Annotated in this window: 53 protein-coding genes and 1 tRNA gene (1 of these 54 running past the window's edge); 17 read left to right on the top strand and 37 right to left on the bottom strand. The window is 58.5% G+C overall.

All coding sequences use genetic code 11. The features are described 5' to 3' along the window. Positions 1-127 carry the 3' portion of a molybdate ABC transporter substrate-binding protein gene (gene modA / locus AC1EKG_RS04745; protein ID WP_004806824.1) on the top strand. It extends 695 nt beyond the left edge of the window, so the window shows 127 of its 822 coding nt (coding positions 696-822); its start codon lies beyond the left edge, outside the window; its stop codon occupies positions 125-127. Positions 128-169: 42 nt separating this feature from the next. Then, positions 170-1,687 carry an ABC transporter permease gene (locus AC1EKG_RS04740; RefSeq protein ID WP_048706622.1) on the top strand — a complete coding sequence of 506 codons (1,518 nt, stop codon included), beginning with the start codon at positions 170-172 and terminating at the stop codon, positions 1,685-1,687. A 36-nt stretch (positions 1,688-1,723) separates the two neighbouring features. Here AC1EKG_RS04740 and moaC read toward each other — a convergent pair whose 3' ends face one another. Genes moaC through AC1EKG_RS04725 form a run of 3 tightly spaced genes read right to left on the bottom strand, consistent with a single transcriptional unit; the run spans position 1,724 to position 4,254 of the window. Then, positions 1,724-2,203 (bottom strand): cyclic pyranopterin monophosphate synthase MoaC, encoded by a 480-nt coding sequence (gene moaC / locus AC1EKG_RS04735; RefSeq protein ID WP_004806828.1) that lies wholly within the window; start codon positions 2,201-2,203, stop codon positions 1,724-1,726. After that, positions 2,200-3,447, bottom strand: coding sequence for a molybdopterin molybdotransferase MoeA (locus AC1EKG_RS04730; protein WP_004806830.1), 1,248 nt, complete (start codon positions 3,445-3,447; stop codon positions 2,200-2,202). The genes moaC and AC1EKG_RS04730 overlap by 4 nt, the downstream gene beginning before the upstream one ends. A 21-nt stretch (positions 3,448-3,468) precedes the next feature. Next, positions 3,469-4,254: a HesA/MoeB/ThiF family protein gene (locus AC1EKG_RS04725; RefSeq protein ID WP_004806832.1), complete on the bottom strand. Its 786-nt coding sequence runs from the start codon at positions 4,252-4,254 to the stop codon at positions 3,469-3,471. Positions 4,255-4,334: 80 nt separating this feature from the next. Between AC1EKG_RS04725 and AC1EKG_RS04720 the strand changes: the two genes are divergently transcribed. Both AC1EKG_RS04720 and AC1EKG_RS04715 read left to right on the top strand, forming a co-directional pair. Next, the gene (locus tag AC1EKG_RS04720; protein ID WP_040315245.1) at positions 4,335-5,315 is read left to right on the top strand and encodes a molybdenum cofactor biosynthesis protein MoaE; all 981 of its coding nucleotides are present in this window, start codon (positions 4,335-4,337) and stop codon (positions 5,313-5,315) included. Positions 5,316-5,354: 39 nt separating this feature from the next. Beyond that, positions 5,355-5,945, top strand: a complete 591-nt coding sequence (locus AC1EKG_RS04715; RefSeq protein ID WP_004806836.1) for a GNAT family N-acetyltransferase — start codon at positions 5,355-5,357, stop codon at positions 5,943-5,945. Positions 5,946-5,964: 19 nt separating this feature from the next. Here AC1EKG_RS04715 and AC1EKG_RS04710 read toward each other — a convergent pair whose 3' ends face one another. From AC1EKG_RS04710 to upp, 7 genes are all read right to left on the bottom strand, one after another. Continuing rightward, complete coding sequence (locus tag AC1EKG_RS04710) at positions 5,965-6,219, bottom strand: ubiquitin family protein (protein ID WP_004806838.1); 255 nt, start codon at positions 6,217-6,219, stop codon at positions 5,965-5,967. After that, positions 6,220-7,302: a GTP 3',8-cyclase MoaA gene (gene moaA, locus AC1EKG_RS04705; RefSeq protein WP_004806839.1), complete on the bottom strand. Its 1,083-nt coding sequence runs from the start codon at positions 7,300-7,302 to the stop codon at positions 6,220-6,222. 43 nt (positions 7,303-7,345) lie between these two features. Next, entirely contained in the window at positions 7,346-7,945 is a 600-nt protein-coding gene (gene mobA / locus AC1EKG_RS04700; RefSeq protein WP_004806841.1) for a molybdenum cofactor guanylyltransferase, read from the bottom strand. Then, the gene (locus AC1EKG_RS04695; RefSeq protein ID WP_004806844.1) at positions 7,942-9,144 is read right to left on the bottom strand and encodes a glutamate--cysteine ligase; all 1,203 of its coding nucleotides are present in this window, start codon (positions 9,142-9,144) and stop codon (positions 7,942-7,944) included. The genes mobA and AC1EKG_RS04695 overlap by 4 nt, the downstream gene beginning before the upstream one ends. Positions 9,145-9,537: 393 nt before the next feature. Then, positions 9,538-10,326 carry a glutamine amidotransferase-related protein gene (locus AC1EKG_RS04690; RefSeq protein WP_004806846.1) on the bottom strand — a complete coding sequence of 263 codons (789 nt, stop codon included), beginning with the start codon at positions 10,324-10,326 and terminating at the stop codon, positions 9,538-9,540. A 308-nt stretch (positions 10,327-10,634) separates the two neighbouring features. Then, a tRNA-Ser gene (locus AC1EKG_RS04685) sits at positions 10,635-10,720 on the bottom strand. A 143-nt stretch (positions 10,721-10,863) separates the two neighbouring features. Then, complete coding sequence (upp, locus tag AC1EKG_RS04680; protein ID WP_040315125.1) at positions 10,864-11,502, bottom strand: uracil phosphoribosyltransferase; 639 nt, start codon at positions 11,500-11,502, stop codon at positions 10,864-10,866. A gap of 61 nt (positions 11,503-11,563) precedes the next feature. Here upp and AC1EKG_RS04675 point away from each other — a divergent pair, with 61 nt between their 5' ends. Next, positions 11,564-12,031: a nucleoside deaminase gene (locus tag AC1EKG_RS04675; RefSeq protein ID WP_004806849.1), complete on the top strand. Its 468-nt coding sequence runs from the start codon at positions 11,564-11,566 to the stop codon at positions 12,029-12,031. A gap of 26 nt (positions 12,032-12,057) precedes the next feature. Here the strand turns inward: AC1EKG_RS04675 and tal are convergent, their stop codons facing one another. The 5 genes from tal to AC1EKG_RS04650 form a co-directional block, all read right to left on the bottom strand. Continuing rightward, positions 12,058-13,164 carry a transaldolase gene (gene tal, locus AC1EKG_RS04670; RefSeq protein ID WP_004806851.1) on the bottom strand — a complete coding sequence of 369 codons (1,107 nt, stop codon included), beginning with the start codon at positions 13,162-13,164 and terminating at the stop codon, positions 12,058-12,060. A 105-nt stretch (positions 13,165-13,269) separates the two neighbouring features. Continuing rightward, positions 13,270-14,256: a patatin-like phospholipase family protein gene (locus AC1EKG_RS04665; RefSeq protein ID WP_004806853.1), complete on the bottom strand. Its 987-nt coding sequence runs from the start codon at positions 14,254-14,256 to the stop codon at positions 13,270-13,272. 176 nt (positions 14,257-14,432) lie between these two features. Beyond that, on the bottom strand, positions 14,433-15,272 hold the full coding sequence (locus tag AC1EKG_RS04660; protein WP_004806855.1) for a MetQ/NlpA family ABC transporter substrate-binding protein: 840 nt from the start codon (positions 15,270-15,272) through the stop codon (positions 14,433-14,435). Positions 15,273-15,356: 84 nt separating this feature from the next. Continuing rightward, complete coding sequence (locus AC1EKG_RS04655) at positions 15,357-16,043, bottom strand: methionine ABC transporter permease (protein WP_004806857.1); 687 nt, start codon at positions 16,041-16,043, stop codon at positions 15,357-15,359. After that, positions 16,043-17,071, bottom strand: coding sequence for a methionine ABC transporter ATP-binding protein (locus tag AC1EKG_RS04650; protein WP_004806859.1), 1,029 nt, complete (start codon positions 17,069-17,071; stop codon positions 16,043-16,045). The genes AC1EKG_RS04655 and AC1EKG_RS04650 overlap by 1 nt, the downstream gene beginning before the upstream one ends. A gap of 246 nt (positions 17,072-17,317) precedes the next feature. Between AC1EKG_RS04650 and AC1EKG_RS04645 the strand changes: the two genes are divergently transcribed. Both AC1EKG_RS04645 and AC1EKG_RS04640 read left to right on the top strand, forming a co-directional pair. Continuing rightward, positions 17,318-17,968: a hypothetical protein gene (locus AC1EKG_RS04645; RefSeq protein WP_004806861.1), complete on the top strand. Its 651-nt coding sequence runs from the start codon at positions 17,318-17,320 to the stop codon at positions 17,966-17,968. 92 nt (positions 17,969-18,060) lie between these two features. After that, positions 18,061-18,663, top strand: a complete 603-nt coding sequence (locus AC1EKG_RS04640; RefSeq protein WP_040315247.1) for a low molecular weight protein-tyrosine-phosphatase — start codon at positions 18,061-18,063, stop codon at positions 18,661-18,663. Positions 18,664-18,740: 77 nt separating this feature from the next. Here AC1EKG_RS04640 and AC1EKG_RS04635 read toward each other — a convergent pair whose 3' ends face one another. The 3 genes from AC1EKG_RS04635 to AC1EKG_RS04625 all read right to left on the bottom strand — a co-directional run bounded on the left by AC1EKG_RS04635 (position 18,741) and on the right by AC1EKG_RS04625 (position 21,157). Then, a complete protein-coding gene (locus AC1EKG_RS04635) occupies positions 18,741-19,220 on the bottom strand; it encodes a hypothetical protein (RefSeq protein WP_004806865.1) in 480 nt (159 codons plus the stop codon). Positions 19,221-19,412: 192 nt separating this feature from the next. Then, positions 19,413-20,378 (bottom strand): class 1b ribonucleoside-diphosphate reductase subunit beta, encoded by a 966-nt coding sequence (gene nrdF, locus AC1EKG_RS04630; protein ID WP_004806867.1) that lies wholly within the window; start codon positions 20,376-20,378, stop codon positions 19,413-19,415. 26 nt (positions 20,379-20,404) lie between these two features. Continuing rightward, positions 20,405-21,157 carry an alpha/beta hydrolase gene (locus AC1EKG_RS04625; RefSeq protein ID WP_004806868.1) on the bottom strand — a complete coding sequence of 251 codons (753 nt, stop codon included), beginning with the start codon at positions 21,155-21,157 and terminating at the stop codon, positions 20,405-20,407. Between the two features lie 181 nt (positions 21,158-21,338). On the opposite strand from AC1EKG_RS04625, the gene AC1EKG_RS04620 reads away from it, so the two are divergent. The 4 genes from AC1EKG_RS04620 to AC1EKG_RS04605 all read left to right on the top strand — a co-directional run bounded on the left by AC1EKG_RS04620 (position 21,339) and on the right by AC1EKG_RS04605 (position 25,813). Beyond that, positions 21,339-23,081, top strand: a complete 1,743-nt coding sequence (locus AC1EKG_RS04620; RefSeq protein ID WP_081499184.1) for an ABC-ATPase domain-containing protein — start codon at positions 21,339-21,341, stop codon at positions 23,079-23,081. A gap of 11 nt (positions 23,082-23,092) precedes the next feature. Continuing rightward, on the top strand, positions 23,093-24,673 hold the full coding sequence (locus AC1EKG_RS04615) for an MFS transporter (protein WP_004806872.1): 1,581 nt from the start codon (positions 23,093-23,095) through the stop codon (positions 24,671-24,673). Positions 24,674-24,790: 117 nt separating this feature from the next. Next, the gene (ybaK, locus tag AC1EKG_RS04610) at positions 24,791-25,318 is read left to right on the top strand and encodes a Cys-tRNA(Pro) deacylase (RefSeq protein ID WP_004806874.1); all 528 of its coding nucleotides are present in this window, start codon (positions 24,791-24,793) and stop codon (positions 25,316-25,318) included. A 279-nt stretch (positions 25,319-25,597) separates the two neighbouring features. Further along, a complete protein-coding gene (locus tag AC1EKG_RS04605; protein WP_004806876.1) occupies positions 25,598-25,813 on the top strand; it encodes a hypothetical protein in 216 nt (71 codons plus the stop codon). Between the two features lie 111 nt (positions 25,814-25,924). Here the strand turns inward: AC1EKG_RS04605 and AC1EKG_RS04600 are convergent, their stop codons facing one another. From AC1EKG_RS04600 to AC1EKG_RS04530, 15 genes are all read right to left on the bottom strand, one after another. Further along, positions 25,925-27,061 (bottom strand): zinc-binding dehydrogenase, encoded by a 1,137-nt coding sequence (locus AC1EKG_RS04600; protein ID WP_004806878.1) that lies wholly within the window; start codon positions 27,059-27,061, stop codon positions 25,925-25,927. Positions 27,062-27,289: 228 nt separating this feature from the next. Next, the gene (locus AC1EKG_RS04595; RefSeq protein ID WP_410482968.1) at positions 27,290-28,882 is read right to left on the bottom strand and encodes an MFS transporter; all 1,593 of its coding nucleotides are present in this window, start codon (positions 28,880-28,882) and stop codon (positions 27,290-27,292) included. Between the two features lie 164 nt (positions 28,883-29,046). Next, on the bottom strand, positions 29,047-30,243 hold the full coding sequence (locus tag AC1EKG_RS04590) for a Gfo/Idh/MocA family protein (RefSeq protein WP_004806884.1): 1,197 nt from the start codon (positions 30,241-30,243) through the stop codon (positions 29,047-29,049). Between the two features lie 221 nt (positions 30,244-30,464). Continuing rightward, positions 30,465-31,328, bottom strand: coding sequence for a sugar phosphate isomerase/epimerase family protein (locus tag AC1EKG_RS04585; RefSeq protein ID WP_004806887.1), 864 nt, complete (start codon positions 31,326-31,328; stop codon positions 30,465-30,467). A gap of 27 nt (positions 31,329-31,355) precedes the next feature. Beyond that, positions 31,356-32,348 (bottom strand): sugar phosphate isomerase/epimerase family protein, encoded by a 993-nt coding sequence (locus AC1EKG_RS04580; protein ID WP_481067754.1) that lies wholly within the window; start codon positions 32,346-32,348, stop codon positions 31,356-31,358. Between the two features lie 7 nt (positions 32,349-32,355). Next, positions 32,356-33,537, bottom strand: coding sequence for a Gfo/Idh/MocA family protein (locus tag AC1EKG_RS04575; RefSeq protein ID WP_004806892.1), 1,182 nt, complete (start codon positions 33,535-33,537; stop codon positions 32,356-32,358). A 133-nt stretch (positions 33,538-33,670) separates the two neighbouring features. After that, positions 33,671-34,648 carry a LacI family DNA-binding transcriptional regulator gene (locus AC1EKG_RS04570; RefSeq protein WP_160309214.1) on the bottom strand — a complete coding sequence of 326 codons (978 nt, stop codon included), beginning with the start codon at positions 34,646-34,648 and terminating at the stop codon, positions 33,671-33,673. A gap of 141 nt (positions 34,649-34,789) precedes the next feature. Next, a complete protein-coding gene (locus AC1EKG_RS04565) occupies positions 34,790-36,289 on the bottom strand; it encodes a CoA-acylating methylmalonate-semialdehyde dehydrogenase (RefSeq protein WP_004806897.1) in 1,500 nt (499 codons plus the stop codon). Positions 36,290-36,582: 293 nt separating this feature from the next. Beyond that, the gene (gene iolD, locus AC1EKG_RS04560; protein WP_004806900.1) at positions 36,583-38,481 is read right to left on the bottom strand and encodes a 3D-(3,5/4)-trihydroxycyclohexane-1,2-dione acylhydrolase (decyclizing); all 1,899 of its coding nucleotides are present in this window, start codon (positions 38,479-38,481) and stop codon (positions 36,583-36,585) included. A 10-nt stretch (positions 38,482-38,491) separates the two neighbouring features. After that, entirely contained in the window at positions 38,492-39,376 is an 885-nt protein-coding gene (gene iolB / locus AC1EKG_RS04555; RefSeq protein ID WP_004806902.1) for a 5-deoxy-glucuronate isomerase, read from the bottom strand. Continuing rightward, entirely contained in the window at positions 39,373-40,236 is an 864-nt protein-coding gene (locus tag AC1EKG_RS04550; RefSeq protein ID WP_004806904.1) for a Cgl0159 family (beta/alpha)8-fold protein, read from the bottom strand. Before AC1EKG_RS04550 ends, iolB begins: the two co-directional genes overlap by 4 nt. A 1-nt stretch (position 40,237) precedes the next feature. Next, positions 40,238-41,227, bottom strand: a complete 990-nt coding sequence (gene iolC / locus AC1EKG_RS04545) for a 5-dehydro-2-deoxygluconokinase (protein WP_004806906.1) — start codon at positions 41,225-41,227, stop codon at positions 40,238-40,240. Between the two features lie 153 nt (positions 41,228-41,380). Beyond that, positions 41,381-42,388, bottom strand: coding sequence for a Gfo/Idh/MocA family protein (locus AC1EKG_RS04540; protein WP_004806908.1), 1,008 nt, complete (start codon positions 42,386-42,388; stop codon positions 41,381-41,383). A gap of 9 nt (positions 42,389-42,397) precedes the next feature. Beyond that, positions 42,398-43,330: a TIM barrel protein gene (locus AC1EKG_RS04535; protein ID WP_048706613.1), complete on the bottom strand. Its 933-nt coding sequence runs from the start codon at positions 43,328-43,330 to the stop codon at positions 42,398-42,400. A 115-nt stretch (positions 43,331-43,445) separates the two neighbouring features. Then, positions 43,446-45,053, bottom strand: coding sequence for an MFS transporter (locus AC1EKG_RS04530; protein ID WP_004806912.1), 1,608 nt, complete (start codon positions 45,051-45,053; stop codon positions 43,446-43,448). A 371-nt stretch (positions 45,054-45,424) separates the two neighbouring features. Between AC1EKG_RS04530 and AC1EKG_RS04525 the strand changes: the two genes are divergently transcribed. The 4 genes from AC1EKG_RS04525 (at position 45,425) to AC1EKG_RS04510 (ending at position 49,354) form a co-directional block, all read left to right on the top strand. Then, positions 45,425-46,174: a GntR family transcriptional regulator gene (locus tag AC1EKG_RS04525; protein WP_004806914.1), complete on the top strand. Its 750-nt coding sequence runs from the start codon at positions 45,425-45,427 to the stop codon at positions 46,172-46,174. A 116-nt stretch (positions 46,175-46,290) separates the two neighbouring features. Further along, complete coding sequence (locus AC1EKG_RS04520; RefSeq protein WP_004806917.1) at positions 46,291-47,367, top strand: transaldolase family protein; 1,077 nt, start codon at positions 46,291-46,293, stop codon at positions 47,365-47,367. A 105-nt stretch (positions 47,368-47,472) separates the two neighbouring features. After that, on the top strand, positions 47,473-48,465 hold the full coding sequence (gene iolG / locus AC1EKG_RS04515; protein ID WP_004806920.1) for an inositol 2-dehydrogenase: 993 nt from the start codon (positions 47,473-47,475) through the stop codon (positions 48,463-48,465). A 28-nt stretch (positions 48,466-48,493) separates the two neighbouring features. Further along, positions 48,494-49,354 (top strand): sugar phosphate isomerase/epimerase family protein, encoded by an 861-nt coding sequence (locus AC1EKG_RS04510; protein ID WP_004806921.1) that lies wholly within the window; start codon positions 48,494-48,496, stop codon positions 49,352-49,354. A gap of 92 nt (positions 49,355-49,446) precedes the next feature. Here AC1EKG_RS04510 and fucP read toward each other — a convergent pair whose 3' ends face one another. Together fucP and cysS are read right to left on the bottom strand one after the other, a co-directional pair. Continuing rightward, on the bottom strand, positions 49,447-50,781 hold the full coding sequence (fucP, locus tag AC1EKG_RS04505) for an L-fucose:H+ symporter permease (protein WP_004806923.1): 1,335 nt from the start codon (positions 50,779-50,781) through the stop codon (positions 49,447-49,449). A gap of 158 nt (positions 50,782-50,939) precedes the next feature. After that, complete coding sequence (cysS, locus tag AC1EKG_RS04500) at positions 50,940-52,436, bottom strand: cysteine--tRNA ligase (protein ID WP_004806925.1); 1,497 nt, start codon at positions 52,434-52,436, stop codon at positions 50,940-50,942. 95 nt (positions 52,437-52,531) lie between these two features. Between cysS and AC1EKG_RS04495 the strand changes: the two genes are divergently transcribed. Next, complete coding sequence (locus AC1EKG_RS04495) at positions 52,532-53,599, top strand: methyltransferase domain-containing protein (RefSeq protein WP_278614281.1); 1,068 nt, start codon at positions 52,532-52,534, stop codon at positions 53,597-53,599. 2 nt (positions 53,600-53,601) lie between these two features. On the opposite strand, the gene AC1EKG_RS04490 is transcribed toward AC1EKG_RS04495, so the two are convergent. Further along, a complete protein-coding gene (locus AC1EKG_RS04490; RefSeq protein ID WP_004806929.1) occupies positions 53,602-54,420 on the bottom strand; it encodes a spermidine synthase in 819 nt (272 codons plus the stop codon). Continuing rightward, complete coding sequence (gene ispF / locus AC1EKG_RS04485) at positions 54,401-54,904, bottom strand: 2-C-methyl-D-erythritol 2,4-cyclodiphosphate synthase (protein WP_004806931.1); 504 nt, start codon at positions 54,902-54,904, stop codon at positions 54,401-54,403. Before ispF ends, AC1EKG_RS04490 begins: the two co-directional genes overlap by 20 nt. A 108-nt stretch (positions 54,905-55,012) precedes the next feature. Between ispF and AC1EKG_RS04480 the strand changes: the two genes are divergently transcribed. After that, positions 55,013-56,338 (top strand): MFS transporter, encoded by a 1,326-nt coding sequence (locus tag AC1EKG_RS04480; protein ID WP_004806933.1) that lies wholly within the window; start codon positions 55,013-55,015, stop codon positions 56,336-56,338. Positions 56,339-56,423 lie beyond the last annotated feature (85 nt).

Here is a 56,423-nt window from a genome sequence, read left to right as displayed (position 1 = left end):
CCGCGTGGCACTGACCAAGTCCGCTAAGAACAAGGATGGCGGCAAGGCCTTTGTCGATTACATCCTTTCCGACGCCGGGCAGAAGATCTTGAAGAAGTACGGCTTCACTGCTCCGACCAACAAGTAAAAATCCTTCAGTGGCCCGCTTCGGCGGGCCACCGGTGTATTTATGAAACTAAAGTATGCTCCCTGGTTGACGGTGCCCGGCGGGATCGCCGCCCTCTTCCTTGCATTCCCTCTGGTAACAATCTTCGTGCAGACGCCATGGGCGCGTTTTGGCCAGCTCGTCTCTACCGCAGTCTCCCAGGACGCCCTGTGGTTGTCGTTGCGCACATGCGGAACCACCCTTGCGATCTGTGTCCTGTTAGGGGTGCCGCTCGCCTTCGTACTTGCGAACCTGCCTGACCGCTGGTGGGCGCGCCTGCTGCGCACGGTGGTGACTCTGCCCATGATGCTGCCACCGGTTGTGGCGGGCCTGGCCCTACTGCTAACTTGGGGCCGGCGCGGGCTACTTGGCGAGCACCTGTCCGTTATGGGAATCGAAATTGGCTTTACCACCCTGGCGGTCATCATGGCCCAGACGTTTGTGGCCATGCCTTTCTTAGTTTCCTCACTTGAAGGTGCGATCCGGACGCGCGGTTCCGAATACGACCAGGCTGCCCGCTCTTTGGGGGCCTCACGCACCCGTACGTTTTTCCTGGTCACCTTGCCAGTCATGTTTCCCTCCGTCCTTTCGGCGGCAGCCATGTCCTTTTCGAGGGCGTTGGGAGAGTTTGGCGCCACTATCACTTTCGCGGGCTCGTTGCAGGGCACCACGCAGACAATGCCGCTAGCTATCTACTTACAGCGACAGTCCTCTACCGACGAGGCCCTGGCCCTCTCCGTAGTCCTGCTAGCATTCGCGCTAGCGATCTTGTTCGGAGCTAATGCCCTAGCAGCCCACCTACCCGGCGGCCGGACCGAGGCTGAAATGCAGGAACTGCAAAGGCGCAGCTCTAAGAAACATCCGGTCGAGGCGGAAGCGACTACTGAGGGCGAACTGCCCGTTTCTGCTTCGCCCTCGTCCTGCCCCAAAATACATGTAGACGCGCAGGTACAAGACCGCGGCGTGCACCTAAAAGTGAACCTGCCTGGCGGCGTGCTGACCGCAGTCATGGGCCCGAACGGGTCGGGCAAATCCACGCTGTTGTCGCTCATATCCGGGACTCTCACCCCCTCTGCGGGCGCGGTCAGTTTTACCCCGCCTAACCCGCGCATTGTGCTGCTGCAGCAGAAGTCGCTGCTATTCCCACACATGAGCGTGCGGCGAAACGTCGAATTTGGGTTGCGGGCACGCGGAGTGAGTGCCAAGAAGGCCTGCGAGCGCGCCACCGCCGAATTGCGCGCGGTGGGCATGTTAGCGCTGGCAGATCGACGTTCGACACAGCTGTCTGGAGGGCAGGCGCAGCGCACTGCTATTGCGCGGGCGATGGCGTTAGACCCCGATGTGGTGTTGTTGGATGAGCCGATGGCGGGCCTTGATGAGCCGTCGGCGCAGGCGGTGCGCAACGAGCTCGCGCGACGGCTGGCGGCTTCCCCGTTTACGGCGGTGCTAGTGACCCACGATGTCGAGGATGCGAAGCGGCTTTCCAGCTTCGATGTGCTGATCCGGCATGGCCGGGTAGATGGTGCCGAAACCAGGCCGTAGATAGCCGCAGGCGGATAGAGGCAGCCCCTTCCGCCTCTACTTTTCGTATCCGGCCCGGTGCCAGTCGCCGGAACGCCCGCCTGCCTTGTGGATGATCTTGCAGTCGGTGATCTGGGCGGAGCGATCCACGCCCTTGACCATGTCGACAATGGCGAGGGCGGCCACGGACACGGCGGTAAGCGCTTCCATTTCTACGCCGGTGCGGTCGGCGGTACGCACGATGGCAGTGATGGCCACGTGGTCTTCTTGCAGTTGCAGATCCACTTGCGCGCCGTGAACCCCTATCGTGTGGGCGAGCGGGAGCAGCTGCGGTACCCGTTTGGCTGCCGCGATCCCGGCGATGCGAGCTACGGCCAGCACGTCACCTTTGGGTACCGTGCCGTCGCGCAATGCCTGCATGACAGTGGGCGAACATTCGACCTTCCCGATTGCGGTCGCCTCGCGCACGGTGGGGGTTTTGGCGGTCACGTCTACCATGTAGGCGTCGCCGGATTGGGTAAGGTGAGTAAATTTCATCGGGCCCTCCCGAACCACATGACGGGTACTTCTTCGCCGGGCTTCACTTCGGCCTGGTCAGCGGGGATTCGCACTAGTCCCGTAGCTGCCGCTAGGGATGCTACAAAGTGGGATTTGGAGCCGCCGTGGCTGGCCGGGTGCACATGGACTTGTGCCGAAGTGCCGCCGTCTTCGCCCTCGCGGGCAGTAGCTGGCAGGAACTGGACGCGGCCGGTTTTGCGTTTCCAGCCGGTTCCCACCTGGGCGCGTACGAAGCGATCTTCGAAGGCCGGCTGGTCAACACCTGCTAGGACCCCCAATAGGGGGAGGGCGAACAGGTACCAGGACACCAGTACGGACACGGGGTTGCCGGGCAGGCACAGGATGGGAACCTGCCCCACTTTCCCGAAGCCCTGGGGTTTGCCCGGCTGCATGGCAACGCGGGTGAAGGTGACTCCCCGTTCGCGCAGAGCGGCTTTTACCACGTCGAATGCTCCCGCCGAGACTCCCCCGGTGGTCACCAGCATGTCGACCTGCCCGGCAGCGGCGTCGATGTCCTTCAGGAAGCCGTCCACGGTGTCGGCGTGGAAGGTTCGTAGGATTGGGGATGCGCCGGCTTCACGGGCTAGCCCGGACACCAGCACCGAGTTTGAATCCGGGATCTGCCCCGGTTTTAGGTCTTCGCCAGCGCCACGCAGTTCCTCGCCCGTGGTCACTACTCCTACGCGCAGCTGTGGCGACACTGCTACCTGCCCGCAGCCGACGGACACGAGGGCGGAAAGGTGGGCTGCACTCAGCCTTGTGCCAGCAGTAAATAGCAGCTGGCCGGCCGCAATGTCTTCGCCAGCGCGGCGAACATTGGCGCCCTTTGCAACCGCATCGGTAAACGTAACTGTCGCGGGCGCGGCAGGTGCCATGTTGGCGGGGCCGCCCTCAGTAAGTTCCACCTGGATCACGGCATCTGCCCCCTGCGGCAGCGGGGCCCCGGTCATGATGCGCATGGCCGTTCCCTTTTCCAAGGTGAGGGCGTCCGTACGACCGGCGGGGATATCTGCAGCTACCGGGAGACCCACTCCGGCAGCTGTTTCCTGGGCCCGCACGGCGAAACCATCCATGGCCGAGTTAGTAAAGGGTGGGACGCTAAGACGGGCGGTGACGTCTTCAGCTAGGATTCGGCCCAATGCCTCGCCCACTGGCAGCGTTTCTGCTGGCAGGGCCTGCCCCAGTCGCAATACGTCCCGATAATGTTCAGCTACATCTTTCATTGTCTGTTCCTTCGCTGCCACTCACTTGGCACTTTTGAACTGAATATCGCGCATCTGGCCAGAAGCGGTGTCAATGTAGGCCACGCGCCCCAGCAGTAACTCCCCGTAGCCAGCAACCAGCTTTGTCACCTCGCCGGCCATGAGCGACCCGATCATGCCCGTCAGCGGGCCAATCACCGGGGAGGCAGCCCCCACTGGGATTACGCCCTCGGGCGGGGCAGCCGGATGCAAATCCCGCAGTCGAGCCTGCACGGGCGCCCCGGCCGCTTCTGCTTGCTGGCCCGACCAGAAGGTAGAAACCTGGCCGGCCGCACCCAGCACCGACCCCCATACTTCGGGTTTACCCGCTCGCGTTGCCGCCTGGTCTATCAAGTAGCGCGTCGCAAAGTTGTCAGTTGCGTCAACAATCACGTCCCAGGCGGCGAAGATGTCGTCGATATTCGCCTCATCCAACCGGGTCGTGTAGGTAATAACCTGCACGTCCGGGTTCAGCCCGCGGATGCGCTCCGCCGCAGACTCCACCTTTTCCTTCCCCAAGGCGGCCGTGGAGTGGATGACCTGGCGGTGCAAATTCGAGGTGTCCAACCGATCCGAATCCAGCACGCCCAGATGGCCCACTCCCGCGCCCGCAAGGTAGAGCAGCGCCGGCGAACCAAGCCCACCGGCCCCCACCACCAACACTTTAGAGTTAAGGAGGCGGCGTTGCCCCGCCTCCCCCATGCCTTCCAACAGCATGGGGCGGGCGTAACGGTCACGCTGAATTTCAGTAAGTTCGGGACCCATCTGGGCTACAGGTGTAATGCTCATCGTGCTCAAGCCTATAAGCGTGCGGACACACTTTCCACATGCGCTACGACGTATTCGCTGATAGCAACTACCATGTATGCATGCCAAAAATTTCTGTCATCACCGTTTCTGACAGGTCTGCAGCCGGGACCCGCCCCGATAAGTCCGGGCCGCTGGCATGTCAGCTGCTGGCCGACTACGGCCAGGTAGAGGCCCCTACTATCGTCCCCGACCAGGTCACTGCCATTCAGGACGCCATCAAGGCGGCCGTTGCGGGCGGAGCCGACATCATCTTCACCACCGGGGGTACCGGGTTCTCTACCCGGGACGTCACCCCCGAGGCCACCGCGCCCCTACTCAGCAAACGCGCAGGCGGCATCGAGGCGGCTCTCCGAGACAACCCTAAGGTGCCAGCCGCCGCACTCTCGCGGGGAGTCGCAGGAGTCATAGACCTAGATGGGACGCGCGCATTCGTCGTGAACGCACCCGGCTCCACCGGCGGTGTGAAGGACGCTGTGGCAGCGGTAGGCCCCCTCATCTCGCACATCACGGAGCAGCTAGCAGACGCCGACCACACCGCCCCGGCAGAAAAGATTGGGCTTACCCCGCATCAGCGGGCCACCCATGCCGTGCAAAACCGGGGTTACAGCGACGGGTCTGACGCCCAGGTGGTGTGGGCAGGCGTTACTGACCAGCCCATTGACGTGGCTGCACTCCAGGAAGCCGTACGCGACCCGCAGGCGGGGGCTGTCGCCCTCTTCGATGGGCGCGTGCGCAACCACGACGACGGGCAGGGCGTAGTGTCTATCGACTACGAAGCCCACCCGGACGCTGGCAAAGTTGTTGAACGGATCGCAAAGGCCTGTGCCAAAGGCTCCGGGGCAGCAAAGTTGGCCATCGCACACCGCTACGGTCACCTCGAGGTCGGCGACGTCGCCTTCGCAGCTGCTGCCTCCGCCGCACACCGCCGCGAAGCTTTTGAGCTGCTAGAAAAGGCCGTAGAACAGGTGAAAGCGGAACTGCCAGTGTGGAAGAAACAGCAATTTACTGACGGTTCGCACGCTTGGACGGGCAGCGCCTAGCGGTGGAAGGGTGCCCTCGGCCGGCTTAGTGTTGAAGTCATGATCGAATACAGACTTGGCACCGACGCCGACCGCGCCGGCATTGTGGCAGCAGTATCCACTGCGTTCTACGACCAATTCAAAGCCCTGAGCTCAGACAAGAACAAACTGATCGAGGGACTATCCCACGCGGTAGTGCCCGACCGCTTCGTGATTGCTATCGAGGACGGCCAAGTGGTAGGCGTAGTGGCAATTGCTTTCGCCGGGCGCAATCCCTTCAACGTAGATTACTCGCAGCTGGCTAAGGTTCTCGGCCCCATCTATGGGCACATCGGCGGGCGCGTGCTGGAACGCGAGGTACGCCCTCCTGTGAAAGTTGGCACGAAAGAGGCGTTTATCAGCTGCGTTGGCACCATTCCCGCCGCGCGTGGCAAGGGCGTGGCAACGGGAATGCTCCGCAAGGCACTTGAAGTGGCGCCTGCCCGCACCTACATTTTGGACGTGATGGAAGGCAACGAAAAGGTTCTTCCCCTATACGAGGGCGTCGGCTTCCGCATCGTCGACCGTGTGAAGGAACCCTTTGGGCGGCTCCGCGGAATGTACTTCCGCTACATTCTTATTCGGCCCGGTCAGCGCGGCGGGCGCAAGTAAGCGCCGCGGCGCGGGGTCTTTACCCCCCGGCGAAGGGCGGCAGCACCTCTACCGAGATCTCGCCATCTAGGCGCACCGGGTCAGCGCCCAGCGCCTGCCCGCCCACAATCAGGGCGCACACATCTACCACCTGGGCGAAGCGTTCAGATTTTCCCACCTTCAGGAGCTCTCTGAGGGAAGCGGCATCAACCGTTTCAGGCAACTGCACACTCTCTTGGCGAGTCCCGGCGGCGTCTGCCACTCCCGCAAAATAGGTCACGTTTGCTGTAGGCATTTATCCTCCAATCGCGCTCATGGGCCGCGAAGGGCTCAAGAAACTAGGGTCATTTATACCGTGCCCCGGCTGCTTCTCCCACATCGCAGCCTGCCACACGGCGGCGATTTCCTGATCTGTGGCGCCCCCGCGCAGCATCTTCCGCAAATCTGTTTCTGAACGCGCAAACAGGCACGAGCGGATCTGCCCATCCGCGGTAAGCCGGGTGCGGTCGCAGTCCCCACAGAAAGGCCGCGTCACAGATCCAATAATGCCGATGCGACCACCCGGATGATCCGCGCCAGGCATCACATCCCACTCTTCGGCAGGGGACGCGCCCCGTTCGCGCTCCGGACGGTGGCATAGGTCGAAGTGAGGGCGCAGAAGATCCAAAATATCGTCGCGCGTAACCATCTGTTCGCGCTTCCAAGACCCACGTGGGCCCAGTGGCATGAATTCGATAAAGCGCAGCTCGTAACCGCCCCGCAGCGCGTAGCGAACGAGTTCCGGCGCCTCGGATTCGTTCACGCCGGGCATCAGCAGCGCGTTCAGTTTTACCGGCCTCAATCCGGCCCGAACCGCAGCTACGGCGCCCTCGGCAGCATCCTTGAACCGGTCCCGCCGCGTCAACTTCAAATACCCGGCGCGGGTAGCCGAGTCCATCGAAATATTCACCCGATCCAAGCCGGCATCCGCCAAGCCTTGGGCGCGATGCTTCAGCCCCAGCCCGTTGGTGGTCAGGGAAATATCTAGTTTCTTTCCCCGCCAAGTGCGCAAGTTGGCCGCCGCTTCCACCAACTTTTCCAGGCTGCGACGCATGAGCGGTTCCCCGCCTGTAAAACGGATCTCTTCAATGCCGCACAAGTCAACTCCGATGCGCATCAGGCGTACTATTTCCGCATCGGTCAGAATCTGCTCGGTAGGACGGAAGGCCACGCCCTCTTCGGGCATGCAGTATTGGCAGCGCAGATTGCAGCGATCCGTCACTGAGATGCGCATGTCTCGAGCTACTCGGCCATGCTTATCCACCAATTCGGCCACGTCTGGGCGATCGCGCGGATCAAGCTTGGTTTGCACTAGTGGCAACTCGACGAGTGTTGACAAAAAACCTCCCTATCCAGGGCTTTAGTCTAACTAGCCTAGTTATTCAGTGCAGTTTTAGTAACCCTTCTAACGTTTTGACATCCGCCCACGTATCTACATCCGTGCAGTTGCGGTTCACATCCGGCACAAACGCCAGTTTTGCAGGGGAAAAGGTGCGTTTGACCGACACGTTTCGGGCGTTTTCAGGCAAGATTTTGCCCAGCGCGCCGGCCCGATATACGCCAAGGGCGTACTGGGGGAACGTACCATCCTCAGCGGCGGTGGTGGGGGCGGCCCCGTCCAGCCCCGGTTCGAGGGCGGCAACCAGGCCCAGGTAGTTCGCTGGGGCGAGGGGCGCATCGCAGGTGGCCAGGCCGATCAGACCGTCGGTAACCCCGGCCCTTCTTAGCGCTGCCAGTCCAGCAGCGAAACCGGCGACCGGGCCGCCAAAAGGCGGGTCTTCCAGAACGCGCACCACCGCAGCTGGCACCTGCACCTGCGGCGGGGCCACCACTACCACGGTGGCCTCGGGCGCCACCCTGGACACCTGATCGAGCTGCCAGTCCAGCAAGCGCCTGCACGCCACCTCCAAGTCCGGCTTCGAAATACCACCCAGCCTGCGGGCCGTGCCCCCCGCCAGGATAACGACGCCTTCAATGGTCACCGATTCCAACCCCGGTTCCCTTCGGCCGGCACGTGTACGCCCTCCAGCTGTGGTTCGAATTCGTGAGGGCGGATCGGCGCCCCCGCCTTTAGTTCAGCCCGGAGGTAGGCAACTACGGCCTCCAAATTGCCGGTAGTATTCGCAACCTGCAACTGCCGCTGGTAGCCAGCCCCTGTGGAGACTATCTCGTGAATAAATCCCAAATCGTCTAGGCAACCTAGGTCAGTGGCGGCAGGCTCAAGCCAATCGAGCAGATCAGGAAGAGTATCGGTGATCAGCGCTTCGTCGCCCTCGGCATTTTCGATAAGAATCGCATCCATACCGTAGCGGGCGGCCCGCCACTTGTTCTCAGCCAAGAACCAGTCAGGCACCCTGGCCAGCGCACGTCCCGCATCCAGCTCCCGCGAAGCCGTTTCCACCAGCGAATGGATCAGCGCCGCAAAGGCACGCAATTCGGCCAAGTTGGAGGCAGCATCGCACACGCGCACTTCGATCGTTCCCAGCTTTGGCGAAGGGCGAATATCCCACCGAATCTCGTTGAAAGAATCAATCACGCCGGTCTTCAGCATGTCCGCCGTATACTTTTCTAGCCCCTCCCAGGAATCGAACTGGCGGGGTGCGCCCGCAGTGGGAAGCTGCTGGAACACCATCGCGCGGTTGTCCGCATACCCCGTGTTGGTCCCCGCCCAGAATGGGGAGGAGGCGGAAATGGCCTGAATGTGGCCCAGCTTGGTGGCCAAGAAGTTCTGGATCGGCATCACCTTGTCCCGATCCTCGATGCCCACGTGCACGTGCGTGCCAAACAGCAGCATCTGCCTGCCCCAGAACTGGGTGCGATTTACCAGTTCGCCGTAGCGGTCAGAATCGCTGACACGCTGGTATGAGGGCTGGGCAAAGGGGTGCGATCCCGCCGAGGCCAGTTCAATGCGCAATCGCGAGAGGGCTGGCTCCAGCTGTTCCAGAGCCTCTTCCATGTCGGCTGCACACCCGGCAACCGTCGTGTTCTTACGCGAGACTAGTTCGACCGTGTTACGCAGCATTTCGCCGTATATCAAAGTTGTGTCGGGGTGCGCTTTCTCAGCCTCAGCAATCACCGTATCCGCACATTGGCGCAGGTCATCAGAGTCTTTGTCGATTAGCTGGAGTTCCCACTCCAAGCCAATCGTCGACCGTTCCGAGCAAGCAAAGTCAATAGCCATGGTTACATGCTCCCGTAATTTCTCTAGCGCCGCCAGCGATCCAGACAAGTGACAGCAAAATCGTACTTGGCATCCCACGACCGCGCCGCCGAGTGTCCAAAGGTAGAAACCACGCCGCATTGGCCCTGCCTGCACAGTTGCGGTAGCGCGGCCGTGTAGCTGTAGGTGCCGCCCTCGGGGGAGGTAATTGGGAAGCTAGCCGGGCATGTCGAATCTTGGTGCTGTCGCCGACCTCTGGTGAAAATTGACGAGCCTTGGTGTTTTCGTCGAACCTTGGCGATCTACACCATGTTTCGCGAAAAGCGCCAGGGTTGAAAAATAACACCATGGCTCGCGGGTTCTCCCTTTTCGAGGGCGAACTCCCCAGTCACTTACAGCCGCCCCCAGCGGCTACTAGGCGGGGAGTTGGCAGCGGAAGCGGTTGGCAAATTCGGTAATTACCTGGTTTGCTCCTTTGACGTCAGCTGCGTTGCAACGGGCTATGACCTGGGATTTCTGAGCAGCCGGGTAGTAGGTGTCGCCGTATGAATTGATGCGTATATGCATTCCTGCAGTGGTAATTTCGGGGTGGAATTGGGTGCCGTACACGTTCTTACCCCACCGGACCATCTGCACGTGACAGAACGAGCCGGACGCCAGCAGGGTGGCGGTGGCCGGAAGCTGGCCGACCGCATCCGAATGCCCTGTGTAGGAGCGGAATATGGCGGGCAATTTACCTGTTAGCGGATCGGCTTTCCCCGCATCTGTAAGCCTGATTTCTGGCGCCTGCAGGTCTTCAGCAAAACCGCCCACCAGCATTCCGCCGGTGGCTCTTGCCAACGTCTGCAGTCCGAAGCAGATACCTAAAGTGGGAAAATCCTCCGCTACCACGCGGCGAGCTAAAGCAGACACGCGTTCTTCTACCAGCAAGTGCTGGGCGCTTTTCGTTTCTTGAGGGTGGGCGTAGCCAAACGGCGAGCCTGTAATTATGACTCCCGAATACTTAGTCAGTTCCAGCTCTGTGGCCGGATTAGGCTCAGAAGGGTTCAGGAGGGAAACTTGGTGGAGCTCCGTATCCGACATATTGCCCCATTCTTTAATTACAGCCACCTCATCCTCCGCTATGAGCCCAGGTGGGCGGCAAACGGCAAGCAGGAATGGCTTCGAATAGGATCGCGGGGTGTCATTTACGTGCTCTGCCATACCGCCACCCTAGTCGAGCTGGTATTACCGGCGCGAACGGTGTCCATATTCCTTCGCAGGTGTCTAAATTATTAGCCCGAGGGCGGGCTGGTGTCGCCTTTTTGTGCCTTTGCTTTTTGCGCCTCGTCTAAAAGTTTTGGAAGCTCGTAGAGACGAAAAATTGTCGAACCCCACCGCCAGGGCGTGGTAGGGGCCGGGAGGGAACCCCGCACCCCGCGAGCGCGGACGCTTATGCGTTGCTTATGCGTCGACAACCGCAATAGTAAAGCCCCTAACCTGTTTTCCCAGGTCAGAGGCTATTTAAATAGCGGTGGAGGTGGGATTTGAACCCACGGTGGCTATTAACCACACAGCATTTCGAGTGCTGCACCTTCGGCCGCTCGGACACTCCACCAAAGCTCACTAATAGTGAGCCCAGAGACTCACTATACAAAACCGCAAGGGTTGACCTCAAATCGGTTGACAGTGAGACGTCCCACCCGCGCCGCGCCGGCATATTGCCTAACCGCGAACGCGAGTTTCACGCCAAGTAACTAACTAGTCGACAATGCCGTACAGGCGGTCGCCTGCATCGCCAAGACCAGGGACGATGTAGTTATGCTCGTTGAGCCCTTCGTCCTCGGCAGCAACAACCACATGCACGTCGGCGCGGTCGCCGATTGCTTCCTGCATGGCCTTGATTCCTTGTGGGGCAGCCACCAGCGAGGTGCAGGTGACGTCGCGAGCCCCGCGCTCCAGCACGTAGTTCACAGCGGCTACCAGGGTGTGCCCGGTTGCGAGCATCGGGTCTACCAGGAATACCTGCCGATCAGTCAGGTCGTCAGGCAGGCGGTTCGCGTAGGTTTCCACGGCTAGCGTCTCGTCGTCACGGACCATGCCCAGGAAGCCAACTTCGGCTGTGGGCAGTAGGCGAGTCATACCGTCGAGCATGCCCAGGCCGGCACGCAGGATTGGGATCACGATGGGGCGGGGTTCAGATAGCTTCTTTCCACCAGTCGGCGCGACCGGGGTTTCAACCTGCACGTCCTCGACGCGCACGTTGCGGGTGGCCTCGTAGGCTAGCAGAGTTGTTAGTTCGTCTACGATCATGCGGAACGTGGACGAGGGCGTGTTCTTGTCACGCAGGACGGTCATCTTATGGTTTACAAGGGGGTGGTCAAGCACTTTCAAATCCATACCTTTAGGCTACCGCGTTGCCCCTGGATACGGGTAGACAAGGCCCTGGTACCTTAAAACCATGAATTGCCACTCCCGCTGGACCCCACTTCTGCGCCGTACTCTGGAACTTGCCGAGGACGGCGGCTCTTTTGGCGAGGTGCCGGTGGGCGCGCTAGTCGTCACGGCCGATGGGCTGGTAGTTTCTGAGGCGCGCAACGCCCAGCGCGCCCCCCATTTCGATCCGACTGCACACGCCGAGGTGCTGGCGCTGCGGGCTGCTGGGGCCGCCCTCAGCAGGCACACTCTGCAGGGCTGCACACTGGTGGTGTCGCTGGAACCTTGCACTATGTGCGCCGGGGCGGCCGTCCTGTCCCGCGTGGACCGCATTGTCTTTGCCGCATGGGATCCGAAGGCTGGCGCGTGCGGGTCGATCCGCGATGTGGCCCGCGATTCCCGTTTGAATCACCGCCCCGAAGTGATTGGCGGGATTTTAGAGGGCGAAGCCCGCGCCCAGCTGCACACTTTCTTTTCCGATTTACGCAGCTAGAGCGGGCTTTGCCGCAATGGTTTAGGCTACTTGGAAGCGGCGAGTGCTTCCTTCACGCTGGCGAGTAGTTCCTCCCAGGCGACCTCAAACTTCTTGACGCCCTCGTCTAAAAGCTGGCGGGAAACGGCACTAAAGTCGATTCCCGCTTCTGCTAGCGCTGCGAATACCTGATGGGCTTCGCCGATGTTCGCGCTGACCGCGTCTCCGTGCAATTCAGCCGATTCAGCCACCGCTTTCATGGTTTTTTCGGGCATCGTGTTGACGGTGTCGGGGGCGGCCAGTTCGTCAACGTACAAGGTGGGTTTCAGCGATGGATCCTTCACGCCCGTCGAAGCCCACAGTGGCCGTTGTTTGGTGGCACCATCCCTCGCCAGTTCTGTCCACCGTTCCTGCTGTAGCGATTCCTGGTAGGCCTCATACGCTAGGCGCGCATTGGCAACCCCGGCCTTGGAGCGCAGCTGAGCTGCCTCTTCGCCACCCTTCTTGTCCAACAGCGAGTCGACCAGCGCGTCTACGCGCGAAACAAAGAAGGAGGCCACAGACGTAATAGTGGAAAGGTCGATGCCGGCCTCGCGCGCCTTTTCCAACCCAGCCCAATAAGCTTCGACTACCTGTCGGTACTGCGGTACCGAGAAGATCAGCGTCACGTTGACGGAGATGCCTGCCCCGATTACCTCGGGAATTGCTTCCAGTCCCGCGGCAGTGGCGGGGATCTTGATCATCGCGTTAGGCCGATCCACTACCTGCCACAGGTTTTTCGCAGCTGCTACTGTTTCTTCTGCCTTGTCGGCTAGGCGGGGGTCCACTTCGATGGACACGCGTCCATCGCGGCCGTGCGTGGCTTCGTAGATGGGCGCAAACAGATCGCAGGCAGCGCGCACATCATCAGTAGTCATTGCTTCGATGGCAGCGCCCACGTCGGCGCCTTTGGAAGCCAATTCCTTGATCTGGTCCGCGTATTGACTACCCGTTCCAATTGCAGCATTAAAAATGGCCGGATTTGTGGTCACACCAACCACCGAGGACGAATCAATCAGTTCGCGCAGATTGCCCGATTCCAGTCTGCCTCTGGACAGGTCGTCCAGCCAGATAGAGACGCCAATTGAAGAAAGTTCTAAAAGGTTACCGCTCATTAGTGCTCCTTCGCCGTAACACCAGTTACAATTCACAGCGCTGCTGTTACTTTTCGCAGCTTCGCTGTTAATTATACCTGCCGTGAACACTTCCGGCTGCAGTTCTTAGCTTTCTAACTCATCCAGCACGCCCGCGGCCAATTCCCGGCCGTAATCCATCATTTCTTGGGCCCGGTAGAACTCCAAAGTTCCCACCTTGTCGATGGGAATCTCGATCGTGGCGCTGACCGGATTAGAGGCCGCCCGGTAGCGGTACACCAATTCTTGCATGGTAGTCATAGACATGTCCGCCACCTGCCAGGTAGATATGCCGGAGGGCAACTTTTCCGGCCCCCAGTTCTCTTGCGGATCGTTGCCCGCCTCGGGATTGCCTGGTTCAGTAATCTGCCCGCACTCTTCTTTTTGCGGCTCTTCAAAATAGCGCGTGATCTTGTGGAACAGTTCGTTGTCCGTAAGCGCAGTAACGCCCTTGTTAATGGATTTAGCGAGGGCGGAGCCCTGCCTTTCTGCCTCTATTGCTTTTCGGAGGCGGTCCCGCGGGTGCGCATCTGGGTGGCCGTACAGGTTTACCGCAATGGTCGCATCCGATACCTGCGCCAGAGTAGGTTCAACCGGCACCGGATTTACTAGGCCGCCGTCTGCCAACAGTCTGTCCCCCATCAGCACGGGAGTGAAGATTGTGGGGATGGAAATGGAAGCACGGATCGCCGGATACAGTGGCCCCGATTGGAACCAAATTTCGCGCTGCGACAATAAGTCTGTAGCCACCGCCGTGAAGGGAATAGACAGCTCTTCGATGCGTGCCGACCCGGCGATCTCCTCGATCTTCTTGAGTACTTTCTGGCCGCGCACAATGCCAGCCGACCCCAGCGCCGGGTCTACTAGGCGCACCACGTCCGTGCGCGTCAAAGATGCCGCCCACTGCGCCACTTCGGGTAGCTTGCCCGTCCCGTAGACGCCACCCACTAGCGCGCCCATCGACGCCCCCGCGATCGACACGATCGTGTGTCCGCGCCGTTCGACTTCTTCGATCACGCCAATATGAGCCCACCCGCGGGCTCCACCCGAACCTAAAACCAAGCTGATGCGCATACCCCTACCCTACCGGCCCAAAGGCAAAGCTACTCTGGACAGCACAAAAGTTGGATGGATCCCTTCCGCCACTGCGACACACCAGAGCGCCGCCCCGCCCTCAAGAAATGGAAAACCCCCACCGGCAAAACCGGTGGGGGTCCGCTGCGCGGCACTAGCGCCTGCGTCAGCTCAGCTTAGAAAGCGGGGATGACAGACTTGTCAGGCCAGGTCTTTTCGATGAAGTCCTTGACCTCCTTGGAGTGCAGGTCCTTCTCTAGCTTCTTGACTAGTTCGCTCTTCTCTCCCTTACGCCACACCAGCAGGTTGGTAGCCGGGTTGTTTTCGGTGGATTCTAGTGCAATAGCCTCGGACTGCTTCAGACCGCCAGCCTGTGCGTAGTTGCCGTTGATGACGGCAATGTCAACGTCTGCCAAGGAACGAACCAGCTGCGGGCCGTCTACTTCCTGGAATACTAGCCCCTTCGGGTTGAATTCCTTGGAATTCTTCACGTCGGCAACTGCCAGGTTCTGCTTCTTGGGTAGCTTGATTAGTCCCTGCGCGCCCAGCAGGCGTAGAGCACGGTCCTGGTTGGTGACGTCCTGAATGATGCCTACCTTGTCGCCTTCCTTCAGGTCGTTTACGTTCTTGACCTTCTTCGAGAAGATGCCCACCGGCTCTAGGTGAACGGATTCGCCCGGCTCGAACTTGTAGCCGCGCTGCTTAGATTCGTTGTTCAGGAAAGGAATAGTCTGGAAGTAGTTGGCATCCACCTCGTGGGTTTTCAACGCTTCGTTCGGCTGGACGTAGTCGTTAAATTCCTTGATGTCAATCTTGTAGCCGTGCTTGGGGGCGACTTCCTTGTTCAAGAACTTTAGGATCTGGGCGTGCGGGGTGGGCGAGGCTGCCACCACAATTGTGTCAGACTTGCCGGAAGCAGATTTGCCTTCCTGGCCGCTGTTAGAGGAGCCGCAGCCGGTCAGTGCTACGGCGGTTACGAGGGCGGTGGTTGCTGCTAGGATGTTGCGAATTTTCACGATTTTGCTTCTTTCTTGGGAATATAAAGAGTCCGAAAGTCTAAGTGTTGTCAGCTAAGGCGCTAGGGCCCGACTAGTAGAGCCTTAGCGGTGATCTACTAGCCGGCTGAGCATGTCACCGATCAGCTGAATAACTTCAACTATGACGATGACTACCAGCACTGCCAGAATCATGACGTCGGTTTCGAATCGGTTATATCCGTAGGAGACAGCCAAGAAGCCTAGGCCGTCCCCACCCAGCATGCCGGTGATGGCACTGTAGCCAATCAGGGTGATGACAGTGACGGTAATTGATTGGATGAGGGCGGGCAGCGCTTCGCGGATCTGCACGTCGAACATGATTTGCCGACGGGAAGCTCCCATCATTTTTGCCGCTTCAATCTTCCCGGGTTCAATCCCCAGCAGGTTTGATTCAACAAGACGCGCAAAGAAGGGAATTGCGCCCACGGTTAGCGGCACGATCGCGGCTTTCCATCCGATCGAGGTCCCGGCCACCATCCTGGTGAACGGGATGATTGCCACCACCAGGATGACAAATGGGAAAGATCTGCCAATGTTCACGATTGTACCCAGGATTTGATTCACTGCCCGGTTCGGGAACAGGCCCCCTTTGCCGGTGCCAACTAGCACCAGGCCGAGGATGACGCCGCCAATTACGGTGAGCACCGACGAGATTGCGGTCATAGCCAAAGTCTGCCAGGTGGCCGTCCACAGTTCACCGCTCTGAATCACGGGAATATCTGTGAGGCCGGATAGTAGGGAGGCGTTCATTAGATGTCCCTCACTTCCGCGCTGGTGCCTGCGTTACGCATGGCTGCAATGGTTTCGTTTACTTGGTTGGGTGGCACAGCTAGAGCTAATCGGCCTACCTGTGTCTGCCCTACGGTTTCGAAAGTGCCCGCAACAATGTCGGCTCCAATTCGGGCGGCGGCACTCATGACCGCCGATCCCTTAGGTTCGCCCGGGTGGGCGGTAAATGCCACGTCGACGACTGCGGCAGACTGCCCGTTCAGCACGGGCTCGTCCTCTATCGAGGGCGGCGGCACTAGTTCGCGCGACAGTCGCGACTGCGGGTCTTCAAGGACATCTTCGATACGTCCGGATTGAATTACCTGGCCGTTTTCCAGCATGGTAACCGAATCGCAGATTTCGCGGACAACACCCATTTCGTGGGTGATGATCAGGACGGTCACGCCCAGGCGGTCGCGCACGTCCGAGATCAGCTGCAGAATCTGCCTGGTGGATTCACTATCGAGGGCGGAAGTCGGCTCGTCGCATAGCAGCACGGGCGGGTTGGTAGCGAGGGCGCGGGCAATACCGACGCGTTGCCGTTGCCCGCCGGACAGCTGTGCGGGGTACGAGGATCCGCGAGCGGAAAGGCCAACCAGATCCAGCATTTCCTGGACGCGCTCATGCCTTTTGCCGGATTTTACTCCGGCAAGCGATAGGGCGTAGCCGATGTTGCCAGCGGCCGTACGCGAATCCAGCAGGTTTGCGTTCTGGAACACCATGCCGATGTTTAGTCGCGCCTGCCGCAATGCCGATGAACGCAGCTTCGACAGGTCTTTGCCAGCAACGGTAATTGATCCCGACGTCGGCTTTTCCAGCGCACACAGGCATCGGATCAGGGTTGATTTACCGGCACCGGACTGTCCGACGATGCCGTGAATGTCCCCTTTAGGAACGGAAAGGTTGATGTTGTCGAGGGCAATTACGTCCTCTTCTTTGCGGCGCGGATACCGCTTAGTAACATCGCTGAGTTTAATGAGTGGCGAGTCGTCCGTTGGGTTATTCGTCATCCACATCCTTCCATCGGTCCTGGCGGAAGCACCCTCACCACGATGGCGGGTTGCTGCAGCGTACGAGCCAGGTCTCTGCGCTACTCTTGATGGTCCGTTTTGAGCTTAAGGCCCTTACTATCTTCACGCAAACTCATCTTGGTATTTAGTAAGTGAGCCCACTCACCTGCACCCTTAACTGCCGCCATTTACCTTAGAGAGGTCAGACTTGTGTGTTTAAAGTGCCTTATGTGGCAAAGTAGAATCATGAATTCTAATAATGCCCCTCAAGGCGGCGAGGCAGCCCATACTAATTCCACCCTTCACCTAGGCGATCCTAAGATGGCTAACCTCCGCACTGACCTGGGCAAAGCGTTGCTCGTATTGCAAGAGCGTCTGCAGGGCCAAAACAGCCTGAGCCTTGTCGAGGACGGGAAAGTGTTTCTTCCCGACGCCCAACGTGTAACGATCGCGGTAGCCATGATTGTTTCTAACGCAATGCAGGCGTTAGGCGTATCCGAGAAGGATCTGACCGATCTGATGGCGCACATCCACGACGATCTGGCAGCAAAGTTTGAGCAGGGCGACGAGGCCGCCCGTGCCTCTCTGCCTAGCTTTGACGCGATCTACTTTTCTCTTTTGGGCAAACCCGACCAGTGGCGGGAAATGGTTGACGCCATGAGCGCCCTAGAGTTCGGCACGCTGATGCTGATGCTGCCCGAAACCGCCGTTGGGCTTATGACCATTCCTACTGGTGGGGATCGGGAACCGCTCAAGCCACTGCTGGCTCGCGCCTACGAAGAACTTGCCAAGATCGATGCGGCTTCCCCTCAGGCGAGCCAGGATTTGCAAGCCGATCTTGCTAAAGCCCAGCAGGCTGGGCGCGAGGCGGAAACTGGCGCACAACAGGAGGGGTAGGCACCCGGTTTCTGTGCTCGCCCCCCCTAGCCTGGATAGTCTCCGCGAGCTGCCAGGATGCATATATTCGCATGTCGGGTAACAATGAGGTTATGAATACCTCAGGGCCATACCGGATTGAAATGGTTTGCACGGGCAACATCTGCCGTTCCGTAATGGCACAAATTGTGCTCGACACCCAGCTGCGGAGCGCGGGCACCCAGGGCGTGATCGTGTCGTCCTCGGGAATCTCCGACGAGGAGCACGGCAACCCCATAGATCGGCGAGCAGCTAAAGCGCTGCGACAGGCAGGCTACCCAACCCCGTTGCACCGGGCCCACCAGTTGGATGCGAACACGTTTGCGTCTTCGGATCTAGTGCTGGCTATGACGTCCACTCACTTTGCCCGCCTTGAGCAGCTGGCGCGGGAGGCGGGGCTTGAGGCTTACCCGGGTGCTTCCGGGCCGGGCCGCGTAGACCTGCGAATGTTCCGCAGCTTTGACCCTAACCTTGCGGTTTCCCCAGCTGAACGGGGCGAGGGCGACCCCTTCGCCGACGCTGAACCGGAGGGGGACGCACAGTGGCTACGGCGCCGCGAATTAGACGTGCCCGACCCGTGGTATGGCACCGCTGCCGATTTCGATCAGACTATGCAAACGGTCGAAGAGATATGCCCGCACATCGTTTCCTACGTGCGCAAGGTGACCAACCAGTAAAACTGCCCGCTAACGCCGAGACCGCGCTTGCCCCTATGGTGCCGCCGTGGCAGGCATGCCGGGCTACCATATTCCGGCTACGCTCCGCCCCGCCTGTAATCGGCATCTGGCAGGGGAAACTGCCACACCGGGCGGCCGGCAGTTAGCAGGGTACACAGGCATAGCACAAACAGGGTCAGCTCGGCCAGAGCTGGCAGTACGATCTTGGTGTCATACAGGCGCAGCGCCTCAAAGATGCCGCGAGCGCAGTCCTCGTTCGCAATCACCCATACTCCCCCCAGGGCAAGGCCGGCGTTCATGACTCGCATTCCCTGACAGCCCCACAGCACCGGGCCCCAGGAAGGGTTGCTCTGAAACAGGTAGGCACCCAAGAAATAGGTCACTTCGGTGGCTGCGATCAGGAGCGCCAGGGGGCGACACAGCCACGACACCGCATTTTCGGGCCACATCACCGTGCCCACATAAAGTAGTTCTATAGCTACCAGCGCGACCAGATCCAGCCGCTCGGCGAAACTTGTCAGGGTTTTTCCCCGACCAAAAAATCCTTCGGTAAACACGGGCGCCCCTCCTTGGTTTTTCCGGTTCCTCACTGAACCTTGCCCTGTTTGAAACCATTATCTATAAGGGAATTCGGCCTAGTCAACAATCTTTTGGGCCGGCAGGTAAAAGTTGGAAGCCCCCAAGCACTTGCCGATCGCCCTACAGGGGCTAGGAAAAACTTGGGGGCTGACAACGCCGCTCCGGAAAGGTTAGAAGTCCCAGTCTCCGTCCTCGGTATCAACAATGTCACCGATTACGTAGGAGGAGCCGGAGCCACTGAAGAAGTCGTGGTTTTCGTCAGCGTTTGGCGACAGTGCCGCCAAAATAGCCGGGTTCACGTCTACCGCTTCGGCGGGGAACAGCGCCTCGTACCCCAGGTTCATCAGGGCCTTGTTGGCGTTGTAGCGCAGGAACTTCTTTACGTCCTCGGTCAGTCCGAGCGGATCGTATAGGTCCTCGGTGTACTGTTCCTCGTTCTCGTACAGTTCGTCCAGCAGGTCAAACGTATATTCCTTTAGTTCTGCCTGCCGCTGCGGCGATGCCTCATTGACGGCCACCTGGTACTTGTAGCCAATGTAGTAGCCATGTACGGCCTCGTCGCGGATGATCAGACGGATCAGGTCGGCCGTGTTGGTCAGCTTAGCGTGTGCCGACCAGTACATGGGCGCGTAGAAGCCGGAGTAGAACAGGAAGGACTCCAGCATGGTGGAGGCGACCTTACGCTTTTCCGGGTCATCGCCCTCGTAGTACTTTTCGACGATCAACGCCTTGCGCTGCAACGCCTCGTTTTCTTCGGACCAGCGGAAGGATTCGTTGATCTCTTCGGTGGAAAGCAGGGTAGAGAAGATGGAAGAGTACGACTTGGCGTGCACAGATTCCATGAACGCAATGTTGGTGTAGACAGCCTCTTCGTGCGGGGTGCGCGCGTCCGGGATCAGCGAGACCGCCCCCACGGTGCCCTGCAACGTATCCAGCAGAGTCAAGCCGGTAAAGACGCGGTTGGTCATGGTCTTTTCGTCGTCAGTCAAGGTCTTCCACGAAGGAATGTCGTTCGAAATCGGCACCTTTTCAGGCAACCAGAAGTTACCCGTCAGGCGGTCCCACACCTCGACGTCCTTTTCGTCCTCGATCTTGTTCCAGTTGATCGCCTTGATTACGTGATTATTGCCGAACATGTTTCCCTTCTTCTGCCGTCATTCCACTACCAGATAGGTGCCACTGATTCTAACGCGGCTGCCATCTGCGGATTCCAGTAGCCATAGTCGTGTCCGCCACTACCTTCAGTGTATTCGTAGGCCACGCCAAGCTCTTTAGCGAGGGCGGCAAAACGCCTATTCATATCTAGCAGCCTATCTTCGGTGCCGCAGCAAGCCCACAGTTTTGGCAGCGCCGCCGGGTCTGCCTTCTTCAGCTGCGCCAGCAAATCGTGGACAGACCCGCGCGCGTCGTCGAGGCCGAACACGTTCCGGTATAGGTCCGGGTGGCGGGAGTGGAAGGCATCCTCGGTAATGTCGGTGGTTCCAGACAGGCTGATGGCCGCGCGGTAGAAATCCGGTTTAGCCAAGGCCGCTTTCAAGGCCCCATACCCGCCCATAGAAAAGCCGGCCACGATCCTGCGCGAGGGCGAAGCTGCCCCCAGCGTCGCCTCTATGTATTGGGGCACTTCGGTAAAGGCCCAGTCCGCCCATGCCAACCCATATTTCGCGTTCGTCCAAAATGAGCGTTCGCCCGAGGCAAACACGAACAGTGCGTTATATTTGTCTGCCCACCGTTGCACGGGCGCATAGGTAGACCAGATGGACTGGTCGCCGCTCAGGCCGTGCAGCATGTAGGCAACTCTGCCGGGGGCGGGTGCGTCCTCGGCCAGGTCGCGCTCGTTTGGCGCTATCACCGTGATAGAAGTGGCCATCTGGAGGGTAGCCGAGCGGATCCCGTCAATGCTTATGCGTGCCATAGCACAACCATATCGGCCAACCCTGTGTGGTGGCAGCTACTCCTTTCTTAGTTTGTAAGGCGGTGGCGCGCCCGCCCTCGCTTTTTGGCAAAAGAAGACAAAATTGCACTAATGCATAAGAAATGTTGTGACTTTACACTGCGACCGGGTGGGATTGGTGCCGCTGTCCTATTGTGGAGGCATGAATAATTTTCGCGGCAAACGAGGAAAAGGTAACCATCACGGCAAAGGACGCCGCGAGCCCTTTGGCGGGGGTACCGCAGACCAACTGATTGAACATCTACACAAAATGGACGGTTCTTCCTATGGCGCCTACAAGCAATTGGTGGGCGCATGGGATTACGGCGATTTCGTTCTTCATATTGAGCGCGTCCAATCTGACCCGTACGCTCCACCGTCAACCGTGCGCGCCGAGATCCCGGCCGAGGTCGCGGGTCTTCCCGACTTCGCTACTGCTTCTGCGCATGCCCGCCTTGCGGCGGCCGACTACTTCCACAGGGATTTTTCTGCCCGCATCCGTCCGGAACGCGACCTGCGGGTGGCTTACACCGGCCAGACGGTGCTGAACCGTGGCGCCGTAACAGTAAACGAGGACGGATCTATCCAGATGCGCTTCCAGGTGCAGTTCGCGGCACGCGGACGCCGTATTCTGGGACACGCAATGGCAAACCTGGTGGATGGCCCGCTCCCCGATTCGGTGCTGGACACCATCGATTTCGCCTCCGACGAGGCCGTTGCAGACGAGGCGGCGCTGAAGAAGCACGTGGAATCGGTTGAAGACTGGTTCGCGCTGCAGCAGGTTCTAAAGGAGAAGGATCTGCTGGCTTTCATTGCGGACGATTCGATCCTGGCGCGCGCCTCCGGCGTTGACGAGCACCCGATGGAAAACGCGGTGGCTACTAAGGCTCCCGAGACTTTGGCACTGCAGGTGGAGCTCCCGCACGCCGGCAAGGTCCGCGGCCTGGCGCTACGCCCAGGTGTCACCCTGATTGTGGGCGGCGGCTACCACGGCAAGTCGACGCTATTGGACGCCCTCATGAATGGCGTGTACCCGCATATTCCCGGTGACGGACGCGAGCTGGTGGCCACTACGCCGCTGGCCGTGGCTGTGCGTGCCGAGGACGGCCGGGCAGTTACCGGCGTGGACGTCTCCGCGTTCATCTCTAACCTGCCGTCGGGCGGAGACACTTCCCGTTTCACTTCCCCAGATGCTTCCGGTTCTACTTCGCAGGCTGCTGCGATCGCCGAGGCCGTCGAAGCGGGCTCCAACTGCCTGCTGATTGACGAGGATACTTCGGCTACCAACCTGATGATCCGCGACTTGCGGATGCGACAGCTGGTACCAGATTCGGGCGAGCCTATTACCCCGTTAGTTGACCGTATCCGCGGACTGGTACGGCGGGGAGTTTCCTCAATTGCGGTTATGGGCGGTTCCGGCGACTACCTAGATCGGGCTGACACGGTCATTTGCATGGACAACTACGTGATCACCGATGTGACCGAAAAGGCGAAGAAGATCGTGCAGGATGCTCCCAGGCAGACCGCTGCGGACTTGGATTTCCCTGAAGTCGCAGCTCGCAAGCCCCTGGCCAACCCCTACGAGGGCGATCGCGGCCCGAAGGTGCGCGGCAACACCTCGCGCATCTCGCTAGACCGCCAAGACATCGACATTACTGCCCTCGAACAGGTCGTTGAGGCAGGTCAGGCCGATGCTATTGGGTGGTCGCTGCGCAAACTGCAAGACGAGGTTTTCAACGGCGAGCGAACCCTGAAAGAGGCTGTCGACTACCTGTGGGAAAAGGAGTACAGTAACGGAGGTCTTGACGCCCTTCGACCTCGCTCCGGCTTCCTAGCAGAGCCGCGCACGATCGACATAATCGCTGCCGCTAACCGGATGCGCTGGCTAAGGCTGAACGAAGAATAACTGAGGAGCATATGTCCCAATCGCCATCTTTCATCAACCGCCCAAATCCGGATGACCCGAAATGGGTGCGCATCCCCGAGTCAGATCGGGTGTATAACCGCAATCTGATTCTGGTAGTTCTACTCATTCCGTTGGCCATGTCGCTGATTCAGGTGTCTTCGGTGAATGTGGCGTTAGAGACGATAGGCTCGGCTCTTAGGGCTTCCCAGACCTCATTGCAGTGGGTGCTATCTGGCTACGCCCTTTCCTTCGGAATTTTCCTAGTGCCGTCAGGCCGATTGGGGGACATTTTTGGCCGTTCCGGCGTGTTCACAATCGGCCTGGCGCTGTTCACCATCGCGTGTACGGCGTGCGGTTTTGCTACTAGTCCGGTAATGCTGAACGTGTTCCGCGTGCTGCAGGGCATGGCTGCAGGCATCTTCAGCCCGCAGGTAACCGGCATTATTCAGCAGTATTTCCAGGGCCAGGCCCGCGCCCGCGCCTTTTCTATGTTCGGCCTAGTAATTGGCGCGTCCGTTGCCGTTGGCCCACTGTTCGCAGGCTTCCTGATCGAAACTTTGGGGCCTACCAACGGGTGGCGTTCTTCGTTCCTGTTCAACCTTCCGCTGGGCATCATCGGCGTAATCGCAGCCTTCCGCCTTCTGCCTTTCGGCAAGGAACGGCGGCACTTTATGGGAGCAAAGAAAGTCAAATCTGACGCCTCCGAGTCGAAGACTAACCTTCCAGCCGAGCAGGCAAATGCCTCGCAGGCTACCCAGAAGATTGACCTGGACCCGGTTGGCATAGTCCTTCTGTCCTTGGCAGTCCTTTGCATCATGCTTCCGTTTATGAGCCACGGGCACCCGCTCATGTGGTCTTTGATTCCGCTGGCGATCATCCTGACCGTCGTGTGGATTTGGTGGGAGAACCGCTACAAGCGCCACGGGCACTTCCCCATGGTTGATCTGTCCCTGTTCAAGCTGAAGTCCTTCAGCTACTGTGCGGCCATTTCTGCCACCCAGTTCCTGGGCACTACATCGCTGTTCGTCATTTTTGCAATGTACCTGCAGGCCGGGTTGGGCCAGTCGGCTTTGGTTGCCGGTTCCATCGGCATTCCGAACGCTATCGTCTCGGCGCTGGCCGCCCTCTGGTCCGGCAAGCATGCTCTGAAGTCTGGCCGCCAGGTGCAGATTCTGGCTCTGAGCTTCCTGCTGCTAGGAGTCATTACCCTGATCGGCACCGTCTGGGCAGTCAACGCGGGAGCCTCGTTCTGGTGGATGTGCGCCCCGCTCATGCTGTTCGGCTTCGGGCAGGGTGCTATGGGCGCTGCAAACCAGACGCAGGCGATGCTGGACGTACCTGTCGAGCACGGCGGGATTGCCGGTGGCATTACCCAGACGGCACAGCGCATTACCACCGCTATTGGTAACGCGGTCATGACGGCAGTGTTCTTCGCAGTAGTGGGCAACCAGCAGACCGCTTCGAAGTGGGACTGGTCCATGGGTATCAGCGCCGCCTACGTCCTAACCGCATCTATTCTGGCCGTCGCATTGGTCATTGCGATTGTCTACTGGTGGGATTTGGCAGGCAAGAGGCCGCGCAACCGCAAGTAGTAGGCGCGCGGGGCAGCTACTGAAACGTCGAGGAGGGGGCACGTCCCCCTCCTCTTCTTTATCCCGGTTCTAGCAGCGTGGGAATTTCGCTGCCCGGCACCGGCCTACAATTGTTCCATGTCGAAAAAACGTGGCACAGGTAAGGTCGAGGCAGGAGCCGCCACCCCGGCATTGGAGGCCCTCGATAAGGCAGGCGTCAGCTACGAGGTGTTAGAACACCCCCATGATCCGCGCACCAAGCAAGGATTCGCCCTCGAGGGGGCAGAACTGATGGGCCTGGATCCGGATACCGTTTATAAGACGCTTATGGCCCGCGTCGATGATTCTGAGGATGTTGTGGGCATCGTGCCCGCTACCGCCACTTTGAATTTGAAGCAGCTAGCCAAGGCTGCAGGTGGGAAGAGGGCGGAGATGCTTCCCGTTGCGCGCGCCCAGGTTGTTACCGGCTACATTGCCGGAGGAATTTCCCCGCTGGGGCAGAAACAGCCTCACCGCATCTTCCTTGACGAATCCGCTATTTTGCAGGAAGCCATCCATGTTAGCGCTGGCAAGCGCGGCTGGTCGGTAAAACTTGAGCCGGACACTCTGCTAGCAGTGTGCAAGGGAACCTACGCGGCTATCGCCGATTTCAAACACCATTTCTAGGCTGGCTAGTTCTAGCCCGCGTTAGCTCTACGAGACGCAAAAATTTGCCAACCAACGTTTAGCGCGTGCCAAAGTGCTTCTTTTTTGCCGCCAAATCCCTGGCCTACCCCATTCCACACGACATTCACCCAGGTCAGCAGCGTATGAATAAGGTCATAGTAGTTGGCGCGCGCTAAAAAATCCTGTAACCTTTCGCCCTGGTTTTATATGTCCTAACATTGTTACCGACAGCGAGGGACAAGAGAGATCCCCCAGCAAATAAGCCTTTCAGGAGGAAAAATGACTCAGATGTACCTAGCAGGCGTGAAGCCCGAACTGACCACCGGCGCCCTGACCGTCGCACTCTTTGCGCTAATGCTCGCAGCCATCGTAGTCACCTGGATCGGTGTATTCACCTCGATCTTCCCGATGGCAATCATTGGCGGATTCGCAGTCGCCTTCACCGGCATCGCAACCGCCTTCAACATCGGAATCGCCGCAGCACACAAGAACTAGGCTGCGCCTAACACCTGGGCTACTCACAGCGGTGAGTGGCCCAATATTTTTGCCCTTTTGCATACAAATAGTCGGGGCCGACTAAGAGCCGGCCCCGACTACTTTTCGCTTTTACAGAGACATGTCAACGACCGCGCGCCCGTTTATCTTGCCTTCCTTCAGCAGCTGGTAGCCCTCGTTTGCATCCTCCAGTGCGAAGTGGCGGGTAACAACATCTTGGTAGTGGATGACGCCCTCTTCGGCTAGGCGGACTACCTCGGGCAGATCCTGGCGAGTGCGGGCACCGTAGGAGCCCAGGATGGACTGGCCACGGCGGACGGTGCGGTTGATCTCGACACCGGCAGTTTGCACGCCAGCGCCCAACCCGATCGGAACCATGCGACCGCCGTCGGATAGCACGTCGAGGGCGGTGGTCCAGGTTGCGGGGATGCCCAGCGCTTCGAAGGCCACATCTACGCCAGTGCCACCCACAATGTCGACGATAGCCTCGTGGATGTTATCCACCTTGGTCGAGTTGATTACGTCAGTTGCCCCCAATTCCTTCATGGGTGCCAGCTTCTCGTCAGAGACGTCGATGGCGACTACCTTGCGGGCGCCAAACGCGCGGGCGATAGAGATGATGTTCGAGCCAACGCCGCCGGTCGCAACAACCGCGCAGGTCTCCCCGTACTGCAGGTTCGCGCCCCGGCGAACAGCGCCGTAGGCGGTCAAGGCCGCACAGCCCAGGATCGATCCGGCTACGGGATCGATGTTGTCCCCTGCCTTGGTTACCGAGGTGGCCGGGATGACGCAGTATTCAGACAGGCCGCCCATGGAGTACATCCAAATCGGGTTGCCGTCCAGGTCGGCCAGGCGTGTCTCACCGTCGTACAGGGTGCCGTTGAGCCGGTTCATCGAGAAGAAGGGATCACACAGATCGTCGCGGCCCTTGGAGCAGGCTTCGCAGGTACCGCAGGGCATCAAGAATGCGCCCGCCACCTTGTCGCCAACTTTCAGATCGCGCTTGTCGTTGCCGGGGCCGATCTCGACGATCTCGCCTGCAACTTCGTGCCCTAGCAGAGCGGGCATTGGGAAGGCGATGGCACCGTTGATGACGTGCAAATCCGAGTGGCACATGCCGCAAGCTGATACCTTCACCAGTACTTCGCCCTCGCGCGGGTGAGGGGTGCGGATTTCTTCAACGTGCAAGCCCTTACCGGGTTCGCGCAACACTGCTGCCTTCATGGTCTGTGGAATGTTCGCCGACATCTATGTCTCCTCTTGCGTTTTGTGATGGCTCAACTGCGAGCGCTTAATTTGAATATAGCCCGACTGCGCCACCTTTGTAAATACATTCACACAAAAATATGTATTATGCGGGAATCGTAAGGCTCTCTTGCGCCCGTCCTCCTCCGAAAGTCCCACCACGGCCTCGCCCCCCACTATCACGAGCAAAAAGGGGGCGAAGCCGCAGCTCCGCCCCCTTCAGAAAAGCCACTACTTCGAATAGATCGAATGCATGTATTTTTCAATCTCGTCTAGCGACTTATTCGACGTTTCCGGCATGATCTTGAACAGCACTACCGCAATAATCAGATTCAGCACGCCGTAGAATGCGTACGTCATTCCCCCACCGAAGGTATCCATCATCTTCGGGAAGGTCCAGGTAATCAGCGCGTTCGAAATCCACATGCAGAACACAGCGAAACCGTTCATGACGCCGCGCACGTTTGCCGGGAACATCTCGCCCAGCATCGTCCACACAACCGTTCCATTGGTGGACTGGACGATCAACATGAACACGCCCATTACAGCCAGAATCAGGTAGGCCGCCCATGCCGGCGGTTTGCCAGGCCCGCCCATTACGGGCGCAATCACAAACTGGAACAACGCCGCAATGGTAAGCAGACACACGCCCACCCCGGTCACGTCAAAGATCAGGATCTGGCGACGGCGGAACTTCGTAATAAGAACGAGCCCGAGGGCGGAGCCAACCACAGACATGACACCATTGGCGACCTGTGCAGTAATCGCTGCCGACGTGCCCATCCCTGCAAACGAAAGCACCTTGGGAGCGTAGTACATTACCGTGTTCACGCCGGTTGTCTGATTCACGATCGCCATGAAAATGCCTACCGCCAACAGCTTGCGCAGCCACGGCGTTTGCAAGACTTCGCGCAGACCGAGCCTCTCAGTGGCATCGTGCTCCATGCGAGCGGCCACCATCTCGTTCAGTTCATCCTCGAGCGAACCATCCTTTTCAGGATCCCGCACGCGCTTCAAAGCCCCGATGGCCTGGTACATCTGATGCTTGATCACGTACCAGCGCGAGGACTCTGGCATCAGGTGCATACCTATCCACAAGAAGATGGCCGGTAGGGTGCACAGAATGATCATCCACCGCCAAGCAGAGCCGTTACCCGCAGTTACGCTCAGCTGCATCATGAAGTCGTGAATAGCAGCCTTATCTGTACCTACTTGCTGGGATACCATCTGGTTCAACGCATCCCAATCGTAGGTGCCCGGCTTGATCGTTCCGGTAGGATCCGCCGCTACCGTCAGCTGCGGGCCGCCATGGGCCGAGTTGATTGCCGCGTTCATCGAAAACGCCAGCAACTGGCCCACAACGATCATTAGCTGATCAACAGCTACGATCATGCCGCGCACCCTCTTGGGAGCAGATTCAGCTAAGAACACAGGAACCGTCGCGGATGCCCCGCCTACAGCTAAGCCTAAGATGGCGCGGAAGATGTACATAATCCACACGTTTGGCGAGAAGGTATTACCAACTGCGCCGATAATGAACAGTACCGCCAGCAGGATGATGTTATGCTTACGTCCATATCTATCTGACAGTCGCCCTCCAAGGAGCGCCCCGAAAGCTGCCGCGAGCGTGAGCACACCACCGATGGCGCCCTCTTCGAGCGCCGTCAGTGACATCCCGCCCGCCCCATGAGGCATATACATGTAGGGCAGGGCCCCCGAGATAACGCCCGTATCGTAGCCGAACAGCAGCGAGCCTAAGGTGGCCACTGCCGCCAGGGCTGCAATACCCCTCCTCTTTCCAGAGGGCGGCGTCTCGGCCACCATTTCCGTTATTTTCTGCGGCGTGAACTTACTATAAAAGTCGCCGCCTGTCGAAGTTGAATCAGTCATTTGCCTCTCCAGAACCGGGACAACCGCGCAGATTTCCGCAGCTGGCAGTCATGTTGACACCAGCACGCCTTCAATCTGCCTGCAGCAGCCCCCTCTTTCTATTTGTCGAAGGTGGTGTGCTCGGTTACCGGGGTCACTTCGTGCCACTTGCCATCGCCCGCCGAGGCCTCAACTGCGGCATCTACTTCTGCAGCGGACCACCCGTCGGCTGCCGAGGGGCCAATCTGCCTCTGCTCCAAAATGCCCTGGATAAACTGGGCAGCTTCTACCACCTTCATGTCGTCAAATCCCATCGATGTACCAGCTCCTGGCTGGAAGCGCATGAAGTCGGGGAAGTCCGGGCCTGCCATGGCGTTCGTGTAGCCCTGTTGGAAGCCATTCTGGCGCCCCAGGCAGATCTGCAGGTGATTCAGATCTTCGAAGTTCCACCGGATGGAACCGTCAGTACCGTAAATTTCCACTATGTATTCGGCGCGCGGCCCCACTGACACACGAGAGGATTCCATCGTTAGCAGCGCCCCGGATTCGAACCGGCCGATGACGGACACGTAGTCTTCGTTTCCTACCGGGCCTTTCTTCTCTGATACTTCCCAGCCCGTATGGCCGATGCCAGCCTTCAGGGGGATCGGACGTTCGGTAATGAACGTGCCAGTTTGTGCCGTTACCGCGCTGATGCGATCTTTCAGCAGATACTGCACTAGGTCTTCGCCGTGTCCTAGCAGATCCAAAATTACGCCCGCACCAGCTTTTTCCTTTGAATAACGCCAAGTCAGCGGCCCTTCTGGGCCGGATGCGTAATCAGCGATGAGCCACACGCGAGCATTGGTAATAGTCCCCAACTTGCCCTCGGCAATTAGCTTGCGCCCCAGTTCAATAGCCGGCGTGTGCCGGTAGTTGAACCCGACGGAAGTGATCAAGCCGGCTCGGGCTGCGCCCTCGGCAATGTCTTTTGACTGGGCTGCGGAAATGCCCATGGGCTTTTCAATCCAGAACGGCTTGCCTGCCGCAATGGTCGCCATCGCAATTTCGTGGTGCAAGAAGTTTGGGGCGCAGATCGACACAATGTCGACCTCTGGATCGTTTAGCACCTCGTGGTAGTCCTCTACCGCTTTCGAGAACCCTAGGTTTTCTACCGCTACGCGCCTGTTTTCTTCGATCAGATCACAACAGACCACAAGATCGATGTCCACTTCTAGCTCTGGATATTTCTCGCGCAGAGCCTTGTAGGAGCGGGTGTGCAGCCTGCCCATCCATCCAAGCGAAATTACTCCTACGCCAATTCGTTTCCTGGCCATGGTTGCTCCTTTGCACTAGGCCTCGCGTGGGACCAGCTTCCCAAGCGATATTTGTCACTACAAAAAAACATTAGTTCAAAGACGGTTTAGACACAAGGCCCTAAGACCTAGACTCCCCTCTCACCAGCATTAACGGCGCACATGCGCCTTTGGCGGAGACAGTGCCCTGCCCCCGCCAAAGCGATGTGGAAGAAACAAATCAGCGACCTATAGGCAACCCCCTAAGCGAATTCCTTTTGCAAGCGCTCCAGAATCCGCTTGTTAATCTGGTCCGCCCATTCATGCCAGCCGAAGACGCATACGCTCAGCACCCCGTCAAAGTTCATGTCGTGCAACGTGTTGAAGACGGCGTCCCAATCTACCTCGCCCTTCCCGATCTCGTTGTGCTGGTGCACGCGCGCGTCCACCCCCGGCGGGTTAATGATGTAGCGGTTGCCGTCGTTAGCAGCGTGATTGAAGACGTCGGCAACATGCACTTCCCTGAGCTTCTTCCCACTACTGCGCAACATCCGCTCCACATCTCCCTTACCTTCGGACAGGTGGAAGGTGTGCGGGCAACAGTATTCGTAATTTACCCACTCCTTATTCACCCCGCGCACCAGACGCAATGCTGCATCGTGAGTCTCGACGAAGTCGTAGGGGTGGGCTTCCATATTCAGCGCGATGCCGTACTTTTCGAAGTCACCTTCCAGTTCTGCCATGGACTTGTACCACTGGTGTTCACATTCCATGGGGGTGTTCGGATTCCCAGAAAACTCCGAGGTGATCTCGCGACAGTCCAGCTGATCGGCGATCTCCAGTAGCCGCCGCCAGTTGCGCACCTGTGCCATGCGCTCCTGCTCGTCCACAGAAGACCAGTTGAACACCGGATTGAGCGTGCGAATACGCACCCCTGTCTTCTTGGAAGCCTTCATCAGGTCGGCAACGTAGTCGTCATCTGCCTTTGGGTAGTGGTGCCAAAAGTGGAAGTCCGCGTTGGGGGAAAGCTCCACATTGTCATACCCCAGCTCTCGCGCCTTGCGAAGCGTATCGGGCACCGACATGGAAAAGTAGTACATATTTGGATCAAGGGCGATATCTACCATTTGTTACTCCTTTTAGCTAGAACCTTCCTACTTGCCCTTATTGGCCGCCAGCAGCGTCTTCGCTGACACTTCAATGCCGGCTAACTGGTCTAGGAATGGGTCCTCATGTTCAATATTGACGTTCATGTTTGGGTTTACCGCCTCGATGTGCCGCAGGAATTCTGCCCACCAGTCGGTATTATGCCCATTCCCAACAGCTACGAACCGCCAGGGCGCCGGCTCTGCCCAAGTAGAACAGTAGTGGGCCATGCCAGACGGATACGGGTTTTCATCAGGCCACTTGGTGAAGTTGTCATCGAGCACACCCCGTACATCGACATCCGGCAGTATCTTCGTATCCTTGGCGTGGACGTGGTAAATATGTTCGCCGAGGTAATCGATGCATTTGAAGATGTCCATGCCCTGCCACATCAGATGCGACGGATCCATGTTTACGCCTATGTTTGTTGGCTGCACTCGCTCAAGGAAATTCATGAAGCCCACCGGGGTGAAGACAGTATTGTGCGGGTGCAACTCCCACGCAAGTTTCACTCCCGCATCAGCCGCCCTCTTGTCCATCTCTTTCCAGTACTTATCTAGGACGGACTGCTGGTAGTGCAGCACTTCTAGGTAAACGCCGTTCCACGGATTTACCACCCAGGAGGGATACTTTGCATCCGGGTCCGAACCGGGTGCGCCCGACATACACACAATCTCGTCCACCCCCAGCTTGGAGGCCAACTCGATCGCCCTCTTCAAGTCGTAGTGATGGCGCGGCCCGACGTCCGAGAGGGGATCCAGAACGTTGCCCGAACAGTTCATCCCGGTTATCTGCATCCCCTTATCAGCAAACAGCCCCCTATATTCCTCGCGCGCAGTTTCTGAAGAAACTAGCAGGTCAACGTGGCAGTGTGGGGAAGGAATAAAACCGCCCACGTTCACTTCCGCGCCATCGAGGCCATACCCCTTCAGGATGTCCAAAGCTTCTGCCAAATCGTAGTTATGTAGGCATGCGGTATATGCCCCAAGTTTGAGTGACATCTTTGTCCTATCGGATCGTTACTTCAGCCCCGCCATCATTGGCGGAGCGCACTATTGCTTCTTGGATTCGCATTGCCCGGTAGCCGGCCTCGAAAGAAGGCACTGCGGGCAATCCAGTGTCTACCCCAGCGACCTGGCCTAAGAAAGCATGCGCCTGGTAGATGAACTGGTCAATCTGGGTTACTCCCACCCCGCCGAAGGCCATTGACGATCCCGCCCTAAAATACGGGAAATCCGGGTTAGCAAGAACCACTCGCGGCCCCGCAATGTCTGGGTCATCTGAACGGGTTTGTACCACAAGCTCCCCGGCCCGCGCCATGTCGAAGGCAGCGAACCCGTCAGTGCCGTAGACCTCAAAGCGCTGCGAGTTGGGATGTCCCAACGCAACGCGCGAACAGGTAAAGGACCCGACTACCCCACTTTCGAAAGAAGCAGTAAAGACCGCCACATCGTCGTTGGTCACCGGACCCATCTGGGCGCTTTGCACTTTCTTGCCGCGCTGCAGCGCCTGCGCCCCGGCGACAATCGGCCTCTCTTTGATGACGGTGGCAAACCCGGCCCCAGACACGGCCTTAATCTTGCCGCACACCAACTCGGCGGTGTTCAGCAGGTGCGAGCCCACGTCGCCCAACGCTCCCGACCCCATCGGACCGGTGTAGCGCCAGGCCAAGGGCGCATTGCGATCACAGCCATAGTCGCAAAGGTAGGTGCCGGTGAAGTTCACCAGTTTCCCAAAGCGACCTTCCTTCGCCAGCTCCGCCGCTTTCGCGATCGAGGGCGACCACCGGTACCCGAAGGCCGTACCGGTTTGTACTGAAGCCGACTTCTCTAGTTCCGCGAGCGCCTTGGCGTCCTCGATCTTGTCGGTCAGCGGCTTTTCGCAAAGAACATGCTTTCCAGCCTTCACCAGTGCTTCCGCCATTTCGCGGTGAAGGGCGTTTCCCACCACAATCGAAACCACGTCGATGCTGGGGTCGTCCAGAATGTCGCGCCAGTTTTCGGTAGCCTTTTCGTAGCCGTACCGCTTTGCAGCATCCTGCGCGAAAGGAAGGTAGGCATCGGCGATCGTTGCCAGTCTGACTGGGGGAAGATTGGTGTCGAAGACGGTGGTTGCTTGCCGCCAGGCATTGGCGTGGGTTGCTCCCGCCATGCCAGCACCTATGACTGCTACGGATAGTGGTTTTGCCATTTCGTCTCTCTCTTCTTTGAGAATGTGCTGCTTGGGCACCCAATGGCCGGGTCCTGTCTCGTTGACTTTCACGCTACCAAAGTTTTTAACGCGCGTCAACGCTTTGTAATATCATTTTTTCAAAAATGTAAATTCAGCCTCGCGAGGACGAGCGGACGATCAGATTTCCCTCTTCGACCAACTGCTGCTCTTTGCGACCGCCAAGCGCGCGCAGCAACGCCAAGCACCCTAGATTGAACCCCTTTTGATCGACGCTAGTCAGGTCAATTTCGGGGGCGGCAGCTATTGGAATATTGTCATAACCAACTAAGCCCACATCCAACCCGACATGCAGGCCCCGCACGGTTAGCCCCGACATTAGCGACAGCGCCAACATGTCGTTATGGGCCACAAAGGCAACGCTCTCGTGCTTTTCGATTCGAGTATCTATAAGACGCCCAATACCATCCCGACTTACCATCGTCAGCTCGTAGGTGATCGCCTTGTTCTTCTTCACGCTTGCACGGAACGCATCACGTCGATCGCGCGCCCCCAGTTCACCCGCGTCCTCGGAATAATTAACGTAGACCAGATGCTGCCACCCCGCCTCATACAAGTGGCCAACCATCTGTTCCATGATGGGATTGGGATCGGCATACACCGCCGGCACGCACGGATCCGGAGAAGGCCGGCCAACCACTACCAGCGGCGCCTTTCGCCCTAGCTCGATCAACTGTGCCTTGGTTTGCATAGGACTAACCAAGATCAGCGCATCCACGGCCAAATCAACAAACTTCCAGGCCGAGAACAATTCGGTAGCTGCTTCGGCGCCAGTGTCCGCAACCAGCACCAATTTCCCCGCATCCTTCGCTACCGTACGCGCCCCCGACACCACAGAATCGTAAAAGCTATTAGACAGATTGGGCAGGATCAGCCCCACAAGCCCAGATTTAGAAGAAGCCAGCATTGCCGCCGCAGCATTGGGCCGATACCCAAGCTTCGCTGCCGCCTCGGCTACACGCTTTTTGGTTTCGGGGCGAATCTTTGGGGAATCATGAAGCGCCATGGACACGAGGCCCCTAGAGACGCAGGCCAGATCTGCAACGTCCTGTTGGGTTACTTTCCTAGCCATAAAAATCATTTTACATAAACTCTCAGGAATAGTTCAGGTTTGTCTTTTCACTCCCCTGACTTGCCGCGGCCTGCGCGGACACCTTTAAAAAGACCTGACCAGAGATTTACTCCCTGGTCAGGCCCTATTCGCTAGGCTAAATTAGTCTTCTTTTTCGAAAGACAGCGTCGCGTCGTGGACGCCGTCCTCGGAGGGCCAGCGCGAAGTGATCGCCTTTGCGCGAGTGTAGAACTCGACGCCCTCGGGCCCGTGAATGTGGTGCTCGCCGTTCAGCGAATCCTTCCAGCCGCCAAAAGAGTGGTAGGCAACCGGGGTTGGGATTGGCACGTTGATGCCGACCATGCCAGCCTCAATCTCGTGCTCGAAACGCCGGGCAACCCCGCCGTCATTAGTAAAGATAGCCGAGCCGTTGCCGACGGTCTGGGCATTCATTAGCTCAATCGCCTCATCAAAGGAGTCCCGATGCTGAATCAGCAGTACCGGGCCAAATACCTCTTCACAGTATGCCTTGGCCTCTAGCGGAACGTCCTCGAGAATGGTTGGGCCCAGCCAGTAGCCGCCGTCGTAGCCCTCCACCGTCTGCTTGCGTCCATCCAGAACAACCTTGGCGCCCATCTTTTCCGCCTCGTCGATCCAAGAGATAATGCGCTCCTGGGCGGCCTTCGAGATGACCGGGCCAAAACCGGACTTCTTGTCATTCCCCTGCCCCGGAATAGCAATCTCGGCAGCCTGCTTCTTTACCGCCTCGGCCAGGCCATCGCCAGCCTCGCCTACAGCCACCGCCACAGAGAGTGCCATACACCGCTCCCCGGCAGCACCAAATGCGGCTGCAGCCAGCCACTTTGCTACGAATTCCTGATCGGCATCAGGCATCACCATAGCGTGGTTATTTGCCCCGCCAAGAGCCTGCACCCGCTTGCCAGCTTCGATCGCTCGCTTCTGCACCAGCTTGGCAACCTTGGTAGAGCCCACAAAGGACACTCCCTGCACGGCCGGGTTGTCGATCATGACGTTCGTGATCTCGTTGTCGCCAGGCAGCAGCGAGAATAGCCCGTCGGGAAGACCTGCTTCCTTCAGCTTCTTCGCCATATCAAAGGCAGCAGAGGGAACAGCGTTGGCAGGCTTTAGTACAATAGCATTTCCGGTGGCCAATGCCAGCGGGAACATCCACATAGGGACCATGGCGGGGAAGTTGAACGGCACAATGCCGGCTACTACGCCCAGAGGCTGCCGGATGACCTTCAGATCGACATTGGTACCTACGTTGTAGGAATACTGCCCCTTGGAATTGGCGCCAATGTTGCATGCATATTCGACCGTTTCCAGGCCGCGCTGAATCTCTCCGCGCGCATCCGACAAGGTCTTGCCATGTTCGTCCACCGACAGCTGCGCCATATTGTCAATATCGTCCATGACTAGCTGCCGGAACCTGTACATCACTTCCTGCCGCTTCGGAATCGACTTGTTGCGCCATTCCTTTTGCGCCTTGTCTGCCAAAGCGATGGCTTCTTCTACCTGCTCGGGGCTTACCAGCTCCAAGGTCCCAATGACTTCTCCGGTAGCCGGGTTGTCGATATCTACTTTTCCACCCTTACCGTCAACGGCTTTGCCGCCGATCCAAGGCTTGACAACGTAAGTCATAAAAGTATCTCCCCAATGAGTTGCTTTTTAAGTCTGCTAAGAGCCTCTAATTGCTTCGGTCTCTTGCTCCCATACTACGGTCTTTTGTCCTACCATTCAACAGTTTGTCCTATCAATACGCTTTTATTGTGAGCACGGGTTTCGCCATTCTTCACCCTTCTACATTGCTGTTGGGCCAAATGCCAGGCCACCCACACCCGGGCCCCAAGTCCGGGGTGAGAAAGGAAAATGCCCCGACGCTTGCGCGTCGGGGCATTTTCGAGCGAACCCAAGAAAGCTACTTCCTGGGGGTTTTACCAGTAATGCCGCTGATACTTGTCCTTGTATTCGATGTATTCCTTGTAAGCTTCATTGGTCGAATCAAGGCGGGAAGTCTGCGACACCGCCACGTCCCACCAGGACGAAGCCGGCGGATTAGGCCCGTACAGATCCGTTTCAATGTAGATCATGGTGGCCTTGTCAGAGGCAGCTGCCTTCGCGTAAGCATCGCGGAATTCCGCGATGGAGTGCACTCGAAGCACATCCAGCCCCCACGATTCGGCATTGGCCGCAATGTCAACGCTCAGCAGTTCGCCGTCCTCGTTATGGGCGTTGCCATCCCCCACCCTGTAGCGGGTGCCGAAGCGCTGCGAACCGTGCGACTCGCTAAGAGCGCCAATGGAGGCGAAACCATGGTTTTCCAGCAGCACGTAAATAACCTTGATGCGTTCCTGCACCACGGTAGCCAGTTCCATGGGCAGCATCTGGTAGGTGCCATCTCCCACTATGGCTACTACCTCGGAGTCAGGCAGCGCCAGCTTCACGCCCATTGCGGCAGGAACCTCATAGCCCATGCACGAGAAGGCGTATTCGACATGGTACTGGATCTCGGACTTGGCCTGCCACAGCGCCTGCAAATCACCCGGCATAGAACCAGCGGCGTTGATTACCACGTCGCGCTCGCCAAGCATCTCGTTCAAAGCGCCGAAGACCTCGGTCTGAGCCGGCAGCGGACCATGGTCCAGGTGGTAGCACTTTTCAGTGGCCTTCATCCAAGCTTCGCGCTCAGCCGCAATTTCCTTCGCGTAGTCCTCGTCCACCCTGTATCCGGCAAGGGCGTCCTTCAGGGCAACCAGGGCCTCGCGGGCGTCTGCAACTACCATCACCGCGGAGTTCTTCGCCGCGTCGAAGCTAGTCACGTTGATGTTGACGAAACGGACATCGGGGTTCTTGAACTGAGTCCGCGACGCCGTGGTGAAATCGCTGTAGCGGGTACCAATGCCAATGATCAGGTCCGCCTTGTCAGCCAGATGGTTGCCGGAATCGCCACCGGTCGAACCCACGCCGCCAACCGAGGACGGGTGATCGAAGGTAATAGCGCCCTTCCCTGCCTGAGTGTCAGCAACCGGCAGTCCCGTTGCCGTAGCCAATTCGCGCAGCTCTTCGTGGGCGTGCGAATACTTGACGCCACCGCCCGCAATGATGAGCGGCCGCTTGGAAGCCTTGATAGCAGCAACTGCCCGCTCCAATTCCGCCGGCGAGACAGCGGGCCGGCGCAGGTGCCAGACGCGCTTATTGAACATTGCCTCCGGGAAGTCGTAGGCCTCCGCCTGCACATCCTGCGGCAAGGCGATGGTCACGGCTCCAGTTTCGGCGGGGTCAGTCAGCACACGCATAGCGGCCATCAGCGAGGGCATCAACTGCTCGGGCCGGTTGATGCGATCGAAGAAACGAGACACCGGCCTAAAGGCGTCGTTGACCGACACGTCCAGGCTGGTGGGATCCTCTAACTGCTGCAGTACCGGATCCGGGAACCGGGTAGAGAAGATGTCCGACGGGAACAGCAGCACGGGCACGCGGTTGGTCGTAGCCAGCGCCGCACCGGTAACCATATTCAGGGAGCCGGGGCCAATCGAGGCCGTGCAAGCCAGGAACTGCGTACGCTCGTTAGCTTTCGCAAACGCTGCCGCCGCGTGCACCTGCCCCTGTTCGTTGCGAGGCATGATGTACTTCATGCGCCCACCGTCCGGTTCTGGATCGATCTCGTTTTGTAGCAGCGCCTGCCCCAGTCCAGCCACGTTGCCGTGGCCAAAGATACCGAAGGTGCCGGGCACAAGGCGCTTTTCTACACCGTCGCGCTCGGAGTACTGATTCACCAGGAAGCGGACAATTGCCTGCCCGACGGTTAGCCTAACTTTGGGTTCGCTCTTCATTGTTGTTTGCCTACTTTTCTACTGTTTTTGTCATGGGCAGGCGCGGATCTACCTGCTGCTCACCCCATGTTTCCTTCACCCAGGCGTGGACCGGATCGTCGGTCATTAGCCAGGTTGCGTCCTCGGCTGGGCCTGCCATCACATTCAGGTAGTACAGGTCGTAGCCAGGCGCGGCGGCGGAAGGACCGTGGTAGCCGTAGGGCATAACCACAACGTCGCCCGTGCGCACCTCTGTGCACACATCGATCGGGTGGCCCGGAGACGGGTAGACGCGCTGCAGGGCGAAGCCTTCAGAACCGTCCTTGCCAGGACGCACCTCAAAGTAATAGATCTCTTCGAGCTTGCGCTCATTCTCGTTATGTTCGTCGTGCTTGTGCGGCGGGTAGGAGGACCAGTTCCCGCCCGGGGTCAACACTTCGGTGACCAGCAGGTGGTCGGTCTTAAGCTCATTGCCGAGGGCGTAATTGTTCACCTGCCGTGAGCACGGGCCAGCCCCGCGCAAGGAGGTGTTGACGGCTTCCTTGCCCCAGTAGGACACCTCGAGGCGCTCGTTGCAGCGCGAAGTGGGCAGGCAGAAGCGGCCACCCTCTTTAGAGGTGATAGTGAAGGTGGTGTCGCGAGGAATGTACAGGTAGTCAGACACTTCGGTCCAAATATTCTCGCGTCCTTCGAGTTCATATTCCTTGCCCTCTACACTTACCGTGCACGCCCCCTCCAGCGGCAGTACCAGCAATTCGTCGCCATCAGAGTCCACCTCTTCACTTCCGCCGGCTGGCAGGTTCAGTACCTTGATGCCGGAAAATTCCCATCCTGCAATTTCGGGACAGACATCAGTGTCAAACTGTCCGTGAGCGGTGGAACCGGCTTTTTTCAAATACTTTTCGTTGTCACTCATAGCATCTCCACTGTCTGATCGACCGCCTTGGCGACATCGCCGTCAGGCGGAAATAGGAGCGATCTTCCGATCACTAGGCCTTTGACATTCGGTAGTTTCAGGGCTTTGCCCCAACCATTCATCGCAGCTTCGGGATCTGAGGAAACTTCCCCACCCAGAATAAGCGATGGAAGAGTAGTAGCCGCCATGACTTTTTCCATGTCAGGTACGCATGGCAGCTTTAGCCAGGTATATGCGGACGTCCGTCCTAGGCCCTCGGCGATCGCGATGGAGCGAATCACCGCCTGCGGCTCTAGGTTGTTCACAATCCGCCCATCTTTTGTTTCCGAGATGAACGGTTCAACCATGGCCATAACTTTTTCATCTGCTAGTTCGTTCACGGCCTTCGCAGCCGCATCTAGCGTTGCCGGGGTGGCGGGATCGTCAAAATGAATGCGCAGAAGCATCTTGCCGCCATCCAGCCCGGCGGCTTTCACGCCGGCCGCGTCGTAACAATTGAAGCGGTCGTCTATGCCGAAGCTGGCGCCGTCTAAGCCGGCGCGGTTCATGGAACCGTAAACCAGCTTGCCTTCCAGGGCTCCCATCAGCGCCAAGTCTTCGATCATGTCCGCGGTGCCAAGAAAACCGTGTACGCCGGGGCGTCCGAGGGCTTCAGCACAGCGCGAGAGCAGTTCTTCGCGGTCTGCCATTGCAGTGTTGTCGGCACCCGCTTTGAGCGCTCCGCGTGCCGGGTGATCACAAGCGATGATCAGCATTGCCCCGTCTTTGGGCACGCTTCCCTTCTTCCGGTTAGCAAGGGTTTGCGCAATCTTTTCGGGTTCAGTTGCGCGAATATCAGCTATTTTTTCGATGATGGACATGTCAGTTCCGCTCGGTTACTTGTGGTTCGGCCTCCGGGTGCGCCCTCATCATGTCGAGGATTTCAGGCTCGGAAGCCATAGCGGTCGAGCATTCTAGGCGGGTGCATACTAGGGCACCTGCCGTCGATGCCGCCGAGATAATTTCTGGTAGATCCCAGTCAGAAAGCAGCCCGTGGCACAGGGTGCCGCCGAAGGAATCGCCTGCCCCGAGCCCATTTACTACGTCTACTTCGGTGACTGGAACTTCAATGCGACGATCCTTGGTCTTGCACAGGGTGCCCTTCGGGCCCTGCTTGACAATGGCAATTTCTACGCCGCGATCTAGGAGGGCGTCTGCTGCCCGGTCTGGTTCCGTCTCGCCTACCGCAATGCGGCATTCTTCCTTGTTGCCCACAGCGATGTTGACGTATTGGAGGGCCTCTCCCACTCGTTCAGTGGCGAGCTTTTCGTCTTCCCAGAACATGGGGCGGTAGTCCAGATCGGCAATCACCCAGTGCTCGCGCCCGCGAGCCTTCAGGGCGTGCATGTGAGCGCCGAAGGAAGGTTCTTCAGAAAGGCCGGTTACCGAGATCCAGAAGATCTTGGCCTTCTGCAGGGCGTCCTCTGGAATATCCTCCGGGGTAATTTCCAGATCGGGGGCTTTCGGCTGCCGGTAGAAGTACAGCGGGAAATTGTCTGGCGGGAAGATTTCGCAGAAGGTGACCGGGGTAGATAGCGTCTTGCTGGTCTTCACGTAGGTGTCGTACACGCCGAGGGCGCGCATTTCGCTGCGCACGTACCTGCCGAATGGGTCGTCGCCCACCCCGGTGATTACCGCGGCGGAGTGGCGCAATTTTGCCGCTGCAACCGCAACGTTAGTGGGGGAGCCTCCCAGGAACTTACCAAAGGAGGTGACTTTTTCCAGTCCGACTCCCGTCTGCAACGGGTAAATGTCCACGCCAGAACGCCCTATGGTAAGTACATCCAGCTGCGGTTCCGGTATCCTACGCATCGACAAAACCTTCCTTCATTGTGCACGGTATGCGTGGCTGGCAGCTACGCTGCCTGCGCCATCGATGGCGCTTGCTCCGGCTTTTGATTGTGGGGCAGGTTTACTCTTTGCTGCCGCTCGGAGCAGGCGGCAGCGCCGAGCAAACCTGATTGTTTAGTTGTAGAAAGCAGGCTTTTCGATTAGCTCAACGGCAATCTGTTTGCCGCCCTCTTCCTGGGATCTAAGTGCGGCATCCACTACCGAGGTGGCGGCGTAGCCATCCCAGGCAGTAGAACCGGTGTGGCGATCTTCTGCTACCGCGTTGATCCACGACTGCACTTCCGTATCGAAGGCTGCCTTGAACCTGTCTATGTGGGATTTGCAGATGGCATTGCGGTTGCCGCTCGCGTCACGAATAACGGTCTTTTCCTGGTCGCCCAACCTGGCTGCCGCGCTTTCCATGACCACTTCACATTCGATGGAGTAGCCCCACCCCAGATTGACGTTCACCTCGTCATCCAAGCGGATTCCCGATTCGGTGTACATCACCAGCACGATCGGCTCTTCCAACCCGTCGTGGGCGCGGCTGGTCTGGCGGACGGGATCAACGCGCACAGCCTTAATCTCTTCGCCAGTCATCCACCGCATCGTGTCGATCTCGTGGATGGCCGTGTCGTCAATCAGCATCCGGGAAGTGTAATTGTCGGGCACGGTGGGGTTGCGGTGGCGGTTGTGCACCATCAGCACCGGGCCGTATCCGCCCTCGGCAATAGCATCCTTCAGCTGGTTGTAGCCCTGGTCGAAACGCCGCATGAAGCCAACGGTCACCAGCTTCTTGCCGGCTTTCTCCTCGGCCTGCATGATCTTCTTGCAGTCCTCGGCAGTAGTAGCCAACGGCTTTTCGCACAGTACGTACTTCCCCGCCTCGACGGCGGCGATTACGTCAGGGGCGTGCACCTTTCCGAAGGTCGCAATCAATACGGCATCGACGTCCGGGGCCGCGATCAGTTCTGCCCCGCTGCCGTAGGCCTTCCCACCTACTTGGGCTGCGACCTCTTCGGCAGCCTGTAAGTTCAGGTCAGCCGCGGCCACCACCTTCGCGCCGGCCAAATCATTCACTATGCGATCCACATGAGCCCTGCCCATGCCGCCGCATCCAATTAGTCCGATTCTTACTGTCATGGCATGCTCCTACAGGGTTCCCAGGCCGATAGAGGCCAAGTATTCGCGAGTCTTAATAGCATTCGGAAGCGGGAAATCCGGCGCGCACGGGTAACAATCCTGCTCGCACACGCAATAGATATCCCTGTCCAATTTGGAAAGGGCGTCAATCAGCGCCACCATGTCGGGCGCGCCCGCTGGAGGACGCACCGCGGCTCCCTTAGCGACAGCTTCACCAAACGGCCAATCCTCCACGTGCGCCTGCTTTGATAGGGCCACGTCAAAGGACTTGATGTGAACGTAGGTGATGCGGTCTGGGTAATCGCGCACCATCTGAATCGGATCGCCGCCGCCGTAGACAATGTGGCCGGTGTCAAGACACAGATTCACGTATTTCGGATCCGTGGCCTTGAAGATTCGGTCAATGTCTTCGGGGGTTTCGATGTGCGAATCCCCGTGGGGGTGCAACACCATCTTCAGTCCGTATTCATCCAGCAGCATCTGCCCCAGCCTGTTGGCGTTTTCCACGTACAGCTTCCAGGCGTCGGGGCGCAGGACGCGATCATCGGTCCACTGCCAGGACTTGTCGTCACGGTACAGCGGAGGTAGGTGCACGATGTATTCGGCTCCTACTGCCGCGTGTGTTTCAGCGATGGCGCGGAAGGTCTTTTCAGTTTCCGGCCATGCCTCAGCTTTGTGCAGGATACCCCAGCCGGTACCAGCTACAACTTTGAAACCGAATTCGTCACACCACCGGGTGAGTTCCTTCGGGTCAGTCGGGAAGTAGCCGTAGGGGCCAGTTTCCAGGATTTCGAAGCCGGCCTCTGCCATTTCCTTCATGGCTTGGCGAGGCTCTATCTGCTTTTCGTCCTGGGGGAACCAAACGCCCCACTGGTCAGGGCAGACACCGACTGCCAGCTTCGAGTACCTAGGATCGGTCAGATTTCTAGCTTTAGAAGTCATTTCCTCTCCTTTCCTTGAGCTGGGCGCCACCTCTTTGAAGCGTCGCGTCGTCGTCGACGTCACATCTCAATACTATGTTCTTTTGTTCTTACAAACAACCCTATCGGGCGTTTGCCTACGAAAAGCGCTTCTGCAAGCGTTCTTCGACCTCCTCTAGAGAGTACATCTTCGTTTCGGGCACAACCTTCCAGTAGAAGAGGAAGGTACCAATATTGATGAGGCCGAAGATCAGATACGTCTTTGACCCTCCCAAGAACTCCATCATCGAGGGGAATACCATTGCGACAATTCCGTTGAAGAACCAGAGTGCGCCTACGGATATGCCCTGCGAGATACCGCGAATTTTTGCCGGGAAAATCTCAGACATGAGCACCCAGTTGACCGTGCCCGCCTGCTTGGCAAACACAAAGAGGGAAACCACCAGCACAACCAGCCACGGAATGTAGGCAGGAATCGCCTTGCTAATATTGCCCGCCTCATCCGTGTAAGGCTGGATCCCAAAGTGGAAGATCGCGGAAAGGACTAGCAAGGAAGCAGCAATACCCGCCTCTTGGCCCATCCCCACATGGCGACGCATGAACTTGCCTACAAGCCACATGCCAATCAAAGACCCTACCGCCGAGACGAATCCGGTAACTACGTTCAAGGTAATGGCATCCGAGGTAGCAAAGCCTGCCGAGTGAAGGATCTTCGGCATGTACCACATGGCCGTATTGATGCCGGTAAGCTGGTCTCCGATACCAAGCACAATGCCGATATAAATAATTCGCCGCGTCCACTTAGTCTTGAACGCCTGCTTGAAGCCCCACTTTTCTTGATTCTCTTCTGCACGCTCCAGATCGATCATTTCGCACATTTCGTCAGCAACTTCTTCATCAGAAGTACGCAGACGCTTCATCGAAGCGATCGCCTCGTAATAACGCTTCCTGGTCGCATACCACCTAGGCGACTCTGGCATGACACGCATTCCCAACCACAACGCAATAGCAGGAATGGTTGCCAACACGAGCATCCAGCGCCAGGCGTGCCCATTGCCTTCCAGGACGGCAACATCCGTCATATTCTTTAGAATGTCCCAGCTGACCACATCACCGCGCTGGTAAGTGCCGGAAGGATCACTCCCAACTACAGCTTGCGGAGCGTGGTTGTAGTGAGCGATCACAGCGTTCATCGAGTAGGCAATGAACTGACCGAACACGATCATGAACTGGTCCAATGCCACGATCGGCCCACGAATGGACTTCGGAGCAGTTTCCGCTAGATACAGAGGAACAGTCGATGAGGCCCCACCGACTGCCCACCCCAAGATAAAACGGAAGGGATACATGACAATGACGTTTGGCGAGAAAGTGCACCCGAGCGTTCCCAAGCAGAACATGAACGCTAGGAACAAAATCGAGCGGCGACGCCCAATGCGGTCGTTGATTTGCCCCCCAAAGAAAGCACCGAAAGCTGCACCGAAAGCCAAAATAGCGGTGACTACACCTTCCGAGAAGGCTGTCAGCGCCAAGCCGCCAGCTGCATGGGGAAGATACATGTACGGAAGGGCCCCAGCAATAACGCCGGTGTCATACCCAAACAGAAATGAACCAATGGTTGCCACGATCGCAAGTACGATAGGGGCGCGATGCTTTCCGCTCGCCTTAATACGAGCAACAAGCCCACTTACTGCCGCCTTGTCCGGGACCATCCCATCTGGCAACTGCGCTCTAATATCAGACATCCTCGTCCTCTCATATCTTCGGCACTAGCAGCAGCCGAGGCCACCTTGCGCGGATGGCCCGGGGTGCCCCTGTACGGGTAGGGACATAGCATACTGCAACCAAGCACCTAGTTGAGTAACACAATAGCAGGCTTCACTTGTTTGTAAATACATTTTTACGTACAATTAATAAGGCTGATCTCTGCAGAGTATCCGCAACCGCCTACCGCTCACCGAATTTCCCGCTTGGCAGCGCAGTTAATACACGGTTATGCTTTGTGCGAGTTTGCCGCTACATTTTTCCAAAGCGACGCTTTATGCGTCCCAAATGCACCAGCGGCGGCACCCGAGGAGCACTCGCCCTCAATAATCAATTTGGAGGTAAATCGACAATGCCAGGGAAAGTTCCGGCTGCGCCACAGATCAGGGTTGACCACTCCCTACCAGTCCCCTTATACCACCAGATCAGCGAACCGTTGCGCAAACTGATCACCAGCGGGCAACTAGAGCCAGGAACCCGGCTCGAAGATGAGCTATCAATGGCTAAGCGGCTAGGCGTCTCGCGCCCTACCGCCCGCCGCGCCCTCCAAAACCTTGTAGACCTTGGACTCGTAATTAGAAAACGGGCCATCGGCACCATCGTCGCCCCAAAGGCTATCCACCGCGATTTAGAACTAACCAGCCTGTACGAAGATTTGTATCGCGCAGGCAAGAAACCCTCCACAAAGGTTCTGGAATACACCATCACGACCCCTCCCGCCCATGTCGCAATCTCGCTAGGCATCTCCGAAGACCAGCCAGTCGCCTATATTCGCCGCCTGCGTTTTGCAGACAATGAGCCGCTGGCAATTCTGACCAACTACATTCCCGAGGACATTGCCCCAAAGCCGGCCGAGCTCAGCGAGCATGGCCTCTACGCGGCCATGAAGAACAACTCCGTCTCAACCCACACCGCCCGCCAAAAGATCAGCGCTCGCAAAGCCACCCAAACCGAGGCCGAATTGCTAAAGGAATCGCGCGGGGCCGCAGTGCTGACCATGGAGCGCATCGGCTACGACGCTGAAGGGCGTGCAATTGAGTATGGGGCTCACATATACCGGGCCTCACTATATTCTTTTACCATGAGTCTAAACGCAAATTAACCTATTTTGTTAGGACAATGTATTGACATATTGTCTTAACTTTGCCTACCATTGTCATTGTTCACACGGAGACGCCAGCGCAGGCTCTCCAGTCCTGACTACCACCAGGAGATTCAATGACGAAGGAATACACCCCCGGGCCGCTCTACGAAGCATCCCAGAAGACCAAAACCGCCCTCTGGAACGACTCTTCCGACCTGCACGAACTGAGCGAATCGATCAAAATGGGCGGCGTGGGCGCAACCTGCAACCCATCAATCGCCCTCAACACTTTGAAAGCCCACCCGGACGTATGGGGGCCACACATCAAGAAATTGGCCGAGCAGATGCCCACGGCAACCGAGAACGAGATCGGTTGGAAGACCGTCGAAGACATGTCAGTCGAGGCCGCCAAGCTGCTTGAACCCGCCTTTGAAGAATCGAATGGCAAGAACGGCCGCCTGTCCGTGCAGACCACTCCCGCCAACTACCGCAACGCCGAAAAGCTGGTAGAGCAGGCAGTCCACTTCTCTGAGATGGCTCCGAACATCATCGTAAAGATCCCAGCCACTGCAGTTGGCATCGAAGCTCTAGAGGAAGCCACCTACCGCGGAGTAGTTTGCAACGTCACCGTATCCTTCACCGTGCCACAGGCAGTATCCGCCGGCGAGGCAATTGAACGCGGACTCAAGCGCCGCGAAGAAGAGGGCAAGGACATCTCAAAGATGTGGCCAGTAGTTACCCTTATGGTTGGCCGCCTCGACGACTGGATCAAGATCGTTGCCGAACGCGAGCGCCTAGTAATCGACCCAGGCCACCTGGAATGGGCCGGCATCGCAGCCATCAAGCGAGCCGCAGTCGAATTCGAAAAGCGCGGGCTCCGTTCCCGCATGCTCGCCGCTGCCTTCCGCAACGTCAACCACTACCTAGAACTGGTCGGTGGCGACCTAGTCGTCTCCCCACCGTTCAAGTGGCAAAAGCGCATCAACGATGGCGGCGCCGACATGGTGGAGCGCTGGGATGCCCCAGTTCCCGAAAACATTATGAAGACTCTGCTGTCCATCGACGAATTCCGGCGCGCCTACGAGCCTGACGGAATGAAGCCGGATGAGTTCCTCACCTTTGGCGCAACCGTTCGTACCCTGCGCGGCTTCCTTGCCGACAACGCAAACCTGGATGCGTTCGTTCGCGACATCATCCTTCCCCAGCCGTAACAAGTTCTAAAAAGGGGCTGATTTCGCTTACACACCACCAGGTGGAATCAGCCCCTTTTTCGATTCCAAAAGTCCCTAACTCCATTTCACCTATAAGGAGACACAATGATTAATTTCGGTCTAATTGGGGCAGGCCGCATCGGACAGGTTCACGCCCGCTCCCTGGCCGCCCACCCTAATGCGCGGCTAGTGGCAATCGCCGACCCGGTCATCGAAGCAGCCGAAAAACTTGCAAAGTCCTACGACGCCCGCGCAGTTGCCGACGCCGAGGAACTATTCCAGGCAGACGACATTGACGCCGTAATTATCGGCTCCCCCACTCCACTACACGTCGCTCACATCACCGCCGCTGTGAAAGCTGGCAAGGCGGCTCTTTGCGAGAAGCCAATTGCCATGTCCTCTGCTGACGAAGAAAAACTGATGAAGGCCATCGAAGGATACGACGCAAAGGTAATGCTGGGCTTCAACCGTCGTTTCGACCCCGCCTTCGCAGCCGTCCGAAAGGCTGTTTCAGACGGCAAGATCGGCGGCGAAATCGAACAGCTAACCATCATCAGCCGTGACCCAGCTGCCCCACCAAAGGAATACATTGCGGTTTCCGGCGGCATCTTCAAGGACATGACCATTCATGACTTCGACACCGCGCAGTTCATGCTCGGCCCAATCAAGACTGTTCAGGCCGTCGGCCAGAACCTAGATCCCGAACTGGCAGACACCGGCGACTTCGACGCCGCAGTAATCACTCTGATCGCAGAGTCTGGCGCGGTAGCAACCATCACCAATTCCCGCCACTGCTCCTCCGGCTACGACCAGCGGTTGGAAGCATTCGGCAAGGACGGCGCATTGTTCGCCGAGAACATTCGCCCCACCACCGTGCGCTTCTCCAACAACCAAGTCACAGACGCCCAGGACGTCTACCTGGACTTCTTCCTGGACCGCTACGCGGACGCATACGCCCTCGAACTGGGCCACTTCATCGACGCCCTAGAGGCCGGCGAAGAAATCTCGCCCTCGATCGCAGACGGCTTTGCCGCCCTGCGCATTGCTGAAGCCGCAGAAGAATCTGCACACGACGGCTCCAAACCCATCCACCTATAAAAACTACAGAACATAGAAGAAGGAAAAAATGAAGATCGCCGGAGCCCCCATTTCCTGGGGCGTATGCGAAGTCCCGAACTGGGGATACCAGATGAGCCCGGAACGCGTACTCACTGAAATGAAAGAAATCGGCCTAACTGCCACCGAATTTGGCCCCCAAGGCTGGCTGCCCGTTGAAGCGCAAGCCCGTGCCGAAGCCATCTCGAAGTTCGACCTGAAACCGGTTGGCGCATTCTTCCTGGCCATCATGCATGACCCCAACTACGATCCGATGCCCGCAGTGGAAAAGGAACTGGAAGCCTTCCGCGTTGCCGGCGGCGAATACCTGATCCTGGCATGCGATTCTGGCCGCGAAGGCTACGACAACCGTCCCGTCCTAGACGATGAAGGTTGGAAGACCCTGTTCCATAACCTAGATCGCATCAAGGAAAGGGCTGCCAAGGACGGCGTCACCGCCTGCGTACACCCACACTGGGGCACCATGATTCAGAACGTCGAAGAGGTCGAGAAGATGATGGCAGAATCCTCCATCGGCCTCTGCCTAGACACCGGACACCTAGCCGCCGGCGGCGCCGACATCGTCAAGCTAACACAAAAGTATGCAGATCGCGTCGACATTGTCCACGCCAAGGACATCCACAAGGACATGACCGACAAACTACTGCCACACGAACTGACCTGGTCCGAGGGCGTGCGCGCAGGCATGTTCGCCCCCATCGGCGAAGGCGACATCGACTTCCGTGCAGTAGTTGACGCACTGAACGAAGCCGGCTTCGACGGCTACTACGTTCTTGAGCAGGACATCATGATCGACGGAGAACCCGAAGAGGGCAAAGGCCCGATCGAGATGGCACGCCGCTCGTATAACGCGTTGAAAGCTCTGGCCTAGTTTGCGCTAACTAGTCCATTCCTTAGAAGAAGAAACGTCCCGGGGATCTCTCGCTTATCCCCGGGACGTTACTTATCCGTTTTGCGTTAGCTTTAGCAGCCGCCCTCGGCAGAAGGACGCAGCGCCGGCACGCGCACCACATAGATGGCGTAAGCCAGAATAATAGTGAGGCACAGGGCGGGAATTACGTAGCTGAAAGAGGCCGAAGTCTTGTCCAGCAGCCAGCCCTGCACCATGGGCATGACGGCTCCACCCAGGATTGCCATTACCAACCCGGCAGCGCCGAACTTGGTGTCGGCCCCCAGCCCTTCCAGGGCTACCCCGTAAATGGTGGGGAACAGCAAAGATAGGCAGGCAGACAGGGCAACCACACATACCGCCCCAACAATGTTGCCGGTTGCAACAGCAACCAAGGTGAGCACTACTCCCACCGTGCACATCAGCACCATCAGCTTGCGGGCATCGAACTTACCCATGATCGCTACCATGACGAAGCGCGAAACAAGGAAGATCAGCAAAGAGCCCTGCAGCCACCAGCCACCCTTCGTATCCGGGATGCCGAGGGCGTCGGTGACGTAGTGCAGCGTGTAGGTCCAGATGCAGGTTTGTGCGCCCAAGTTGAAGAACTGGGCCACCACCCCGAAGCTGTAGTGCCGGTTGAACATCAGCCGCATCAGCCGCGAATCGGCCGGGTTACCGGCAACGTGCTGTTCTTCTTCCACATTCCCACCACTGTGGGACTGGGGCTTGGTAAACCAGATGCCCAACAAAATCACCACGTACACCAACGCCAGCAGCAGGTACGGGCCCATGATGGCCTGCAATTCCACGGACTGGGTTGCGCGCAGGGCGGCAGGGGTCATGGACGCGCGCTGGGCGGGAGTGGCCGGGCTAATGTAGGGCAGGATAAAAGTGGCGGCCATGAATACGCCCAGGTTGGCGCCAATCGGGTTGAAAGCCTGCGCGAAGTTGAGCCGGCGCGTCGAATTCTGTTCCGGCCCCATAGACATCACGTACGGGTTCGCGGACGTTTCCAGAATGGATAGCCCCGAAGCCAGGGTGAACAGGGCAGCAATGAACATGCCAAAGGTCATTACTTTCGAGGCCGGATAGAACATCATGCCCCCGGCAGCAGCCAGGCCCAGCCCCACTATTACGCCCGCCTTGTAACCCAACCGAGCGTTCAAGAACGCTGCCGGCAAAGCCAGGAAGAAATAGGCACCGTAGTAGGCGGACTGCACCAGTGAAGATTGGAAAGCGCCCATCGAAAAGACCGACCCGAATACCTTGACCATCGGGTCCGTCATGGTTGCAGCTACACCCCATGCGGCGAAACAGATAACCATCAAAGCAAATGAGGCTCCAGCCCCTTCGTACACAATCCCTATCTTCTGGGAAGGGCGGGGCGAGGACGCAACCTGGCTCATGGGCGCTACCCTTTCGTCAGTTTTTTACGAACAACGAAAAACTTTCGCACACCAGAGGCAGTTTGCAAAGTTAAATGCCGCCTATACCACACTCGCTTTTCCGCTACCGTGAAGCATAGGCGGCAAATTATTCAGTTATGTGGGCCTAAAGAACCATGTCAGGATAGGTGCCAGTGGGCTCCATCGGCTCCATCTTCGACAACAATTCCGGCTGCCGTGAGTTGATCACGAATTGCATCCGCGGTTGCCCAGTCTTTTTCTGCGCGGGCAGCACCACGCTGCTTGATCAATTCGCCGACCAGAGTGTCGAGGGCGCCCTCGTGCGAATCCACTACCTGGCTGCCACCCCACTGGTCGCCCGCCGGATCCAAGCCGAGCGTGTCCAACATGGCGCGGACGGAAAGTACTGCCTCTCGTAGCGCGTCCTTGTCCCCGCTCTGCAACGCGGCATTGCCTTCGCGGACCTTCTCGTGAACTGCCGCGAGCGCGCCGGCCACATTGAGGTCGTCATCCAGTGCCTGGGCGAAAGCGTCCGTTACGGGCACGCCCTGCAGTTTCGCCGAGGAAGAGTCAGCGCCATACCAGTGCCGCCACACCTGGTCCCCACTAGGGGCCTGCACATCCTGCAGCACGTCCCCACCAAGGGCCTTCTGGGCGCGAGTGACGAATCCTGCCAGTTTCTGCCAGACGGCATCGGCAGCCTTCAGGGAATCTTCCGAGTATTCGACGGTGGAACGGTAGTGGACCGTGCCCAGTGTGAAGCGCACCAGCACGGCCGGGTACTGATCCAATATGTTCTGGACGATCAGGGAATTGCCCAACGACTTGGACATCTTCTCGCCTTTAATGGTTACCCACGCGTTGTGCATCCAGCGGCGGGCAAAGCCGTAACCAGCGCCGTGCGACTGGGCCTGCTCGTTCTCGTGGTGCGGGAAACGCAGGTCGATGCCACCGGCGTGGATGTCGAATTCGTCGCCCAAGTAGCGCCGCGACATGGCCGAGCATTCCAGGTGCCAACCTGGCCGCCCCTTGCCCCACGGACTGTCCCACTTAGCAGTGTCAGGTTCGCTGTCCTTCGCAGCCTTCCAGAGGGCGAAATCGCGCGGGTCGCGCTTGCCTGCTTCCACGTCCTGGTCGATCTGAGATTCGTCCTCGGTAGTAGCCAGGTCCTCGAGCCGCTGGTGGGTGAGCGAACCGTAGTCCTTTAGCGAATGCACGTCGAAGTAGACGCTACCCTGCCCGTCAGAATAGGCGTGGCCGGCGTCGATCAGCCGTTGCACCATGGCAATCTGGTCAGGGATGTGCGCGGTAGCGTGCGGTTCGTAGGTAGGAGTCAGGGTGCCCAAATCGCGGTAGGCCTTAGCAAATTCCTGCTCGTACTTGTAGGCGTGCGCCCACCAGGGCTGCCCTTCCTCGATAGACTTTGCCAAAATCTTGTCATCAATATCGGTCACGTTACGCACGTAAGTGACCTTGTATCCCGAACGCAGGAACCAGCGCACGGCAACGTCAAATGCCAGGGCGGAACGCATGTGCCCGATGTGGGGGCTGCCCTGCACTGTAGCCCCACAGACGTAAATACACACCTGCCCGGGCGTTACCGGTTCGAAGGGAGTGGTCTTACGGGTCTTGGAGTCATGAAGTTTCAAAGTCACAGTGCAAGTGTATCGAAGCAGACTAAAGCGCGGTTAATATAGTTCACATGCAGTGCGCCTACTTTGATGCCGGAAAGTGCCGCTCGTGTACCTTGATGGGCACTCCTTACGACGCGCAAGTTGCCTCTAAGCAGGCAAAAGTTTCCGCAATGCTGCCCGAGGGCGATTTTTGGGCCGAACCTTTCTGCGGCCCCGAAAGCGGATTTCGCAATAAGGCGAAGCTGGCTGTAGGACGAAAGGGCCGGTCTGGCCCTTACCAACTAGGCATTCTCGCACCCGGCAAGGGCGTGCAAGACCTAACGGCATGCGGCCTTTACGAGGCACCGGTACGAGCCGCCTTCGCCCCCATCAGGAGGGCGCTGACAAGGACCGACCTAAAGCCTTACGATCCGGCCACTCACAAAGGCCAGTTGCGCACCGTAATTGTCAGCGCGAATCCTGCCGGCCACCTGCAGGTCAGGTTCGTGTGCCGCACCGCCGCTTCGATTGTGCCGCTGCGGCGCGCTCTAGCCGGGTTGCAGGCAGAATTGCCGCAGCTAGTAGCGGCCTCCATCAACTTGCACCCGGAGCACGTTGCCCTTTTAGAGGGCGCCGAAGAAGTTCCCCTTACAGAAGGTGCCCGCCTGACCATGCCGGTAGGCGTCGACCTGCAGCTCGATAGGCGCAGCTTCTTCCAAACCAACACCACCGTTGCTCGCGGGCTGTACGCGCAGGCCCGCGATTGGGCAGGCACCCCGGACGGGAAAGCCTGGGATCTTTACTGCGGAGTGGGAGGCTTCGCCCTCACCCTCGCTAAAGCGGGGTGGGAAGTAGCTGGCGTAGAAGCCATCGACGCGGCAATTGCGTGCGCCCGCGACGCGGCCACAGCACAGGGATTGCACGCCCGCTTCGAAACCGGCGATGCCACCGAATGGGCGTTGGCGCAAACTGAAAAGCCCGCCCTCGTCGTAGTGAACCCACCCCGGCGCGGCATTGGGAAAAAGCTTGCCACAGCGCTAAACGAGGGCGGAGCCAGGCGAATCCTATACTCCAGCTGCAACCCCAAAACCCTGGCCAAAGATCTGCAAGTCCTTAGCAATTACCGGCTGCGCCGAGCCCGTCTCTTCGACATGTTCCCCCAGACGAACCACGCCGAAGTACTGGTAGAACTGCTGGCCGACTAAGCCTACAAAGCGCGGTAGCAACGGGCTGGCAGTGGGAGTCGGCGGCACGCCCGATCTATGTCGTTCACGTCCCAGCCACCAACGCAGGCCGCAAGCACAATATTGCCGTGCCTAGCGCGCTTCACCACCGCCGGGTCAGCCACCGCTACCACGGTCGGCCCGGCTACCTCGGTAACCCCCGCCTGCTTTTGCGCGTGATGGGCAGCGTCAAGCAGCAGCTGCAATTGCTCTCTGGCCTTGCCAATGCCATCAGCACTGGTCACGTTCGCAAGGAACACGCCCTCGCCCACAGCCCGCATTGCTGAGGCAAAAAATTCAGCGGTAGCGCACGCTTCCGGCACCTCCCGGTTCGCGAACACGTCCCGAATCACCACATCCCAGCTGCCTGGGCGGGTGGCGGCAAGCTCAGCCGCTGCCTCCCCAACTCGGATACGCAGCAAGGGCGAACGCGGCAGCGCGAACCACTCACGCACCTTCTCAGCCAAAACAGGATCGATCTCGACCGCCGTATTCTGACTGCCAGGGCGTGTCTTTGCCCATGCCCTCGCCAAAGCACAGCCGGCTCCACCCAGATGCAACGCCCGCACCGGCTGATCCCCAAACGCCACCTGCACCAGCAGATCCATGTGCTGGTGGTACTCAAACTCCAACAATTCGGGGCGGTCAGGATCAATGAAAGACGATTCGGCACCGTCCAAATAAAGCATCCATCCGCTCCCCCACTGGCGCACCTGCGCCAATTGCATCCCCGTATCAATGCGAGTCGGAAGCAGCTCCGATTCACTGGAACGCTTCGAACGCTTAGTCTTCTTGTGTGCCATCTTGCCTCGGAAATACTAGTGCCGTAGCAACTGCGGCTACGCCCTCGCCCCTACCTGTAAATCCCAGCCCATCGGAAGTGGTAGCAGAAACCGTCACCGGAGCGCCAAGAGCCTTCGACATGGCCGCATTGCATTCCGCATAACGCTTGCCCATCCGCGGCTTATTACCAATCACCTGCACGGCCACATTGCCGATCTGCAGCCCCTTCGCGGCAACCATCCGCGCCACCTCCGCCAGGAATGCGCCCCCGGACGCACCCGCCCATTCTGGCCGGTCAGTACCAAAGTTCGTTCCCAAATCGCCTAAAGCCGCAGCCTGCAACACCGCATCGCAGGCGGCATGGGCAGCCACGTCGGCATCGGAATGCCCCTCCAAACCCGGGCCATCCCACTTCAAACAGGCCAACCATAGTTCGCATTCAGGATCGGAAGAAAAGGCATGCACATCAGTGCCAATGCCCACGCGAGGAACAACGAAGCTCATGGCTCAAGCATATCCAACCGAGTAACTTCCCCGCCGCCGGCCCATCTATTTGCCAACAGATACCAATTAGTATCCCTACAGTTCACCTATTCGTTATAGCCTGAGCTAGTGTCTAACCGATCAATAAGCAAGAAGCAAGTTGCTGCCTGGGCAGCGTGGGACGCGGGCAGCGCAGGAATCAACGCGGTTGCCACTACCTTCGTTTTCAGTGTCTACCTAACCTCTTCAGGATTTGGCACCGAAAACCACACCACCCAAGCGGTCTCTTTCGGCATGGGCATTGCCGGCTTGCTCGTCGCCCTCACCGCCCCCATCACCGGGCAGAGGGCCGATCGCCGCGGCAAAGGCACGGCCTGGCTCGGGATCTTCTCGATGATCGTGGTGGCCGCTCTAGCAGCCATGGCACTAGTTCAACCAACCCCTTCCTACCTGTACTTCGGGGTATTCCTGCTAGGTTTGGGAACCGTCTTTTCCGAATTTGCTTCCGTAAACTACTACGCCATGCTCCCACGAGTTTCCACCCCACAAACCGTTGGACGCATCTCCGGACTGGGATGGGCGTCCGGTTACTTTGCGGGCATATTCTTGCTGCTCATACTGAACTTTGGGCTTATTTCCGAGGACGCCCTCATTCCCGTTTCCCGAGAAAATGGCTTGCCGGTGCGCGTGGCAATGCTAGTAGCGGCAATCTGGTCGCTGCTGCTTTACCTGCCCGTACTGAAGGCCGTTCCTGGCAGGGCGGTGCCGGGTGCCGATCAGATGGAACGCGAATCTTTCATCCAGTCCTACAAGAACCTGTGGCAGACGGTAAAAACTCTGTTCCATAAGTCGCCCCACCTGCTCTACTTCCTATTTGCCTCCGCTATCTTCCGAGACGGGCTTTCCGGAGTCTTCACCTACGGCGGCATGATTGCAGCCACCACGTTCGGGTTCTCCTCGGCCGAAGTACTTCTATTCGGCGTCGCCGCCAACGTCGTGGCCGGCATCTTCACCTTCGGACTGGGCTACTTTGACGACAAATTCGGCCCCAAGTCGCTGATGGTGTTGTCGCTCAGCTCCCTGGTGATCGCCGCCCTCGCCATCTTCTTCATGCACGATGGTGGGAAGGTCGTCTTCTGGGTGCTAGGCCTATTCCTGTGCATTTGGGTTGGGCCTGCACAGTCGGCGTCTAGGTCTTTCCTGGCCCGCCGTATTCCCAAAGGCAACGAGGGCGAGGTCTTCGGTCTGTACCAAACCACAGGTAGGGCGGCCACCCCGCTGGCGCCGGCCATGTTCGGGTTCTCGATCTGGCTGGGCGGCAAGATTACTGGGCTGCAGAACGCCACCTACTTCGGCATTCTAGGGATCGGTTTCGTGCTGCTGGTTGGGCTGCTACTGCTGCTGCCTGTGCGCGCCGCCGATGCTCGCCTAGAGCACATTAGCCACGAAAACTAGGCTGATTACGTGTAACTGGTGCCTCTATTCGAGGGGGGCTCCCTTATTGGGGGGGGGGGGCTCCCTGGTCGCCTTTTTCTTTTTT

It is taken from the genome of Winkia sp. C0117E2 (assembly GCF_056590455.1).
Note: the sequence above shows the minus strand (reverse complement) of the source record. Positions and strands in the feature narration are given on the sequence as shown.

What these genes read in the sequence shown, in the direction of transcription:
- AC1EKG_RS04575 (WP_004806892.1), bottom strand. Translation starts at nt 33,537, where the DNA reads ATGGCAAAACCACTATCCGTAGCAGTCATAGGTGCTGGCATGGCGGGA.
- AC1EKG_RS04625 (WP_004806868.1), bottom strand. Translation starts at nt 21,157, where the DNA reads ATGGCACGCATAAGCATTGACGGGATCCGCTCGGCTACCCTCCAGATG.
- AC1EKG_RS04690 (WP_004806846.1), bottom strand. Translation starts at nt 10,326, where the DNA reads ATGGCAGAGCACGTAAATGACACCCCGCGATCCTATTCGAAGCCATTC.
- AC1EKG_RS04740 (WP_048706622.1), top strand. Translation starts at nt 170, where the DNA reads ATGAAACTAAAGTATGCTCCCTGGTTGACGGTGCCCGGCGGGATCGCC.
- AC1EKG_RS04585 (WP_004806887.1), bottom strand. Translation starts at nt 31,328, where the DNA reads ATGGTAGATATCGCCCTTGATCCAAATATGTACTACTTTTCCATGTCG.
- AC1EKG_RS04580 (WP_481067754.1), bottom strand. Translation starts at nt 32,348, where the DNA reads ATGTCACTCAAACTTGGGGCATATACCGCATGCCTACATAACTACGAT.
- AC1EKG_RS04535 (WP_048706613.1), bottom strand. Translation starts at nt 43,330, where the DNA reads ATGACTTCTAAAGCTAGAAATCTGACCGATCCTAGGTACTCGAAGCTG.
- AC1EKG_RS04725 (WP_004806832.1), bottom strand. Translation starts at nt 4,254, where the DNA reads ATGAGCATTACACCTGTAGCCCAGATGGGTCCCGAACTTACTGAAATT.
- AC1EKG_RS04600 (WP_004806878.1), bottom strand. Translation starts at nt 27,061, where the DNA reads ATGTCGGCGAACATTCCACAGACCATGAAGGCAGCAGTGTTGCGCGAA.
- AC1EKG_RS04530 (WP_004806912.1), bottom strand. Translation starts at nt 45,053, where the DNA reads ATGTCTGATATTAGAGCGCAGTTGCCAGATGGGATGGTCCCGGACAAG.
- AC1EKG_RS04615 (WP_004806872.1), top strand. Translation starts at nt 23,093, where the DNA reads ATGTCCCAATCGCCATCTTTCATCAACCGCCCAAATCCGGATGACCCG.
- AC1EKG_RS04520 (WP_004806917.1), top strand. Translation starts at nt 46,291, where the DNA reads ATGACGAAGGAATACACCCCCGGGCCGCTCTACGAAGCATCCCAGAAG.
- AC1EKG_RS04495 (WP_278614281.1), top strand. Translation starts at nt 52,532, where the DNA reads ATGGGCACTCCTTACGACGCGCAAGTTGCCTCTAAGCAGGCAAAAGTT.
- AC1EKG_RS04730 (WP_004806830.1), bottom strand. Translation starts at nt 3,447, where the DNA reads ATGAAAGATGTAGCTGAACATTATCGGGACGTATTGCGACTGGGGCAG.
- nrdF (WP_004806867.1), bottom strand. Translation starts at nt 20,378, where the DNA reads ATGTTCGGCAATAATCACGTAATCAAGGCGATCAACTGGAACAAGATC.
- ispF (WP_004806931.1), bottom strand. Translation starts at nt 54,904, where the DNA reads ATGAGCTTCGTTGTTCCTCGCGTGGGCATTGGCACTGATGTGCATGCC.
- AC1EKG_RS04715 (WP_004806836.1), top strand. Translation starts at nt 5,355, where the DNA reads ATGATCGAATACAGACTTGGCACCGACGCCGACCGCGCCGGCATTGTG.
- AC1EKG_RS04620 (WP_081499184.1), top strand. Translation starts at nt 21,339, where the DNA reads ATGAATAATTTTCGCGGCAAACGAGGAAAAGGTAACCATCACGGCAAA.
- AC1EKG_RS04490 (WP_004806929.1), bottom strand. Translation starts at nt 54,420, where the DNA reads ATGGCACACAAGAAGACTAAGCGTTCGAAGCGTTCCAGTGAATCGGAG.
- iolC (WP_004806906.1), bottom strand. Translation starts at nt 41,227, where the DNA reads ATGCGTAGGATACCGGAACCGCAGCTGGATGTACTTACCATAGGGCGT.
- AC1EKG_RS04710 (WP_004806838.1), bottom strand. Translation starts at nt 6,219, where the DNA reads ATGCCTACAGCAAACGTGACCTATTTTGCGGGAGTGGCAGACGCCGCC.
- AC1EKG_RS04695 (WP_004806844.1), bottom strand. Translation starts at nt 9,144, where the DNA reads ATGGCTATTGACTTTGCTTGCTCGGAACGGTCGACGATTGGCTTGGAG.
- iolB (WP_004806902.1), bottom strand. Translation starts at nt 39,376, where the DNA reads ATGAGTGACAACGAAAAGTATTTGAAAAAAGCCGGTTCCACCGCTCAC.
- ybaK (WP_004806874.1), top strand. Translation starts at nt 24,791, where the DNA reads ATGTCGAAAAAACGTGGCACAGGTAAGGTCGAGGCAGGAGCCGCCACC.
- iolG (WP_004806920.1), top strand. Translation starts at nt 47,473, where the DNA reads ATGATTAATTTCGGTCTAATTGGGGCAGGCCGCATCGGACAGGTTCAC.
- AC1EKG_RS04655 (WP_004806857.1), bottom strand. Translation starts at nt 16,043, where the DNA reads ATGAACGCCTCCCTACTATCCGGCCTCACAGATATTCCCGTGATTCAG.
- AC1EKG_RS04595 (WP_410482968.1), bottom strand. Translation starts at nt 28,882, where the DNA reads ATGGTGGCCGAGACGCCGCCCTCTGGAAAGAGGAGGGGTATTGCAGCC.
- AC1EKG_RS04570 (WP_160309214.1), bottom strand. Translation starts at nt 34,648, where the DNA reads ATGGCTAGGAAAGTAACCCAACAGGACGTTGCAGATCTGGCCTGCGTC.
- AC1EKG_RS04525 (WP_004806914.1), top strand. Translation starts at nt 45,425, where the DNA reads ATGCCAGGGAAAGTTCCGGCTGCGCCACAGATCAGGGTTGACCACTCC.
- fucP (WP_004806923.1), bottom strand. Translation starts at nt 50,781, where the DNA reads ATGAGCCAGGTTGCGTCCTCGCCCCGCCCTTCCCAGAAGATAGGGATT.
- AC1EKG_RS04640 (WP_040315247.1), top strand. Translation starts at nt 18,061, where the DNA reads ATGAATACCTCAGGGCCATACCGGATTGAAATGGTTTGCACGGGCAAC.
- tal (WP_004806851.1), bottom strand. Translation starts at nt 13,164, where the DNA reads ATGAGCGGTAACCTTTTAGAACTTTCTTCAATTGGCGTCTCTATCTGG.
- moaC (WP_004806828.1), bottom strand. Translation starts at nt 2,203, where the DNA reads ATGAAATTTACTCACCTTACCCAATCCGGCGACGCCTACATGGTAGAC.
- upp (WP_040315125.1), bottom strand. Translation starts at nt 11,502, where the DNA reads ATGGATTTGAAAGTGCTTGACCACCCCCTTGTAAACCATAAGATGACC.
- iolD (WP_004806900.1), bottom strand. Translation starts at nt 38,481, where the DNA reads ATGAAGAGCGAACCCAAAGTTAGGCTAACCGTCGGGCAGGCAATTGTC.
- AC1EKG_RS04540 (WP_004806908.1), bottom strand. Translation starts at nt 42,388, where the DNA reads ATGACAGTAAGAATCGGACTAATTGGATGCGGCGGCATGGGCAGGGCT.
- AC1EKG_RS04720 (WP_040315245.1), top strand. Translation starts at nt 4,335, where the DNA reads ATGCCAAAAATTTCTGTCATCACCGTTTCTGACAGGTCTGCAGCCGGG.
- AC1EKG_RS04605 (WP_004806876.1), top strand. Translation starts at nt 25,598, where the DNA reads ATGACTCAGATGTACCTAGCAGGCGTGAAGCCCGAACTGACCACCGGC.
- AC1EKG_RS04550 (WP_004806904.1), bottom strand. Translation starts at nt 40,236, where the DNA reads ATGTCCATCATCGAAAAAATAGCTGATATTCGCGCAACTGAACCCGAA.
- AC1EKG_RS04665 (WP_004806853.1), bottom strand. Translation starts at nt 14,256, where the DNA reads ATGCGCATCAGCTTGGTTTTAGGTTCGGGTGGAGCCCGCGGGTGGGCT.
- AC1EKG_RS04645 (WP_004806861.1), top strand. Translation starts at nt 17,318, where the DNA reads ATGAATTCTAATAATGCCCCTCAAGGCGGCGAGGCAGCCCATACTAAT.
- AC1EKG_RS04675 (WP_004806849.1), top strand. Translation starts at nt 11,564, where the DNA reads ATGAATTGCCACTCCCGCTGGACCCCACTTCTGCGCCGTACTCTGGAA.
- AC1EKG_RS04565 (WP_004806897.1), bottom strand. Translation starts at nt 36,289, where the DNA reads ATGACTTACGTTGTCAAGCCTTGGATCGGCGGCAAAGCCGTTGACGGT.
- AC1EKG_RS04650 (WP_004806859.1), bottom strand. Translation starts at nt 17,071, where the DNA reads ATGACGAATAACCCAACGGACGACTCGCCACTCATTAAACTCAGCGAT.
- AC1EKG_RS04510 (WP_004806921.1), top strand. Translation starts at nt 48,494, where the DNA reads ATGAAGATCGCCGGAGCCCCCATTTCCTGGGGCGTATGCGAAGTCCCG.
- AC1EKG_RS04590 (WP_004806884.1), bottom strand. Translation starts at nt 30,243, where the DNA reads ATGGCCAGGAAACGAATTGGCGTAGGAGTAATTTCGCTTGGATGGATG.